Source organism: Hydrogenophaga pseudoflava (assembly GCF_004353865.1).
Taxonomy (GTDB): domain Bacteria; phylum Pseudomonadota; class Gammaproteobacteria; order Burkholderiales; family Burkholderiaceae_C; genus Hydrogenophaga; species Hydrogenophaga pseudoflava.
In genome coordinates, this window is sequence record NZ_CP037867.1 from 1,720,003 (window position 1) to 1,775,544 (window position 55,542).

Genomic DNA, 55,542 nt, shown 5'->3' on the forward strand with positions numbered 1-55,542 from the left:
GATGTACCAGATCAGCAGCTGGAGGTAGATGGGCACGTTGCGGAAGAACTCCACATAGCCGTAGCAGATCTTGCGCGCCAGGAAGTTGCTGGAGAAGCGGCCCACGCCGATCAGGGTGCCGAGGATCGTGGCCAGCACGATGCCGATCACGGCCACCTTCAGGGTGTTGAGCAGGCCGATGGAGAAGGCCGTCCAGTACGTGCTCATCACGTCGTACGGGATCATGGTTTCGCTGACGTCGAAACCGAAGGGCTGGCCCATGAAGTCGTAGCCGCTCTGGATGCCGCGCTCGCGCATGTTGCGCAGCGTGTTGCGGACCAGCAGCCAGATCAGGGTGGCCACCGAGGCGATGGCGACCACCTGGTAGATGACGCTGCGGCCTTCGCGGCTGTTCCAGGATATCGAGCGCCGTTTTCTGGAGGGAATGGGGCGTGCCTCGATCATGGTCGTTTGGGACATGGTGGAAGCTCCGGGCGGGAGAGGCTAAAAAAATGGCACAAGTGCCCTACGAAACAAGTTCATAGAGCCCTTGTGCCTGCAACGGCCAAGTGCCGTGTGCGACGGGTCAGCGCAGCGGAGCGGCGTACATGAAGCCGCCGTTGCTCCAGAGGTTGTTCTTGCCGCGCGGCAGGTTGATCGGCGTCTTGGGGCCGACGTTGCGCTCGAAGCTCTCACCGTAGTTGCCCACGGCCTTGATGGCGCGCGCCAGCCATTCCTTGTCCAGGCCCAGGTGCTTGCCCAAGTCTTCCGTGGTGCCCAGCATGCGGCCGACCTGCGGGTCGGTGCTGGTCTTCATCTGGTCGACGTTGGCCTGGGTGATGCCGTACTCCTCGGCTTCGATCAGGCCGTTGAGCACCCACTTGGTGATGGCGAAGAACTCGTCGTCACCGCGGCGGATCATGGGGCCCAGAGGTTCCTTGGAAATCAGGTCGGGCAGGATCACGTGGGCGGCCGGGTCCTTGGCTTCCTTGGCGCGGATCGAGGCCAGACCCGAGGCGTCGGTGGTGTAGGCCTGGCAGCGGCCGGAGAAGTAGGCGCCGGTGGAGGCTTCCAGCTTCTCGAACACCACGGCCTTGATGCCCAGGTTGTTGGCGCGCGAGAAGTCGGTCAGGTTCTTCTCGGTCGTGGTGCCCGACTGCACGCAGACCGTGGCGCCCTTGAGCTGCTTGGCGCTGCTGATCTTGCCCTTGTTGACCAGGAAGCCCTGGCCGTCGTAGTAATTCACGCCCACGAAGTGCAGGCCCAGCGAGGCGTCGCGCGAGAGGGTGTTGGTGGTGTTGCGCGAGAGGATGTCGACTTCACCGGACTGCAGGGCGGTGAAGCGCTGCTGCGCCGTCAGTGGCACCCACTTGACCTTGGTGGCATCACCCAGCAGCGAGGCCGCCACGGCCTTGCAGTAGTCCACATCCAGACCGGTCCAGTTGCCGTTGCTGTCGGCAGCGGAGAAGCCTGCCAGGCCCACGTTCACACCACAGATCAGCTGACCGCGCGCCTTGATGGCGTCTATCGTTTTGCCCGCATGGGCGGGCAGGCTCATCAGGGCCGCCGCGGCGCCCAGTCCCAGGGCAGTCAGTTTGAGGGAATTCAGTTTCATCGGTCACTCCGTTTGTAGGGAAGTTGTGAACAGCCAGGGGCGAGGCGCACCAGGTCGGGGCGCCCCGCACCGCTGAACGACTGTATTACCGCCCAGCGGGCCGGGACATCGGGGTTTACGTGGGAAAACTATGCGAAGAATGTATGAACGCATGGCCCGCTCCGTGCCTGGCTGCATCGCATCAGCAGGTTCCATGCCAAAGACCTGTCCACGCGCCGTCTCCCCAGCGACATGCGTGCTTTCCTTTTTGCAGCGTCGGCCCGTATGCTGCGACCGAAAAAGCACACCAGGAGACAAGCCATGACGAACCCTGCCGCCACCAGCGCCGCACCCGCCGGCCTGCGCCCTCACCACCGCTTCTGGCCGCGCCGGCTGCCACACGCGATCACGCCACCGGCCACCTCGCTCTGGTTCAACCTGGAGGTCAGCGCCAGGCGCTACCCGAACAAGCCGGCCCTGGTGTTTTTTGACCGCAGCACCTCGTACCGCGAACTGCTCGAACAGGCCGAGCGTCTGGCGGCCCACCTGCACGCGCAGGGTGTGAAGGCCGGCGACCGGGTCATCCTGTTCATGCAGAACTGTCCGCAGTGGGTGGTGGCGCACTACGCCATCCTTCGCGCCAACGCGGTGGTGGTGCCGGTCAACCCGATGAACCGGGCCGAGGAGCTCAAGCACTACATCACCGATCCGGATGTGAAGGTGGCCATCGCGGCCGCCGATCTGGCGGGCGACCTGCTCAAGGCCAGCGCCGAACTGCCCGAGGCGCAACGGCTGTCGCATCTGGTGGTGGCCCACTACCACGACGCCATCGGACCGGACGCCGACATCCCACCGGCCTGGGCGGACTGGCTGGCCACCCGGCACCCCCTGCCGGCGCTGGCGGGCGGCACCGTGGCCGACTGGGCGGACGCACTGGCCTGCAACGCCGTGCCGCCGGTGCACGACCGCAGGCCCGAGGATCTGAGCGTGCTGCCCTACACCAGCGGCACCACGGGCTTGCCCAAGGGCTGCATGCACACCCACGCGTCGATCATGCACAACGCCGTGGCCGGGCAGTTGTGGACCGGTGGCACGCACGAGAACGTGGCGCTGCTGGTGGTGCCGATGTTCCACATCACCGGCATGGTGGTGGGCATGCACTGCGGGGTCTACACCGGCACCACCCTGGTGCTGATGCCGCGCTGGGACCGCGAGCTGGCCGGCCGCCTGATCTCGCAGTGGAAGGTCACGCACTGGACCAACATCCCCACCATGGTGATCGACCTGCTGGCCAGCCCGCGCTTCGACCAGTACGACCTCTCCAGCCTGGTCTTCATCGGCGGCGGTGGCGCGGCCATGCCGCAGGCGGTGGCGCAGCGCCTGTTCGAGCAGTTCGGCCTGCGCTACGCCGAGGGCTACGGCTTGACCGAGACCGCGGCGCCCTCGCACAACAACCCCGCCGACAACCCCAAGCAGCAGTGCCTGGGCATTCCCTTCCTGAGCGTGGACGCCCGCGTGGTCGACCCCGACACATTGCAGGAGATGCCGACCGGCGAAGCCGGCGAAATCATCATCCGCGGCCCGCAGGTGTTCAGCGGCTACTGGAAGCGGCCCGACGCGACCGAGGCCGCCTTCATCGACTTCAACGGCAAGAAGTACTTCCGCTCGGGCGACCTCGGGCGTGTGGATGAAGATGGCTACTTCTTCATCACCGACCGCCTCAAGCGCATGATCAACGCCAGTGGCTTCAAGGTCTGGCCGGCCGAAGTGGAGGCGCTGATGTTCAAACACCCGGCCATTGCCGAGGCCTGCGTGATCAGCACAAAGGACGACTACCGCGGCGAAAGCGTGAAGGCCGTGGTGGTGCTGCGCGAGGCCGCCAAGGGCCAGACCACCGAGCAGGACATCATCGACTGGTGCCGCGAGAACATGGCGGTTTACAAGGCGCCGCGCGTGGTGCAGTTCGTCGACGCGCTGCCCAAGAGCGGCTCGGGCAAGGTGATGTGGCGCCTGCTGCAGGAAAAGGAGTGAGCGCCGCTCACTCCTTCGGCACGATGTGCCTGTACGCGTGCCAGGTGGCGTGACCGATCACCGGCCCGGCAACGAACAGGCCCAGGAACACCGGCAGCATCGCCAGCAGGATGATGCCGGTGATCAGCGCGCCCCACAGCAGCATCACGCCCGGGTTCTGCAGGCAGGCGCGGATGCTGGTCAGGCCCGCGGAGATCGCGTCGACCTGGCGGTCCATGATCATCGGGATCGAGATCACGCTGGTGGTGAAGATCAGGCCGGCGAACACCGCGCCGACCACCGTGTAGGTGACCAGGAAAGCGATGTTCTCGGGGTCGATCAGCATCGCCAGGATGTTGGCCTTCTCCGGCATGGTGTTGAAGCTCACCGCAAACACCACCAGCGAGGCGCGGCCCCAGAGCATCTCCAGAATCAGCAACACGCCGGCGAAGATCGCCATCGTGCCCTTGGTGGGCCGCCAGGCCTGCAGCGAGGCGCGCAGCGACGGGCGGTGGTCCTGCGTCTGCAGGGCCTTGCTGGCGTCGTACAGGCCCAGGCACAGGAACGGGCCCATCAGCAGGAAGCCGGCACTGAGCGCGAGCACGTAGGCCGGTGCGTTCTGGAACACGGCCAGCAGCGCATGGCCCATCAGGAAGAAGCACAGGCCGTAGAACAGGCCGATGCGCGGGCAGCGACGGAAGTCGTCCCAGCCCAGCTTCAGCCAGCGCAGCGGGTCACCGGCGGACAGCGTCGCCAGTGGCAGCGAGAACACCGAGGGAGCGCGGGCTTCCGCCTCTGCATCCGGTCGTTCGTCGGTGGTTTCCGCGGTTTCGGCTTCCGGAGCGGAAGCGGGAACAGCGTGCGCTTGCAAGGCCTCGGCCATGGGATCTCCTGTTGATAAAAATCAATATAACCATGTGCGCATACAGGGTTTACATGGTTTTCCCGGAGACCCCGGTGTCCGCCGGGTCAGGGCGCCGAGGCCGGATGTGCGCTGGTGCGGTGTGTTCGGCGGACGGGCAGGTCGCTCTGCACCGAGCGCATGTGCAGGGCCAGTGCGGCGTCCAGGGTCTGGGTGTGTTTGGCGAACCAGACCGCCAGCTCACCCGCCATCTCCCGCACCGCCGCCATGTTGCCGGCGCGCGCCAGCGCCAGCCCCTCGCGCATGACGTTCAGCACCACCTTGTGCTGCATGATGTGGTTGTCTGCGGCGGCGAAGCGTGTGCGCTTCATCCAGTCGTCCTCGCTGCCGAAGTGCCGGACGGTGTGGTCGATGACCGCCGACCAGGCTTGCGGCAGTGTCTCGTCGGGCGCGGTTTGCGCCAGCGCCAGCAGGTCCACAAATGTGTGGTGCACCTCGTCCATGGGCGGGAAGTCCAGCAGCAGTGATTCGGACCATTCAACAGTGTTCATTGCGGTACCTCCGTCTGTTGAAGGCAGCTTGACAGCGTGCGCGCGGCCGATCCTTGATCCAGCGCAGAAATCGCGCGCAGACCAGGCAGGATCCGGCTGCTTTTTTGACCGGGTTTGCCCTAGCTCAGACCGCTACACTGCCTGCATGACACGCGCCTTCGACCCTCCCTATTCCCCCCTTGCCCAGTCCGACGCCCATCTGGCCCGACAGGGTTTCAGCCTGCTCGGCGCCAACGATGTGGCGGCCTGGCTGGGTGCCTCCATGGCGGATCTGGAGCGGCTGCACGGCGCCTGGAACGATCTGCCCGCGGATGGCTATCTGAAGGACGGTGGGCGCTACCGCCGCCGGCGCCACAGCTGCTTCGTGGTGGGCGGTGCGCAGGTCACGGAATCACCGCACCGGGCGCATTGGCAGCCGCTCGAATACAACGCCTTGCACGGCGGCATGCAGCGCTGGTTCGAGCCCATGGCGGCGGAGATGCGCGCCGATCCGCTGTGGCGGCGCATCCTGGTGCGGGTGGGTGAGGCGGTGTCGGCGCTGCACGGCGCGCGCCCCTGGTATGTGGAGGCGCACCCGTTCCGCATCGACACCACCGACGGCATCGGCCGGCCGACGCCCGAAGGCGCGCACCGCGACGGCGTCGACCTGGTGGCTGTTTTCATGCTTGAACGCCATGGCATCAAGGGCGGCGAGAGCCGGGTCTTCGAAGCCGAGGGACCGGCCGGTCAGCGCTTCACGCTGACCGATCCGTGGTCGCTGCTGTTGCTGGACGACGCGCGCGTGATCCACGAGACCACGCCCATCCAGCCGCTGGTGCCGGGCGAGCTGGGCTGGCGGGACACGCTCGTCCTGACCTACCGGCGCGCTGGTTTCCAGGGGGACTGAGGTTTCGCGCCGCTGGCGCGCGCTTCTGCATGGTCCCGGATGTCTGCGGGCAGCCGCGACAGCAGCCAGCGCAGTGCCATCGGCACGATGACCAGGTCGTCGACCACACCCAGCACCGGGATCATCTCGGGGACCAGATCGATGGGCGAGAGCAGGTAGAGCACGATGGCCGCCGTGCCCGCCTTGAGCCAGACCGGCGCGTCCGGATGGCCCAGTGCGTACCAGAGCCGTTTCGCGTCGCCGCGCACGGCCAGCCAGAGCACCGACAGACGTTTCCACATACGTTCACCTCCAAGTCGCTTGCGGTCCGGGGCACCCGGACCCAAACAAGTGTGGGGCGATGGACCACGTTGCAAGAGCAAGGTTCCCCGTGCGATCACCGTCGTATTGCGTTGGGAAAGTACATCGCCGTCAGGCTGCGGCTGTGCACGGGAGAAAAGCCTTCGGCCGCCGCGCCGCTGGCTGCGCCGTAACGCCGCCAGTCCCGCACCCAGTGCAGGGCGTCGCAGATCTCGACCAGACCAATCGTCTCGCGGTCGCCGATCAGGATGCCGTGCACCCGCAATCCCAGCCGCTCCTTGGCCTGGCGCAGCGCGGCCAGCGTGGCGGAGGTGAGGCCGAACTCGCCGTCGCTGACGATCAGCACGTCGGCGTCCTGCCAGCCCTGCTGCTGAACCTGTTCGATGGCGCGCTCGATCGGTGTCTGCACATCGGTGCCGCCGTCGAAGGCCTGGCCCATCAGGTCCAGCAGCGCGTCCAGTCCGGCGGCGTCGCGCGTGAGCGGCCGCTCCAGCAGCTCGCCCGGCCCGCCGAAGGCCAGCAGCCGGCAGGCGCGGTCTCCCGCGTGCGCGCTGCGCAGCGCCTGCAGCACGCAGGCCTTGGCCACGTTTTCGGGCGCGCCCTGCATCGAGCCCGAGGTGTCCAGGCAGACGATCAGCGGGCCGTGGCCCAGCGGTGCCTCATGCTGCCGCGCGGCGGCGCCCTCGGGCTGTGGGCGCGGGTTCGGCCGCGGTTCGCGCGCCCGGTCGTCGTAGGTCAGCAGCTGCGCTTCGGCGAAGCGGGCGCGCCACAGGCGGCGCAGCACCGGGTGGGTCAGGTTCAGGCTTTCGCTGCCGGTCATGCGGGCCAGCGCCCGCGAGCGGTGCACGCCGTCCACCGCGGTGGGTTCGGGCCGCCGCTCGTCGTCGTCCGTGGGCCGCGGCGCCGCCTGGTCGACGGCCTGCGCCTGCGGCGTGGCGGTGCGCGCCAGCGGCTGGTGGGCGGCCAGCTGGCGCCGGCCCACACCGTCGATGAACTGGGCCAGCGCCGGCAGGCGTTCGAGCAGGTCGCCGATGCGGCGTGCGTCGGCCCATTCGCGGCGATTGAGTTGGCCTTTGAGGTCGTCCCAGTTCAGGTGCGAGGGGTCGCCCAGCGACTTGAGCAGCGACATGGCTTCTTCCCAGCCCTGGCGCTGCAGGGTCCAGTTCTCGCGGAACTCGTCGGCCATGCGCGCGATGGCCTCGGCGCGGGTCTCGTTGGCGGGCCGTTCGATCAGGCTGTCCAGGTGCCAGAGCAGGCTTTGCTGCATCTGGCGGGTGAGCGAGGTGTTGCCCTGGGTGAGTGCGAGCAGGTCGAGTTCGGTCAGCAGGCGGCGCAGCGGCGCGACCGCCTCGGGGTCGCCCAGGTCCAGCGCAGCGTCGGGCAGGCGGCCGGCCAGCAGCGCGTCGTGCCAGGGTGCGGCCTGGGCCAGCCGGGCCTCGGCCGTGCCGCCGCTGCAGACCACCGACCAGCGCCACAGTTCGCGCGCGATGCCGTCGAGGTGGTGGTAGGGGCGGTCGGCGGGGGCCTTCATGCCATGGGGTTCAGGCTTGCCAGCTGACCGGCGTGGGCACGAAATCGGACGTGTCCTCGGCCAGACGGGGCAGGGCCGCAAAGCCCTCGTGCAACTCGGTCAACCGCGCCGCCAGCGCGTCCACCTGTGCGCAGCGTTGCGTGTGCACGGCCTCAATGCGCGCCATCCACGACGGCGGCAGCCAGCCGTGGGCGCGCGCCTGCGCGAGCACGACCCCGGCGGTCGCGTGCACCTCGTCCTGCACGGCGCCCAGCCGTTGCTGCACCTCGGCCACCTGCGCCACCCGGGCGCGGATGTGCAGCGCGCCGTAGCGCCGGTGCGCCCGTTCGCTGGTGATGCGCACGAGTTCGCTTTCGCTGCTCGGGCCGGCGATGGCGCGCGCCAGCGCCAGCTTGCCGGCGCTGTCGTCCTGCGCGTCGGCCGGGGCGCGGCGTTCCACATCCAGCTGCTGCTCAAATGCCGCCACCGCACGTTCCAGCCCGTCGATGGCCAGCGGCGTGGCCCGCGCCACGGTCTGCAGGAACCAGTCGGTCCAGCCGGGCACCTGGTCCGGGTCGGCGGCCAGGGTGAAGGGCAGCAGCCAGGTGTCCCATGTCGAGACCTCGCTCGCGTCGCGGCTGGCGGCCTGCACTTGCAGCAGGGTCGCGGTCTGGCGCCAGCGGCGGTCGGAGACGGCCTGCTGCGTGTGCTTCGCGCGTTCGCGGGCTGCAGACAGCAGGGCGATCACCTCGTCGCCCAGCCGCACGCGACCCGCCTGTGCGCGCAGCGCCTGCAGCGACTCGGAAGACAGCTGCGCATCCGGGTGCGCCTCGCCCTCGGGCAGGGCGGTCTGCAGCAGCGCGGCAAAGTGCGCGTCGTCCACCGGCATCACCGGCACGCGCAGCAGAAAGCGGTCGTAGAAGGCGTGCAGGCTCTCGTCCTGCGGCACCTCGTTGCTCGCGCCCACCAGGCAGACCAGCGGCACGTCCACGCGGTGCTGGCCGTTGTCGAAGCAGCGCTCGTGCAGCAGGCCGAGCAGGGTGTTGAGGATGGCCGAGTTGGCCTTGAACACTTCGTCGAGAAACGCGACCTCGGCCGACGGCAGGTAGCCGGCGGTCAGGCGCTCGTAGCGGTCGTCTTCCAGGGCCTTGAGCGACAACGGACCGAACAGCTCCTCGGGCACCGAGAAGCGGGTCAGCAGGCGTTCGAAATAGTGCGCGCCGGGCAGCAGGCGCTGCAGCCGGCGCGCGAGTTCGCTCTTAGCCGTGCCCGGCGGGCCGAGCAGCAGCACGTGTTCACCCGCCAGCGCCGCCAGCAGCAGCGCCCGCGCGGCCACGTCGCGCTGGAGCAGGCCGCGCTCCAGTTCGTCAATGGCGGCTGTCCAGCGCATGGCCTTACATGCGTTCAAAAATGGCCGCGATGCCCTGTCCGCCGCCGATGCACATCGTGACGAGGGCGTAGCGGCCGTTGACGCGCTGCAGCTCGTACAGCGCCTTCACGGTGATCAGCGCGCCAGTGGCACCGATCGGGTGGCCCAGCGAAATGCCCGAGCCGTTGGGGTTGACCTTGGCCGGGTCCAGGCCCAGTTCCTTGGTCACGGCGCAGGCCTGGGCGGCAAAGGCTTCGTTGGCCTCGATCACGTCCAGATCGTTGACCGACAGGCCGGTTTTCTTCAGCACGGCCTGCGTGGCCGAGATCGGGCCCACGCCCATGATCTTCGGGTCCAGGCCGGTGTGGGCGTAGCCGACCAGGCGGGCCAGCGGCTTGGCGCCACGGGCCTGCGCGGCCTTGGCGTCCATCAGCACCACGGCCGCGGCGGCGTCGTTGATGCCCGAGGCGTTGCCGGCGGTGACGGTGCCGTTTTCCTTCAGGAACACCGGCTTGAGCTTGGTCATGTCTTCGAGCTTGCAGCCCGCGCGGAAGTGTTCATCGGTGGCGTAGGCCACCTCGCCCTTCTTGCTCTTGAGCATGACGGGCACGATCTGGTCCTTGAAGCGGCCTTCGGCGGTGGCGCGCTCGGCGCGGTTGTGGCTTTCCACCGCCAGCGCGTCCTGCATCTCGCGGGTGATGCCGTACTTGGCGGCCACGTTCTCGGCCGTCACGCCCATGTGGATGTTGTGGAAGGGGTCGTGCAGGGCGCCGATCATCATGTCCACCATCTTGGTGTCACCCATGCGGGCGCCCCAGCGCATGTTGAGCGACGCGAACGGCGCGCGGCTCATGCACTCGGCGCCGCCACCGATGGCGACGTCGGTGTCGCCCAGCAGGATGGATTGCGAGGCGCTCACGATGGCCTGCAGGCCGGAGCCGCAGAGGCGGTTGACGTTGAAGGCGGGCGTGCCTTCGGCACAGCCGCCGTTGATGGCGGCCACGCGCGAGAGGTACATGTCCTTGGGTTCGGTGTTCACCACGTGGCCGAAGACGACGTGGCCGACATCCTTGCCTTCGGTGCCCGCGCGGGCCAGGGCCTCGCGCACGACCAGGGCGCCCAGTTCGGTGGGCGGGCTGTCCTTGAGGCTGCCGCCAAAGGTACCGATGGCGGTACGGACAGCGCTGACGACGACGACTTCACGGCTCATGGAATGCTCCTCTGTGGATGGGGTATGGGGTCAACGGCACATGGTAAGGCCAGCACCCTTACGCCGGCCTTGTGCCACGTCAAGCAGAAGACAGGCTCAGACCGTGTGCCGCGCCAGCAGCTTCAAGCGCCCCGGCGCGGCGGGGTCGGCGCGGGTCAGGAACAGCTCGCCCATGGCGGGGTGTTCACCGGTCAGCGCCGTGATGTTCACCTGGTGCGTGACCAGCACCCAGTTGACCGGCGCGCGCAGGGCGGCGACGGTCTCCAGCACCTCGCGGGTCTGCTGCCCCGAGTCGCCCTGACCCTGGAAGAAGGAGTTGATGGCGGGCCACACGGTGTAGCGACCGAAAGCCAGCCGCGCGGTGTCGGTGCAGCGGCACCAGGCGCTGCTGCGCACCGCGGCGATGGCGATGTCCTCGCGCCGGAAGGCCTCGCCCACACGGCCTGCCTGTGCGCGACCGGCGGCGCTGAGGTTGCGCTGCGTCTCGCAGCGGCCGAACGTGAAACCCGGCGGGTCGCCCACGCCGGGTTCGGTCTGGGCGTGGCGCATCAGCACCACGCAGCCGCCCTGGCGCAACAGGGGCCAGAAGCCGCCTGGCCCGGACTGGGCCTGGACCAGACCGCAGGCCGCACCGGCCGCCAGCAGCAGCGTCTGGCGACGGTTCGGGTGGAGGGTTGTGGTGGGCGGTGGCATGGGGTTGGCGCGGGTTCGCGGACCGGCGATCAGCCCCGCACGTCGGCCACGGGCTCGCCGCCAAAGTCCGGACGCTGCAGCCAGGCCAGCACCTGGGCCGCCGCGTCCTCGGGGCTTGTGAGCTGCTGCTGGCGCTGGAGTTCCACGAAGCGCTGGAGGTCGGGGAAGCCGGCGGGGTCGCCCGCGCGCAGCTGGGTCTGCATGTCGGTGTCGATCACGCCCGGGGCCAGTGAAACGATGCGGGCGCCATGCTCGCGGCGCGCCTCGTCCAGCGCCACACAGCGCGAGAAGTGGTCCATGCCGGCCTTGGCCGCGCAGTAGGGCGCCTGGGCCGCCATCGCCCGGCGCCCCAGGCCGGATGAGATGTTGAGCACCTTGCGCGGGCCGCGCCAGCCGGCGTCGACCCAGGCGCCGCTGGCGTTCAGGAACGCGGCGGTCAGCAGCATGGGTGCTTCCAGACCGACCCTCAGGGCCCGGGCGATGCCGTCCGGCGGGCAATGCTCCAGCGGCGTGATCTCCGGGATCACGCCGGCGTTGTTGATCAGGGTGGCGCTGGCCAGGCTGGGCGCGTCCAGCTGCGACAGCCACTGCTGCAGGCGCGCCGCGACGGGCGCCGGGTCGGCCAGGTCCACGGGCCATTGGAGGACCGTGGCGCCCTGTGCCTGGGCCAGGGTATCGAGTTCGGGGTTGGTGTGGCGCGAGAGGCAGAGCAGGAGGCGGTCCGGCGCGACCAGCTGTCGCGCCATCGCCAGCCCCAGTCCGCGAGAGGCACCTGTGAGGATGACAAGGTCTTGCATGCCACCAGTGTGACAGGCCCGGGGCAACCTCAGAACGGGCAGGGTGCCTCGAAGCGCATGGGCTGGTCGGTCGCCGGGTGCGGGATCTCAATCGCCTGGGCGTGCAGCAGCAGGCGCGGGGCCATGGCCTGCTGCGCCACGCTGGCGTACAGCGGGTCGCCCACGATGGGAAAGCCGATGGCCATCAGGTGCACGCGCAGCTGGTGCGAGCGGCCGGTGACCGGTTCCAGCTCCAGCCGGGTCGAGCCCGGGACCGGCGCCGGTTCGGGCGCGAGGCGCCAGCGCGTCAGGCTCGGCTTGCCGATGTCGTGGTCGACCTTGCTGCGCGGCCGCGCCAGCCAGTCGACGATCAGCGGCAGGTCGATGCTGTTCCAGCCGTTGTCCGGCTGCGGGTTGTGCAGCTCGCCCGCGACGGCGGCGATGTAGCGCTTGTGCACCCGGCGCTTCTCGAAGGCCAGGCTCAGGCGGCGCTGGGCGTCGATGCCGCGCGCCATCACGATCAGGCCCGAGGTCGCCATGTCCAGCCGGTGCACGATCAGGGCGTCGGGGTACTGCGTCTGGGCGCGGGCGCTCAGGCAGTCCTGGTTCTCCGGCCCGCGGCCGGGCACGGCCAGCAGTCCGGCCGGCTTGTCGAACACCAGCAGGTGCTCGTCGGCGTGGATCAGCGGCAGGGCGTGGGGGCTCACACGATCCGGCGCAGGGCCGCCCCAAGCCGAATCAGCCCCCTCGGGGGGCAGCGACCCGCGTAGCGGTGGAGCGTGGGGGCTCATGGTGCCTCGAGCGCGCGGCGCGCTTCGTCGGCCGGCAGGCTGCGCGCAGCACCGAAGCCGGCGACCTGGCGCGCGCCCAGCAGCTGCAGCCGGACGAAGCGGAAGTCGCCCAGCGTGGTCATCATCCCGGCCTCCGGGAAGCGTTGCAGATAGACCGAGCGCGACACCTCGGCTTCGGGGCTGCCGGGTTCGGCAAACCGCGCCAGCGCATCCAGCGTCACGCGCGGCAGGGCGTGCACCGGCTCGCCCTCGGGCTCGGCCGCACACACCAGCAGCGAGACGCGGGGCGTGCGCTGCATGTTGCCGCTGTGGGCCGCCAGACCGCTGACGTGCAGCACCAGTTCGCTGGCGGTACTGTCGATGGCGAAGGGCACCATGGAAACGAACACGCCACCGTGTTCGTCGAGCGTGCCCAGCGCGGCGGTGCGGCGCGCCAGCAGCAACTCGCGCAGGGCCCGGGTCAGGCTGTGTTCTCCCAAGGGTGCCCCCTCAGCGGACAACGATCTCGGCCCGGCGGTTGCGCGGCTCCGGCACGTCGTCGTCCGTGGGCACCACCGGTTCACGCTCGCCGCGCCCCACCGGTTCAATCAGTTCGGGTCGTACGCCCTTGCCGACCAGCAGGTCGCGGATGGCGTTGGCGCGCTCCAGCGAGAGAACGTCGTTGGCGTCGGCCGCGCCCTGGCGGTCGGTGTGGCCGACGATCACGATTTCGCCACCGCTGCGCGCGCGGGCGGCGACCACCACCTGGTCGAGTTCGGCCGCCGATTCGGGGGTGAGGTCGGACGTGCCCGGCTGGAAGTTGAGCGTGAAGCGCTGCGGTGTCGGAGGCACCAGCTTCAGCAGCGCGGGGTAGCGCTCGCGCACCTCGGCCTCGCTGGACTGGGCCGGCTGGAGCTCACCCTTGTGGCCCAGTTCGGCGGCGGCGTAGGGGGAGGCCAGGTCGGCCGAGCCCTGGGTGGTGGACACCACCACGGCGGTGGGGCGGTCGGGCTGGGGCAGGAGGATCACCCGGCCGGCCGGTGCGCAGGCGGCGCACAGGGCGACTGCGGAGGCGGCGGTGATGCACCTGATGAGGGGAAGCGTCATCGGCGCAGTCTACTATCGTCACTCCAGTGGTGACGCAGGTAGTAATAGAGCGGCTCGGGCCTGGGGTTGGCCTCGACGATGAAGTCGGTGCCGCGCACGCCGACCACCGCAGTCGGGGTCTTGACCTTGAAGCGTTCGGGGTTGACCCGGGCCAGCAGACCGGTGACCACACGCACCGAACCCTGGAGCAGCTCCACCAGCAGGTTGCCCTCCTGGGTGGTGGAATCAAACCGGTACTGGCTCAGGTCGGCGGTGCTGTCAGGTCCAATCACCATCACTGTGCCGTCCTTGAGCACCATGCTGGCGGCGCCGTCCTTGCCGGTGCGGATGCGCTGTCCTGCTCGAACGGCCTCACCCGGCTGAACGGCGCGGCCATCGCCGCCACCCAGCCGCACCTCGCCCTGCACCTGCTTGAAGGTGCCGGCACGGGTGTCGGGCGCGATGTCTGGGGACTGTGCCGCTGCCACGGAAGCCGCCAGCGCAAGCACAACGGCGGGCGAGGTGCGGAACAGGCGGCGGGCGGACAGGGCGGGCATCTTTACTCCAAATGGTTTAACTCGGCATCCTAGTCGCTGCATTTCGCGTGGCACAAGGCATGCACCTACAATCCGCGTCCCGACCGGACTTCCAGTGACATGCGTCACGTTTCTGTCGGCCCCAACCCCCTTTGCCGTGATGACTCCGACCCTGCTGCTGGCGCCGATGGAAGGCCTGCTCGACGCCACGCTGCGCGATGTGCTCACGCGCACCGGCGGCGTCGACCGCTGCGTGAGCGAGTTCATCCGGGTCACCGACACCCTGCTGCCCGAGCGGGCCTTCGTGCGCGTGGTGCCCGAGCTGCTCAACGGCGGGCGGACCCGGGCGGGGGTGCCGGTGCGGCCGCAACTGCTCGGCTCGGACCCTGTCTGCCTGGCCGAGAACGCTGCGCGGCTGGCGGCGCTCAGCCCGTTCGGCGTCGACCTCAACTTTGGCTGCCCGGCCAAGACCGTCAACCGCAGCCGGGGCGGTGCGGTGCTGCTGGACGAGCCCGAGCTGATCGGCCGCATCGTGGGCGCGGTGCGGCGCGCGGTGCCGGCGCACCTGCCGGTGTCGGCCAAGATGCGGCTGGGCTACGGCGACGACCGCGTGGCGGAGGACTGCGCGCTGGCCATCGCCGGGGCCGGTGCCGACGAACTCGTGATCCATGCGCGCACCAAGGCCCACGGCTACCGGCCGCCGGCCTACTGGGAGCGTATCGCCGAGGTGCGGACCGTGCTGCCGGCCAACCTGCCGGTGATCGCCAACGGCGAGATCTGGACCGTGGCCGAGGCGCAGCGCTGCCGCGAGGTGACGGGTTGCGACAGGCTCATGATCGGCCGCGGCATGGTGACCGACCCCGGCCTGGCGCTGGCGATCCGGGGGCAGGGCGGTGTGGCGTGGTCGCAGATCCTGCCGCTGCTGTCGGTGTTCTGGGCCCAGGTGTGTGGCCGGGTGGAGCGGCGGCACCGCGCCGGCCGGCTCAAGCAGTGGCTGAACTACCTGCGCAAGCGCTATCCAGAAGGTCAGCGCGCGTTCGACGAGCTGCGCGAGTCCAACGACCCGGCCCATGTGGAGGCCTGGCTGCAGGCGCAAACGCTGCCACAGGAGCCCATGCCCGTGCCAGCAGCGGAAATTCCGGTGGCGTGCTAAGGTCCGGCCCCGGTCAAGACTAGAAACCACCATGAAGACCCTGGAACAGCGGCTGGAGAGCCTGGGAGCCGAGCGACTGCGCGGCATGCGGCGTGGCCTGGAGAAGGAGAGCCTGAGGTCGCAACCCGACGGCAAGCTTGCGCTGACGCCGCACCCCGCGGCGCTCGGCAGCGCGCTCACGCACCCGCACATCACCACCGACTATTCCGAATCGCAGCTGGAGCTGATCACCGGTGTGCACGCCAGCGTGGAAAGCTGTTTGGCCGAACTCACCGAGATCCACCAGTTCACCCTGCGCAGCCTGCAGGCACAGGGCGGTGCGGCGGGTGAAGAGATGCTCTGGGCGTCCAGCATGCCGTGTGGCCTGCCGACCGACGAAACCATCCCGCTCGGGCGCTACGGCTCCTCCAATGTCGGGCGGGCCAAGAGCGTCTACCGCATGGGCCTGGGGCACCGCTACGGCCGCCGCATGCAGACTATCAGCGGCATCCACTACAACTGGTCGCTGCCCGGGGTGGACAACCAGGGTTACTTCGCGCTCATCCGCAACTTTCGCCGCCACGCCTTCCTGCTGCTGACGCTCTTCGGAGCATCGCCGGCCCTGTGTTCGACCTTCGTCGAAGGGCGCCAGCACGAGCTGCAGCCCCTCGGCAGCAGCGGCACCCTGCACATGCCGCACGGCACCAGTCTGCGCATGGGGCGCCTGGGCTACCAGAGCGATGCACAGTCCTCGCTGGCCGTGAGCTACAACAGCCTCGAAGGCTATGCGGCCTCACTGCACGACGCGCTCACACGGCCGTGGCCGGCCTACGAAACCGTGGGCATCCGCAACCCCGGGGGCGACTACAACCAGTTGGCCACCACCCTGCTGCAGATCGAGAACGAGTTCTACGGCACCATCCGGCCCAAGCGCGTGATCCACCAGGGCGAGCGCCCGCTGCACGCCCTGCGCGAGCGCGGGGTCGAGTACATCGAGGTGCGCCTGATGGACCTCAACCCTTTCGAGGCCATCGGCATCGATGCGGCCACGCTGCGCTTCCTGGACGTGTTCCTGCTGCACTGTCTGCTGTCGGACAGCCCGCCCGACACGCCGGAGGAAATCCGCGAACTGGCCCACAACCAGCACCTGACCGCTGCGCGCGGCCGCGAACCCGGCCTGCACCTGCTGCGCGGCGGGAGCGAAGTGGCGCTGCAGGACTGGGGGCTGGAGATCCTCGACCAGCTTGCGCCGATTGCCGACCACCTGGACGCGCTGCATGGTGGCGCCTCGCATCGCGAGGCGGTCGCCGCAGCGCGTGCCGCGCTGCTGTCCCCGGACACGCTGCCGTCGGCGCGTGTGCTGGCCGCCACCCGGCAGCAGCACGGTTCCTCGTTCATCGACTTTGTCCGCACCCGCTCGCGTGCCATCCGCCAACAGCTGCTGGACCTGCCCTGGAATGCGCAGCAACAGTCGCGCTACGTGGACATGGCGGTGCGCTCACTGGCGGCTCAGCAGGCCATCGAAGCGGCCGATTCCATGCCGTTCGAGGTCTACCGGCAGGAGTACGTGTCCCCGGCCCGCCTGATGCCGCGCTCGGTGGTGGCCCAGGCTGCCTGAGTCTGTTGCGAAACACCCTGCTGGTGCAGGGTGTATGTCCGCGGCGGTGAATTCCTGCGGTCTCCGGTCCTATCCTGTGCCCTCCTTTTCATCCAGGAGACCGCCATGGCACCCACCCCGCGCCTGACCGCCGCCGATTTCGACCAGGAACTGCTCATCCTTTTCGACGCCTACGTGCACGGCGACATCGACCGCCGGGGGTTTCTGGACAAGGCGGCGAAGTTCGCGGTCGGGGGTCTCACGGCCGCCGGTCTGCTCGCGGCGCTCAGCCCGGACTTCGCAATCGCCCAGGTGGTGCCCCAGGGCGATCCGCGCATCACCACCGAGCGCATCGACGTGGACTCGCCCAATGGTTCGGGCAAGGTCCGGGCCTACCTGGCCAAACCGGCCAAGGCCTCGGGCAAGCTGCCGACGGTGCTGGTGGTGCATGAGAACCGTGGCCTGAACCCGCACATCGAGGACATCGCCCGCCGGCTGGCGGTGGACGGCTACCTGGCGCTGGCTCCCGATGCGCTCACGCCGCTGGGTGGCTACCCCGGCGACGAGGACAAGGCCCGCGCGCTGTTCGCCCAGCTCGACCAGTCCAAGACCCGGCAGGACTTCCTGGCCGCGGCGGCCGTGCTCAAGGCGCGCGCCGACGGCACTGGCAAGCTGGGGGTGGTGGGCTTCTGCTACGGCGGTGGCATGGCGCATTTCCTGGCCACGCAGCTGCCCGACCTGGCGGCTGCCGTGCCCTTCTACGGCAACCACCCGCCGGTGGAGGACGCCGCCAAGGTCAAGGCGCCGCTGCTGATCCACTTCGCCGCGGTGGACGAGCGCATCAACGCCGCCTGGCCGGCCTACGAGGCTGCGCTCAAGGCCGCCGGTGTGCGCTACACCGCCCACCAGTACCCGGGCACCCAGCACGGCTTCAACAACGACACCACGCCGCGTTTCGACGCCGCCGCCGCGAAACTGGCCTGGGACCGCACCCTGGCGTTTTTCGCCCAGCACCTGAAAGTCTGAGCGGGCTCAGTCGCCTGGACCCTCCAGCCGGACATCGCTGAGCGGGTAGGCCACACAGGGCAGCACCGCGCCCGTGGTCTTTTCTTCGGGCAGCAGCCCGGGCCAGTCCACGCCATAGCGCACCTGTCCCGCGGTGAGCCGGCCGATGCAGGTCCGGCAGGTGCCGTTGCGGCAGGAGGCCGGCCAGGGCACGCCGGCGGCCAGCAGGGTCTGCAGCAGGGTGCGCTGCTCGGGGGCCTGAAGCGCGAGGCCCTGATCGGGCAGGTCCAGGACCCAGCTGCGGGGGATATCTTCTATCGGCATGGCCCGAATCTAACTGCTGGGCGGGTTGTATGGTCCTGCCTGTTCAACAGGCAGACTGAGGATTGCTCTTGTACATCAACGACTTAGCTCGCCCGTACAGGACTTCTCCAAGCTTATCCACAAGCTTGTCCCGGAAATCTTGGGACAAGTTGAGAAGTGTCAAAGCCATCGGGATGCGGTCTGGCTAGAGTCCAAGGTTTTTCCTGAACCTGTTTTTAGACCATGTACAGCCTCACCGGCGCAGACCGGGCCTACCGCTTGCTCTCCGGCGCCGCCATTCTTCTGGTAGCGGTGTTTTCGCTCACCGGCCTGCTGCAGGTGCTGGCCTACGCCTCGGCCGGCCTGGTGCTCACCACCGCGATCATCAACGCCTGCCCGCTGGTGGAGCTGCAGGTCCGCAGCGCTTCTTGATCAGGCCTCGCCGCCAAAGCGCTTGATCAGGTTGGCGATGTACTTTTCGACCAGCTTCTCGAACTCGCCCTCGACCACCGGCACCACCACCATCTTCATCAGCCCGGGCAGCGGCACCTCGATATCGCCCTGAATGGCGAGTGCGACCGCCGTGTGCTTTTTCTGGTCGCTGATGTCCCAGCTGCCTGAGACCAGGGCGTTGCCCACGCCCTTGACCGGGGTCCACTTCACCGTGCCCTGGCCCTTGGCCGCGTCCCACTTGCTGACGTACTTGCAGGCGTAGACCGTCTGGATGTTGACCTGGGCCGTGCCCACCTTTTCCATCTCCCAGCGGTAGCTGTTGCCACCCAGATCGACCAGCTGGTCGACTTTGGGAAAATGGCTGACCGACGTCGGCACGTCCGACAGCAGCTCGAACACCTCGGCGGCTTTGGCCTTGACGTTGAATTCGTAGCCCAGATCGATCTTCACGGTGATGGCCATGGGGTCTCCTCTTGTGGTTGGCTGAAAAATCATTGTGGCACGCAGCGGCCACGCACACAGAACGGCATTTCATGAGCATCCAGTGGTTCCCCGGTCACATGCACCTGACGCGGCAGGCGATCGCCGAGCGCGTCAAGGAAATCGACGTCGTGATCGAAATGCTCGACGCACGCCTGCCCGGCAGCAGCGCCAACCCGCTGATGCAGCAGCTCACCAGCGGCCGGCCGACGCTGAAGGTGCTCAACAAGCAGGACATGGCCGACCCGGCGCGCACCGCGCTCTGGCTGGCGCACTACAACGCCCAGCCCGACACACGCGCCATCGCGCTGGATGCCAGCGTCACGGCACCCGCGCGGGCGCTCATCGACGCCTGCTTCGAGCTGGCGCCCAGGCGCGGCGGCATGGTCAAGCCCATGCGGGTGCTTATCTGCGGCATTCCCAACGTCGGCAAGTCCACGCTGATCAACACGCTCAAGGGCAAGCGCGCCGCCAAGACCGGCGACGAGGCCGGCGTCACGCGCACCGAGGCGCGCATCGCGCTGGCCGACGACTTCTATCTGTACGACACGCCGGGCATGCTCTGGCCGCGCATCTTCGTGCCCGAGAGCGGCTACAACCTGGCCGCCAGCGGCGCGGTGGGCAAGAACGCCTACGACGAAGAAGAGGTGGCCTACGAGCTGATCGCCAAGCTCAAGACCGACTACCCGCAGCTTATGGAGGCACGCTACCAGCTGGGCCTGTCGCCCGAGGCATGGGCGCAGACCCACGACGACGAGCTGGTCGAAGCCATCGGGCGCAAGCGCGGCGCGCTGGCCGGCGGCGGCCGGGTGAACATGCAGAAGGCCGCAGAGCTGGTGATCGCCGATTTCCGCGCCCTGCACATCGGTCGCATCACGCTGGAGACGCCCGAGCAGTTCGCGCGCTGGCTCAAGGCCGGGAAGCAGGCCGACGCCGAACGCGCGGCGCGCAAGAAGAAGCTGCGCGACGAGGGGCACATCAGCCCGGAGCGCAAGCCCAAGGCGGACAAGCGCCCGTCGGCGCGCAAGCCACGTTGACCCACCCGAGACTCCGAATGTCCACCATCGCTCCGCCCACGAACCCCGAGGCCGATCCGCGCGTCCAGGCCGTCTTCGACGACATCCGCGCCACGCGCCAGACCGACTTCATCAACAACATGTGGCGCTACCTGGCCTTCGACCCGGCGCTGCTGGAGCAGACCTGGGCCGAGGTCAAGCGGGTGATGGCCACGCCGTCCACGCTGGACCCGCTGACCAAGGAGCTGGTCTACATCACCGCGTCCATCATCAACGGCTGCAGCTACTGCGTGCACTCGCACACCGCGGCCGCCACCGCCAAGGGCATGACGCGCGAACAGCACGCCGAGCTGCTGTCTATCATCGCGCTGGCGGCCAAGACCAACCAACTGGCCACGGGCCTGCAGGTGCCGGTGGACCCGGCATTCCAGAAGGCTTGAGCCGGGTCAAGGACGGCGCCGCGGCACGGGTGCAGCATGGGCCTTTTGGGAGCCCCGCCATGAGCACCGAAGCACGCCGCATCCTGATCGTCAACGGCCACCCCGACGCCGGGGCGCGCCACCTGCTGCACCAGTTGATCGATGCCTACGCCGGGGGCGCGCAGGCGGCGGGCCATCAGGTTCGGCGGGTGGACGTCGGGGCGCTGGACTTTCCGCTGCTGCGCAGCGCGGCGGAATGGGAGCATGGCGCGCTGCCCGAAGGGCTGAAGGCCGCCCAGGACGACATCGCCTGGTGCCAGCACCTGCTGCTGTGCTTTCCCCTCTGGCTGGGTGACATGCCGGCCATGCTCAAGGGCTTCCTGGAGCAGGTGGCGCGGCCCGGTTTTGCCTTCCACCGCGACGAGAAGAACCCGTTCGGCCAGAAAGCGCTGGGCGGGCGCTCGGCCCGCATCGTGGTGACCATGGGCATGCCGGCGCTGCTGTACCGCTGGTACTTCCGCGCCCACAGCGTCAAGTCGCTGGAGCGCAACATCCTCGGGTTTGTGGGCATCGCCCCGGTGCACGAAACCCTGGTCGGGCTGGTGGACCGGCTGGGCGAGCCGGGTGTGGCGCAGTGGTGCGCCAGGCTGCGCAAGCTGGGCGCGCAGGCGGCCTGAGCGGCTGCCACGCGGGCCTCAGCCCTCGACCTTCACACCCTTCCAGAACGCCACGCGCCCGCGGATGTTCTCGGCTTCGGGCTTGGGGTCCGGGTAGTACCAGGCGGCGTCGGCATTGAGCTCGCCGTTGACCAGCAGGGAGAGGTACTTGGCCTCGCCCTTCCAGGGGCAGGTGGTCCGGTGGTTGCTGAACGTGACGAAAGCGCGGTTGAGCGCGCCCTCGGGGAAGTAGTGGTTGCCTTCGACCAGCACCGTGTCGTCGCTCTCGGCGACCACGGCGCCGTTCCAGGTGGCTTTCATGCGGACCGTCCCCGGCTCACTTGAATTTGTCTTTGTCCTTGCCGCGCGGGATCACCGCGGTGACCGGCGGGACCGGACGGTCGGAACTGACCGGGCCCTTGGGCACCGACGTGTCCTTTTTCGGCTTCTTGCTCATCTTTTCGTTGCGCTGTTCCTTGCCCATGGTGTGCTCCGTTGGAAATGGCCACGCACTGCGGCCGATCGCGCGATGTTACCGGCCCGCGGGCGGGTTCTGCAGCGCCTCCAGCTCGTAGGGTGGTGCCACCGTGACGGCCACGTCGAGCGTGTGGCGGGCGCCGCCCTGGATGACGCCGCGCATGGGCGAGACGTCGGCGAAGTCGCGGCCGGTGGCCAGCGTCACATAGTCCTCGCCGGGGCTGCCCCAGCCGCAGCGGTTGTTGGTGGGGTCGAAGTCGAACCAGGCGCCCAGCGCCGGTTCGTCGCCGGCCTGCGCGCCGGTTCCCGGTGGCAGGGGCACGTAGACCGAGACCCAGGCGTGCGAGGCGTCGGCGCCGATCAGGCGCGGTTGGCCCGGTGGAGGCTGGGTGAGCAGGTAGCCGCTGACATAGCGCGCAGGCAGGCCCAGGCTGCGCAGGCAGCCGGTCATGATGTGGGCGAAGTCCTGGCACACGCCCTTGCCCTGCGCCAGCGCAACCAGGGCCGGGGTGTTGACTTCGGTGCTGGCGGTTTCGTAGGTCAGCCCGCTGTGGATGCGCTCCATGAGCGCACGCACGGCGGACAGCATGGGCAGGCCGTTTTCGAAGGCCGGCCGGGCAAAGGCAGTGAAAGCATCGTCGCGCGGCACATGGGGGGACGCAAACAGGAACTCGCTGGCGGGGTCGTAGGGCGCGCGGGCGCGGTAGCGGAAATGATCGCGCACGGCCTCCCAGGTCTGCGTCTGCCAGGCCGGGTCGTCGGGCAGCGGCGCGGGCGCGCGGGTGTCCACCCGGCTGTCGGCCGTGACGGTGAGCACCTCGTGCGGCGCCTGCAGCGAGAAGAAGGTGCGCAGGTTGCCGAAGGCGTCGGTGGTCTGGCTGCGGGCCGCCGGTTCGGGCGAGATCGTCAGCGTGTGCGACCGCACGGTCTGGGTGGGCGTGTCCACCGGCGAGAGGTGGACCATGTGCTGCGCCAGGTCCACGCTGCCCTGGTAGCGGTAGGTGGTGGTATGCAGGACGCGCAGGTCCATGGCTCAGACGCCGACGCTTCGCGTCTTGCGGTCGGCGTGGCTGAAGTGCAGCCGCGTGATTTCGTCGGACAGCTCGGCCGCCGCGGTCTCGCAGCCGTCCAGCAGCTCGGCGAGGGTGCTGTAGCGCATGGTCTGCCCCTCGCGCTGCCAGCTGCTCAGCTCGGTCAGCACCCACACGTCGGGGTCGGGCAGGCCCTGGGCCAGCACCGCGTCCTGTGGCGTGGCGCTCTGCGAGAGCTTGGCCAGCCGCGAGCGCAGGGTCTGCACCACCCAGGCGATGGAGCGCGGGTTGTCCCGGTCCATCACCAGGAGATCGATCAGCGCCACCATGTCGCGCCGCTGCTGGTACTGGGCGTGGAAGGTGATGGTGCTGTCGAACAGCGCGACCACCGACTCGAAGCCCGTCGGGTCGTCCATGCAGCGGTGCTCCAGCCCGAGCGAGAGCGCGCGCGAGAGCGTGATCAGCCGCTCGATGTGGCGGCCCACGGACAGCAGGCGCCAGCCGTTGTCTCGCACCATGCGGTCGGTTTGCGCGCCGGTGATGGCGGCCAGCCGCTCGCTCAGCGCCGCGAGCGCGGCCAGCGCCTCGGCGGTGCCGTACTCGGCGTCGGCCGCCATGGCGGCGCAGTCCTGCGCGAAGCTGGCCTCGGCGTGTTCGATCAGGTTCCAGTGTTCGGGCGAGAGCCGGTCGCGCACCTGGGCGGCCGCGCCCTTGAGCGCGCGCAGGTTGTGGCCCACGCTGCAGCTCTGGCCCGCCAGGGGCGAGCCCGGCGCGGGCGACAGGCTGGCCATGAGCGAGCGCGCGAACACGCGCGCGGCCTGCTCGGCGCCGGGCACGTCGTCCAGCACCAGGGCGTTTTCGCGGGCGGTGGCCGAGAGCCAGGCGAGCAGCGCGCGCGAGCTGGGCTCTTCGCCACCGAGGTGGTCGAGCACGATGCGCGCAAGCCGCACCGCGTTTTCGGCGCGCTCGGTGTAGCGGCCCAGCCAGAACAGGTTTTCGGCGGCGCGGCTGGTGACCGGGCGTTTCTGATGCGCCAGGGCCAGTGTGCTGGGCTGTGACTGCAGCAGGCTGGTGGTGTCGACCTCGCCGTCGGTCATCACCCAGCAGTCGGCGCTGGATCCGCCGCGCTGCATGGACGCCATCAGCTGACCGCGGGGCGCCAGCCGCACCAGGCCGCCGGGCAGCACGCGCCAGCTCTGCGGCCCGTCGGCGAGAGCAAAGACGCGCAGCATGGCCGAGCGCGGCAACAGGCGCTCGCCGGTCCAGGTGGGCGTTTGCGAGAGCGGCAACCAGGACTGCACGGTGTAGTCGTCGGGGTGGCGCACCATGCGGCCCGACCATTCGTCCAGCTCGCGGGCGTTCAGGCTCTGGCCGATGGCCGTCTCCAGACCCGAGCCAGGGTAGGTGGGTTTGATCACGCCGCCCTTGAGCAGGGGCAGCACCTCGCGCAGCGCAGCGTCTTCGCCGCACCACCAGGTGGCCAGCGAGGGCAGTTCCAGTTCCTCGCCCAGCAGGTGGCGGCTGATGGCGGGCAGGAAGCCCAGCAGCGCGCTCGATTCCAGCGGCGCCGAGCCCGGTGCGTTGGCCAGCAGCAGGTTGCCCGCGCGCAGCACCTGCAGCAGGCCGGGCACGCCCAGGCCGGAGTCCGGGCGCAGCTCCAGCGGGTCCAGCCACTGGTCGTCCACGCGTTTGATCAGCGCGTGCACCGGCTCCAGGCCCTTGAGTGTCTTGAGGTAGAGGCGCTGGTCGCGCACCGTCAGGTCGTTGCCCTCGACCAGGGTCAGGCCCAGGTAGCGCGCCAGGTAGGCGTGCTCGAAGTAGGTTTCGTTGTAGGGGCCGGGTGTGAGCAGGGCGATGCGCGCGTCCTCACCCTCGGGCGACAGCGCCTTGATGCCGTCCATCAGCGCCCGGTAGCTGGCAGCCAGGCGCTGCACCTTCATGCCGGCAAAGGCCTTGGGGAACTGCCGCGCGATGGCGATGCGGTTTTCCAGCAGGTAGCCCAGGCCCGAGGGCGCCTGGGTGCGCTGGCCGACCACCCACCAGCGCCCGTCGGGACCGTGCGCGAGGTCGAAGGCGGCGATGTGCAGCCAGGTGTTGCCCGGCGGCGTCACACCCTTCATGGCGCGCAGGTAGCCTGGATGGCCCTGGGCCAGCGCCGTGGGCAGCAGGGCGCGGCGCAGCAGCTCCTGCGGGCCATAGAGGTCGGCCATCATGCCGTTGAGCAGGCGCGCGCGCTGCAGCACGCCGGCCTCGATCTGTGCCCATTCCCGCGGGTCCACGATCATGGGGAACAGGTCGAGCGCCCAGGGGCGCTGCAGACCGCTGGCGGCGTCGGCGTAGACGTTGTAGGTGACGCCGTTGTCTCGGATCTGGCGCTGCAGGTTCTCGGCGCGGCGGTTCAGGTCGGCCAGACCGTCGGTGCCTACGTGGTCGAAGAAGCGGCCCCAGCGCGGGGCCAGGGCCCGCGGGTCGCCGCTGTCGCGCAGCTCGTCGCGGTGCCCGGCGTCGGCGGGCACCGACCACGACAGGGCCCAGTCCCCGGGGGATTCGGGGCTGAGTTCGTCGAACAGGTTGTCTCTGGATTCTTCCGGGGTCACGGCTCTGGAGTATGCCCGTGGCTCCTTCTTTGGGGGACCCCGGGGCGGTTCGGGCCGTTGCATCCTTCAAAGACCCGTGGCTGCGATCACTGGCGCAAATCCAGCGTGAACGGGAACTCCCGGCTGGGTGTCGCCGCGTTCACCACCAGCTTGCCCGCGGTGTGGCCCATCTGGAAGAAGCGCGAGAGGCGCCGGCTTTCGGCCTCGTAGGCGTTGATCGGGAAGCTGTCGTAGTTGCGGCCGCCCGGGTGGGCGACGTGGTACTGGCAGCCGCCGAGCGACTTGTGCATCCAGGTGTCGACGATGTCGAAGGTCAGCGGCGCGTGCACGCCGATCGACGGGTGCAGCGCCGACGGCGGGTTCCAGGCCTTGTAGCGCACACCGGCCACGTGTTCGCCCGCGGTGCCGGTGGGCTGCAGGGGCAGGGCGCGGCCGTTGCAGGTGATCACGTAGCGGCTGTCGTTGTAGCCGCTCACGCGCACCTCGATGCGCTCCAGCGACGAGTCCACATAACGCACCGTGCCGCCGGGTGCGCCTTCTTCACCCATCACGTGCCAGGGCTCCAGCGCGTTGCGCAGCGTGAGTTCGATGCCGCGCGCGGCCACCTGGCCCACCAGCGGGAAACGGAACTCGAAGTGCGGCTCGAACCAGGCCATGTCGAAGCGGTAGCCCACCCCGGCCAGATCGGCCAGCACGTCCTCGAAGTCCATGCGGATGAAGGTGGGCAGCAGGAAGCGGTCGTGCAGCTCGGTGCCCCAGCGGGTGAGCTGGCCGCGCCAGGGCTGCTGCCAGAAGCGCGCGATGAGGGCGCGCAGCAGCAGCTGCTGGGCGATGCTCATGCGGGCGTGCGGCGGCATCTCGAAGGCGCGCAGCTCCAGCAGGCCCAGGCGGCCGGTGGACGAGTCGGGCGAGTAGAGCTTGTCGATGCAGAACTCGCTGCGGTGGGTGTTGCCGGTGACGTCGATCAGGATGTTGCGCAGCGTGCGGTCCACCAGCCAGGGCGGCATGTCCTGGCCGTGGCGCTGTCGGCTCTGTTCGATCTGGTTGAGCGCGATCTCCAGCTCGTAGAGCTGGTCGTTGCGCGCCTCGTCCACGCGCGGGGCCTGGCTGGTCGGGCCGATGAACAGGCCGCTGAACAGGTAGGACAGCGAGGGGTGGTTGTGCCAGTAGGCCACCAGGCTGCCCAGCAGCTCGGGCTTGCGCAGGAAGGGTGAGTCCGACGGCGTGGCGCCGCCGAGAACGAAGTGGTTACCCCCGCCGGTGCCGGTGTGGCGGCCGTCGGTCATGAACTTCTCGGCGCACAGGCGGGTCTGGTGCGCGGCCTCGTAGAGGAACTCGGTGCGCTCGACCAGCTCTTCGAAGCTGCTGCTGGGGTGGATGTTGACCTCGATCACACCGGGGTCGGGCGTGACCTGCAGCATCTTCAGGCGCGGGTCGCGAGGCGGTGGATAGCCTTCGAGCACGATCTTCATGCCCAGGCGCTCGGCCGTGTCCTCCACCGCCGAGAGCAGGTCCAGGTAGTCCTCCAGCCGCTGCATCGGTGGCATGAAAACGTAGAGGTGCTGGACCTTGCCGCCGCTGGCCTTCTCGGCCTTGGGGCCGTTGGCGCGCTGCGGGTCGCGCGCCTCCACCACCAGCGCGGTGCGGGTCAGCCAGGCGGCCGACTCGCCGCGCTGCGGCAAGCGGGACGAGAGCTGCTGCGCCGGCGAAGAGGCCGGGTGCGGCTGGCCTCGGCGCAGGCCGAGTGCTTCGGTTTCGTTGCCCGACCCCTGTTCGTCGAACCAGTCGGTGCCCTGCAGCGAGACGGTGCCGCCTTCGGCGAAACCGCCACCCACGGTGTACGGGTGCACCTGGTGGCGCAGCGCCGCGCCAGAGGGCAGCGGGTCGCGCGCGCTGTGCGGGTCCTGCTCGATGTGGTAGGGGTAGTCGCCCATGGACACCCAGGGCAGCGAATCCAGCGGCAGCCGGTAGCCCATGGGCGAGTCGCCGGGAATCAGGTACATGCGCTCATCGCGGAAGAACCAGGGGCCGGTGGACCAAACCGTGCCGCTGACGCGGTGGTAGGCGCTCTTGCCGTTGTTAGACAGTGGTCCGTGGCCCGAGGCCTGCAGCGGCAGCACGTAGCCCACGGTGGCGTCCAGACCCTGGCCGAACACACGGCGCAGGCGCTGGCGCTCCAGCTCGTCGTCGAGCTTGCTGTCGAACGGGTCGACGTTGACCGGCAGGCGGCGCTCGCGCCACAGGTAGTACCAGGTGTCCTCGTAGCCCGGGGTGATGTACTGGGTCGACAGACCCAGCCGGCGCGCCAGCGCCTGTGTGAAGCGCTGCGCGTCGTCGGCGCTGTAGTGGGCCTCGTCGCGCTCGTCGGCCAGCAGGGCTGGGTTGCCCCAGCAGGGTTCGCCGTCGGCGCGCCAGAACACCGACAGCGCCCAGCGCGGCAGCTGTTCGCCCGGGTACCACTTGCCCTGGCCCATGTGCACGAAACCGCCGTCGCCGTAGCGCTCGCGCAGGCGGCCCAGCAGCTCGGTGGCGTAGCCGCGCTTGGTCGGGCCCAGCGCGTCGGTGTTCCATTCGGCGGCGTCGCGGTCGCTCACGGCCACGTAGGTGGGCTCACCGCCCTGGGTCAGCCGCACGTCGCCCCTCACCAGATCGGCGTCGACCTGCTCACCCAGCTTCAGCACCTCGGCCCACTGGTCTTCGGTGTAGGGCTTGGTCACGCGCGGCGATTCGTAGATGCGGGTGACGGCCATGTGGTGGCTGAACTCGACCTCGCATTTGTCCACGCCGCCCTCGACCGGCGCGGCGCTGGAGGGCTGCGGCGTGCAGGCCAGCGGGATGTGGCCTTCGCCGGCCAGCAGGCCCGAGGTCGGGTCCAGGCCGATCCAGCCGGCGCCGGGCAGGAACACCTCGCACCAGGCGTGCAGGTCGGTGAAGTCCTGCTCGGGGCCGCTGGGGCCGTCGATGGCCTTCACGTCGGGGGTCAGCTGGATCAGGTAGCCCGAGACGAAGCGCGCCGCCAGACCCAGGTGGCGCAGCAGCTGCACCAGCAGCCAGCCCGAGTCGCGGCAGGAGCCGCTCTTGAGCGTGAGCGTCTCTTCGGGCGTCTGCACGCCCGGCTCCATGCGGATGGTGTAGCCGATGTCCTTCCAGAGCTTCTGGTTGATACCGACCAGGAAGTCGATGGTGCGCTGCTCGCTGCGGTCGACCTGCTCCAGGTAGCTCTTGACCAGCGGCGTCAGCGGCGCCGCGGCGAGGTAGGGCGCCAGCTCCTGCTGCTGGGCCTCGTCGTAGGTGAACGGGAACTTCTCGGCGCGCGGTTCGAGGAAGAAGTCGAACGGGTTGTGCACCGCCATCTCGACCACCAGGTCGATGGTGACCTTGAACTCGGTGGTCGGCTCGGGAAAGACCAGGCGCGCCTGGTAGTTGGCGAACGGGTCCTGCTGCCAGTTGATGAAATGGCCCGCCGGTTCGATCTTCTGCGAGTACGACAGCACCTTGGTGCGGCTGTGCGGCGCCGGGCGCAGGCGGACCACCTGCGGGCCGAGTTTGACCAGGCGGTCGTACCGATAATGGGTGATGTGGCTCAGGGCGACATGGATGGCCATGCTGGGGTCACTTTCAACAGGGAGTCACAAACAATGAAAACGCTGTCAGGGCGGGCTGCCGCGCGCGTTCGACAAAAACTAGCAAGTCCCGCGCCACGGCGCACGGCCCTCTGGCAGGCGGGCTGATGCACCCGCTGTGGGCGGTGCTGCCCGGTGCCGTGCTGGGCGTGGCCCTGCAACTGCTGCAGGCCCGGCTGTGGCCGGTGGCGGGGTACGCGGGGCTGCTGGCGGCGGCGCTCTTGCTGGCCGGCGTTGCTGCACGGGTCGGGGCCAGGCGACGTGCCGGGCTTGCGCTGGGCGCCGCCCTGCTGGCGGGTGCGCTCGCGGCGGCCGGAGCAACGGGCCTGCGCGCTGCGCGCCACCAGGCGCAGGCGCTGGCCACCGGTCTGGAGGGCGTGAACCTGGTGGTCACCGGGCAGGTGGCCACCATGCCCCAGCGGGGCGCCGACAACGACCGCTTCGAGTTCACCGTCGAATCGGCGACGCGGGACGGCCAGGCGGTGGACCTGCCGCCACGGTTGCTGATCAGCGACTTCCGGGGTCGGGGGGCGGGACGCACCTGGCGCGCGGGCGACGCCTGGCGGCTGACGGTGCGTCTCAAGCGTCCGCACGGTGCCTCCAACCCCCAAGGCTTCGACCGCGAGCGCTGGCTCTGGGAGCAGGGCATCGGCGCCACCGGCTACCTGCGCGATGGCCCGCGCGACACGGCGCCGGTGTTCCTCGGCGCCAGCGGCGGCCACCCGGTCGAAGCGGCGCGCCAGTGGGTGGCGGACCGCATCGCTGCGCGTGTGCAGGACCCGCGCAGCGCCGGTGTGCTGGCGGCGCTGGTGGTGGGCGACCAGGCGGCGATCGAGCGCAGCGACTGGACCCTGTTTCGCGACACGGGTGTGGCTCATCTGATGAGCATCTCCGGTCTTCATGTCACCGTGTTTGCGTGGCTGGCCACGGCGTGCATCGGCTGGGGCTGGCGGCGCTGGGCCCATGCGTGGCCGGGTGTGCTGCTGGCGGTGCCGGCGCCGCGGGCGGCGGCCTGGGGTGGTGTGGCGGCCGCGGCGGCCTACGCGCTGTTTTCGGGCTGGGGCGTGCCGGCGCAACGAACGGTTCTGATGCTGGCGCTGGTGGTGGGGCTGCGGCAGGGCGTGCGCCAGTGGCCCTGGCCCCTGGTCTGGCTGCTGGCGATGGTGGCGGTGCTGGCGTTGGACCCCTGGGCGCTGGTGCAGCCGGGGTTCTGGCTCAGCTTTGTGGCGGTGGGCATCCTGTTCGCTTCGGGATCTCGGCAGAAGGCGGGGCCGGTGCGCCGCCTGCTGCGCGAGCAGGCGGTCGTCACGGTGGCGCTGGCGCCGCTGGGGGTGCTGCTGTTCGGGCAGCTGTCGCTGGCGGGGCTGGTGGCCAACCTGCTGGCCATTCCCTGGGTGACGGGTGTGGTCACGCCGCTGGCCATGCTGGGCGTGATCGTGCCGCCGCTGTGGGATCTGGCGGCGTGGGCCGTTCAGGGGCTGGTGGCGTGCCTGGAGTGGCTCGGCAACTGGCGCTGGGCCACGCTGTTCCAGCCCATCCCGCCCCTGCCGCTGGCGCTGAGTGGCGTGGCCGGCGGGCTGCTGCTGGTGCTGCGCCTGCCCTGGTCCCTGCGCTCGGCTGGTCTGGTGCTGCTGGCGCCGATGCTGGCCTGGTCGCCCGCCCGGCCCAAGATGGGTGAGTTCGAGGTGCTGGCGGTCGACGTGGGGCAGGGCAGCGCGGTGCTGGTGCGCACCGCCGGCCACAGCCTGCTCTACGACACCGGCCCGCGCTACGGCCCGGGCAGCGACGCCGGCGACCGGGTGGTGGTGCCGCTGCTGCGCGCGCTGGGCGAGACGCCCGACACGGTGGTGGTGAGCCACCGCGACAGCGACCACTCGGGCGGTTCGGCCGCGGTGCGCGCCGCCTGGCCGCAGGCGCGCTGGCTGTCCTCGTCCGGTGAAGGCGAGCGCTGCCTGGCCGGGCAGCGCTGGCGGTGGGACGGGGTGGACTTTGAACTGCTGCACCCGTCGCCCGAACATTTCGACGCCGCCGGCCAGGGACGGCTGCCGAGCAATGCCATGTCCTGCGTGCTGCGCGTGGGCAACGGCCGGCGCTGGGCCTGGCTCAGCGGCGATCTGGACGCCGAGCGCGAAACCCGGCTGGCGCTGGCGCAGCCGCAGTTGCGGGCCGACCTGCTGCTGGCGCCGCACCACGGCAGTGCATCGTCCAGCAGCCCGGTGCTGCTCAACACCCTGCGGCCTTCGGTGGCGCTGGTCCAGTCGGGCTACCGCAACCAGTTCGGGCACCCGGCACCGGTGGTCCGGGACCGCTACAACGCGCGGGGCATGCGGTGGGTGACATCGCCCCAATGTGGTGCGGCTCTGTGGCGCAGCGATGAGCCCTTGAGCGTGCATTGCCACCGGGATGCCGTGCGCCGCTACTGGCACCATCCGGGTGCGCCCGTGGCGGACGAGGGCGATGAGGCGGACCCCGGCGGGTGACCACTGGCCCGCTCCTTGCTATGCTGGGTGCAGGAGAAAAAGCCCATGAGCCGACCGATGTTTGACGAAATGAACGCCTCGCCCAGCGAGGTGCGGGCCCACTACCTGAACTACGCACGGTGGCTGGCACAACAACCCGAGGAGGTCATGGCATCGCGCCGCGAGGAGGCGGAAATGATCTTCCGCCGCGTCGGCATCACCTTCGCGGTGTACGGCGCCAAGGACGAAGACGGCGCCGGCACCGAGCGCCTGATCCCCTTCGACCTGATCCCGCGCATCATTCCCGCGCACGAGTGGAAGAGCATGCAGGCCGGCCTGGTGCAGCGCGTGACCGCGCTCAACCGCTTCATCCACGACGTCTACCACGAGCAGGAGATCATCAAGGCCGGCCACATCCCGGCCGAGCAGGTCTTCCAGAACGCGCAGTTCCGCCCCGAGATGATGGGCGTGCAGGTCCCCAACCAGATCTACTCGCACATCGCGGGCATCGACATCGTGCGCGCGCCCAATGCGAAAGGCGAGGGCGAGTACTACGTGCTCGAAGACAACCTGCGCGTGCCCAGCGGCGTGAGCTACATGCTCGAGGACCGCAAGATGATGATGCGGCTGTTCCCCGACCTGTTCGGCCAGAACCGCGTGGCGCCGGTGGCGCATTACCCCGACCTGCTGCTGGAAACCCTGCGAGCGGTCAGCCCTGCGACCACCGCCGAACCCACGGTGGTGGTGCTCACGCCCGGCATGTACAACAGCGCCTACTTCGAGCATGCGTTCCTGGCGCAGCAGATGGGCGTGGAGCTGGTCGAAGGCCAGGACCTGTTCGTCAAGGACAACTTCGTCTACATGCGCACCACCAAGGGCCCCAGGCGCGTGGACGTGATCTACCGCCGCGTGGACGACGACTTCCTCGACCCGCTGGTGTTCCGCCCGACCTCCACGCTCGGTTGCGCCGGCCTGCTGGGCGTGTACCGCAGCGGCAACGTGACCATCTGCAACGCGGTGGGCACCGGCATCGCCGACGACAAGTCGATCTACCCCTACGTGCCCAAGATGATCGAGTTCTACCTGGGCGAAAAACCGATCCTCAACAACGTGCCCACCTTCATGGGCCGCAACCCGGATGACCTGAAGTACATGCTGGACAACATGGCCGAGCTGGTGGTCAAGGAGGTGCACGGCGCGGGCGGCTACGGCATGCTGGTCGGCCCCGCTGCGACCAAAGCCGAGGTGGACGAGTTCCGCGCCGTGGTCAAGGCCAAGCCCGACGGCTACATCGCGCAGCCCACGCTCAGTCTCTCGACCTGCCCGACCTATGTGGAGAAGGGCATCGCGCCGCGCCACATCGACCTGCGCCCCTTCGTGCTCTCGGGCAAGGAGGTGCAGATGGTGCCGGGTGGCCTGACGCGCGTCGCGCTCAAGGAAGGCTCACTGGTCGTCAATTCCTCTCAGGGCGGAGGAACGAAAGACACCTGGATTCTGGAAAACTGAGAAAGACACGACATGCTTTCGCGTACCGCCGACCACCTTTTCTGGATGTCCCGCTACACCGAGCGGGCCGAAAACACCGCGCGCATGCTCGATGTGAACTACCAGACCTCGCTGCTGCCGCAGTCCGCCGCGGTGGCGCAGGTGGGCTGGCAGGGCCTGCTGTCGATCAGCGAGCTCATGCCCAGCTACACCGCCAAGTACGGCCATGACATCACGCCGCGCAACGTCATGGACTTCATGGTGCGCGACGAGTCCAACCCGTCGTCCATCGTGTCCTGCCTGCGCGCGGCGCGCGAGAACGCGCGGGCGGTGCGCGGCGCGCTGACCACCGAGCTGTGGGAGACGCAGAACGCCACCTGGCTCAAGCTGGCGGGATACCTCAAGTCCAGGGACTTCGAGCGCGACCCGGGCGCCTTCTTCGAATGGGTCAAGCACCGCTCGCACCTGTCGCGTGGCGTGGCGGTGGGCACCATGTTGCAGGACGAGGCCTTCCACTTCTACCGCATGGGTTCCTTCCTGGAACGCGCCGACAACACGGCGCGGCTGCTGGATGTGAAGTTCCACGCGGTGCATAGCGACTTCTTCGGTGCCGCCAGCGAGCAGGACCAAGAGTACGACTTCTATCACTGGAGCGCGATCCTGCGCTCCGTCTCCGGCTTCGAGGTGTACCGCAAGGTCTACCGAGACGTGATCACGCCCGAGCGCGTGGCCGAGCTGCTGATCCTGCGCCCGGACATGCCGCGCAGCCTGGCAGCCAGCATGAACGAGGTGGTGGCCAACCTGAGCGTGGTGGCCAACGAGATATCGGCCGAAACCCAGCGCCGCGCCGGCAAGCTCAAGGCCGACCTGCAGTACGCGCGCATCGACGAGATCCTCTCGACCGGCCTGCACGCTTTCCTGACCCAGTTCCTGGACCGGGTAAACGAACTCGGCGGCCGCATCAGCCAGGACTTCCTGGTGCCGAGTCACTGATCCGGACGGGTACCATGCGGGTCCCCGGCGCGAACCGGAGCCCGCATGAAACTCGTCATCCACCACCACACCCGCTTCCGCTACAGCCAGCCGCTGCTCTACACGGTGCAGTCGCTGCACCTGTGGCCGGTCAGCAGTGCCTGCCAGAGCGTCGAGCACTGGGAATTGCGCGTGCCCGGCACCCTGTGCAGCCAGCCCGACATCGAGGGCAACCGCGTGCACAGCTTCTCGCTTTCCGCGCGGCCCGAGAAGAACCTGCGCGAGAACAGCGTCACCGCCCGGGGCACCGTGGTGACCCACGGGGTGGCCGAGTTCACCGATGCGCCGACCCTGCCGCCGCCAGGCTTCTACCTGCGCTCGACCCCGCTGGCCGAGCCGTACCCACGCATGGCCATGTGGGCCTTGCAGGCGGAGCCCGGTCTCATGGCCGCGCGTGCGCGGGGTGAACGGCCGGGCGCAGCCGACCTGCTGGCCCTGGCCGGCGCCGTGGCCGACAAGGTGCAGTACCGCAAGGGCAGCACGGGGGTGGAAACCACCGCGCTCGAGTCCTTCGACTGGGGGCTGGGCGTGTGCCAGGACCAGGCGCATGTGATGGTGGCGGTGTGCCGCAGCATCGGCCTGCCGGCGCGCTACGTCAGCGGGTATTTCTACGCCGCCAACGAACCCGATCTGGCCAGCCACGCCTGGGTGGACGTGTGCGTGGACCCGGCGAACCGCCGCTGGCTCAGCCTGGACGTGACCCACCGCTGCCCGACCGACGAACGCCACATTCGCCTCGCGGCTGCCACCGACTACAGCGCCTGCACGCCGGTCAAGGGGCTGCGGCGAGGTGGGGGCGAGGAGGACATGTCGGTGGACGTGCGGATCTCACTTGCGTGAGCGCGCTGGTCAGGGCCGCTTGACCAGGGCCTCGACGGTCTGGCCCAGTTCGATCACTGCCAGTGCGTAGTAGCTGCTCCAGTTGTAGCGCGTGACCACGTAGAAGTTGTCCGTGCCGGCGAGGTAGGTGGGGGCCGACCCGCCGTTGGCCGGGTCGCCGTTCTGCAGTTCGATCAGCGCCAGCTTGCCGATGTGTTTCTTCGCTTCGGCTTCCAGCACGGCGCCCTTGGCGGCAAAGCTCTCTGCGCTGAAGCTGGGCAGGATGTCGGGGGCGAGCAGGGCGTCCTTGTCCAGCGTGTTCAGGTCGAAGCTCACCGGGTAGTGCGTGGGCTGGCCAGGCTGCCAGCCGTAGGCCTTGAAGTAGTTGGCCACCGATCCGATGGCGTCGACCGGGCTGTTGAACAGGTCGATCTTGCTGTCGCCATCGAAGTCGATCGCGAAGCGCGCCCAGCTGCTGGGCATGAACTGCGGCCAGCCCATGGCGCCGGCGTAGCTGCCGCGCAGGGCCTGCGGGTCCATGCCGGTGCGGTGGGTCAGGCTCAGGAACTGTTCCAGCTCGCTGCGGAAGAACTCGGCCCGGGCTTCGGCGCGCGGGTGGCTGGCCGGGAAGTCGAAGGCCAGCGTGGCCAGCGCGTCGATCACGCGGAAGTTGCCGGTGTGCTGGCCGTACAGGGTTTCGACCCCGATCACGCCGACGATCAGGCTGGCGGGCACGCCGTACTCGCGCTCGGCGCGTTCCAGGGCTGCGCGGTGGGTGTCCCAGAAGCGCTGCCCGGCGCGCAGCCGCACCGGTTCGATGAAGCGCGCGCGGTAGGCGGCCCAGTTCTTGTAGGCGGCGCGGGGCGCCGGCAGCGACAGCCGGATCGCGGTGGGCTGGCGGCGGGCGGCGCCGATCTGCTCACGCACCCATTGGGGGTCGAGACCGCGGCGCTGGGCCAGGTCGTCGGCAAACGCCATGGCCGCCGGCGACTCGGCGTACACCGTGATCTCCGCTGCAGGTGCTGTGGGCGCGGGCGCAACAGGCGGTGGTGCAGCAGGCCGGGGCTCGGCCGCCAGAGGCTCGCCAGCCGGCTCAGCCGCGGGCAGCGGGGTGGCCGGTACCAGGGTGGGTGCGACAGGTGTGGTTTCCACCGGCGTCTGTGCCTGCGCGGCCGTCCAGGCCAGAGACAGGGACAGCAGCGCGGGAACCAGGGCGGGTCGGGATCGTGTGCTCATGGGGTTGCCTGCCGTTCGGGCCAGGACATCTGTTGAAACTGTTTCTGCAGCGCGGCCAGCGTGTCCGGACTGTGGGGCGCGTAGCGCAGCGCTTCGAGGCGCAGCAGCCAGGCACTCAGCTGCTGCGTGAAAAGCTCGTCACCGAGCTGCGCTGATGCGACGCGCGCCAGCTCGCGCGGTGTGGCGTGCTCGCCGGCTTCAATGCCAAGTGCGGCCAGGCGGCGCCGCACGCGCGCCAGCGTGCGCAGCCAGGGGTCGTGCTGCTGGCGTTCCCACAGGGCCCAGGCGGCGCCCGCGAGGCTGACCAGCACGACCACGCCGATCAGCACATAGGCCAGATCGGTCCAGCTCGGCGACTCGAAGCCCAGATTCTTCAGCAGGTCCAGCTGGCTGCCCTGCGTGTAGTTCAGCACCCACTGGTTCCAGCCGTTGTTCACCGCTTCCCAGACGTCGCGCAGTTGCTGCGCAAGGGTGGGATTCAGCGTGCCCAGGGCGGCACCAATGGCACCCTGGGGCGCCACCAATCGCTCGAACGAACCGATGCGGGACGGCGACACCGCGCTCGTGGGGTCCACGCGCACCCAGCCCTGGCCCTGCAGCCAGACCTCGGCCCAGGCGTGGGCATCGCGCTGGCGCACGGTCCAGTAGCCGTCGACGGCGTTGAGCTCGCCGCCCTGGTAGCCGGTGACGATGCGGGCCGGGATGTCGAGCGCGCGCATCAGGATCACGAAGCTGGACGCGATGTGCTCGCAAAAGCCTTCCTTGCGGTCGAACCAGAACTCGTCGGCGGTGTGCTGGCCATAGACCCCGGGATCGAGTGTGTAGGTGTAGCCGCCGGTGCGCAGGCGGTTGAGTGCCGCCTCGATCAGCGCCGGAGCGGACTGCGGCCCCGACCCGTGCTCGCGCCGCAGCTCCTGGGCGAAGGCCAGGGTGCGCGGGTTGAAGCCGGCGGGCAGCGCGATCTGGTCCTGCAGCGCCAGCGACGGCTCCAGCGGACCGTGGCGGAAGCGGGTGTGGCTCTCGGCGCGGTAGCGCACCAGCTCCGTCACCGGCCGCCGCACGAACCACTGCAGCTCCGGCGTCATGAATGCCTTGAGGCCCTGCAGCTCGGGCGCCTGGGTGGCCGCTTCGAGCACGAACACCCAGGGGCGGTGGTTCGGCTCCATGGTGACTTCGTAACGGATCGGCTCACCCGCAAAGGTCAGGTTGGCCTGCAGCTCCATGTGGGGCGGAAAGGTCGAGCGCAGCGGCTTCCATTCGACGCCGTCGAAATCGGTGAGCACCGGTCCGCGGAAATACAGCTCGCGCTGCGGCGGCACCGGACCGTCAAAGCGCACACGCAGCGCAATGCGGTCGTCCAGCACCAGCTCGGCGATCTGGCCGACCCGCATTTTTCCGGACAGACCCGAGCGGCCGTCCATGCCGTCGCCCGGCACGCCCCACAGCGGCGAGAGGCGGGGGAACAGCATGAAGGCCACCACCATGATCGGCGCGCCCAGCAGGGCCAGCCGCGTCGCAATGCCCGCGGTCTGCCGCAGCGGCGGATGCCCCACCGGCATGTGGGCATTCACGACGGCGGTCAGCAGCCCCAGCAGCGCCACCAGGATGCCGGCGGCCGTCAGCAGCGACTGCGAATAGAAGAAGTGCGTCAGCAGCGTGAAGAAACCGAGGAAGAACACCACGAAGGCATCGCGGCGCGCCCGCAGCTCCAGCGTCTTGAGCGCCAGCAGCACGACGATCAGCGTGACCCCTGCGTCGCGGCCGAGCAGGGTCTTGTGGGTCCACCAGGTGGCGGCGAGTGTGACCAGCAGCAGGCCGATGCGCCAGCGCCATCCGGGCAGCGGCCGGCCCCGCAGGGTGAGCGAGGCGCGCCAGACCAGCACGCACGCCGTCAGCGCCGAGCACCACCCGGGAATGTGCGGCACCTGCATCATCACGACCCAGGCGATGACGGCCAGCAGGAACAGGGTGTCGCGGGTGTCCCTGGGCAAGGTGGCTGTCCAGTTTTCGCGGGAAGACGCGGAGCGGCGCAGGGGGAGTTTCATACCAGGGCCAGCGCCTCCAGGCAGCGGGCGCGGTGGGTCGGGCCCTGGTCGGGGGCCAGTTCGCGGCCGGGGATGCGCAGGCCATAGTCCAGCCCCAGGCGCTCGGCCATCAGCACCCAGGCGGTGAGGCGCGACAGGCGGGATTCGAGGTCGGGGGCGCCGCAGCGGGTGTGGTCCAGCCAGAGCTGCTGGCGCTGCGTGGACAGGGCATCCCGGCTGACCAGGTCGTCGCGACCGGCGGCAAAGGTCTGAGCCGCCTTCTTCCAGACGATGGATTTCTGCGGGTCGCCCCGCCGGTAGGCGCGCACGCCGTCGAACTCGCCGGTGGTCTGCACGCTCGCGCTGCCGGCGAAGCCCGGCTGCGGCTCACCGGGCGGCAGCGGCGGCGGGTGGGGCTCGGGTGCGGGGTAGACCAGCACCTGGGCCGCGGGGCGCCACACGGTCCAGACGCGGAAGGTGCCCATGGGAAACAGCGTGACCGCAGTCAGCGGCGCCAGCGCGTGCAGGCCGCGCCGGGCAAACACCGCTGCGACCTGCAGGCGCGTACTGCCCTGGGCCGGCACATCGGTCCAGGCCAGGTGTGTGTCGCCCGCGGACGCTTCACCGATCACGCCAATGCCGATGCCGTGGCGCGCCTTGCCCTGTTCGTTGGCCAGCCGGATGTCCAGCGCCGCCGCATGACCGGCATGCACCGGTGCGGGTGGGCTCAGGTGCAGAGTGAGGCCGCGCAGGTTGGCGTGGCAGCTGTGCATGCCGGTCAGTGCACTGCCGGCCAGCAGGAAGGTCAGCAGATAGCCCAGGTTCAGCTGGTAGTTGATGCTGCCCACCAGCAGCAGGAGCAGGGTCAGCGCCAGCATCCAGCCGGCGCGGGTGGGCAGGATGTAGACGTTGCGCTGGGTCAGCAGCAGGGTGTCGCTGCGCGGCAGACGCGCATGGAACCATTGTCGCAGCCGTTGGCGCAGGGCGTGCAGCGGGGCCAGCGGGCTCACGGGATGGGCGTGGCGTCGATCATGGCCCGCACCTGCTCCATCGCACCGCGGCCGGCGTCGCTGACCGGCACCAGGCGGTGCGCAGCGGTCTGCGGCAGGATGGCGGCGATGTCGTCCGGCGCCACGTAATTGCGCCCTTGCAGAAAGGCCTGCGCCTTGGCGGCCCGCACCACCGCCAGTGCGGCCCGGGGCGAGAGCCCCTGTGCGAACCAGCGGCCCGAGCGTGTGGCCGCCACCAGGTCCTGCAGGTACTCCAGCACCGGCTCGGCCGCGTGCACCGCCAGCACCTCGGCCTGCAGCCGTGCGAGATCGGCCGGCGAGAGCACGGCCGGCAGTTGTTCGATGAGCTCGCGCCGGTCGGCGCCGCGCAGCAGCTCGCGCTCGGCGGCGCGGTCCGGATAGCCCAGCGAGATGCGCATGTGGAAACGGTCCAGCTGCGATTCGGGCAGGGCGTAGGTGCCGAGCTGGTCGAACGGGTTCTGGGTGGCGATCACGAAGAAGGGCACCGGCAGGGCCCGGGTCTGACCCTCGACAGTGACCTGCTTTTCCTCCATCGCTTCGAGCAGCGCGCTCTGGGTCTTGGGGCTGGCGCGGTTGATCTCGTCGGCCAGCAGCACCTGCGCGAACACCGGACCGGGGTGGAACACGAAACCCTCGCGGCCGCGTTCGTAGATGGAGATGCCGACCAGGTCGCTGGGCATCAGGTCGGCGGTGAACTGCACGCGCGCAAACTGCAGTCCGAAAGACCGCGACAGCGCATGGGCGAGGGTGGTTTTGCCGACCCCGGGAACGTCCTCGATCAGCAGGTGTCCACCGGCCAGAAGACAGCCGACACAGTCTGAAACCTGGGCCGATTTGCCCACAATGACCGTGTTAAGCTGGTCCAGAAGCTGTCTGATTTTTGTGTCGGCATGCATGCCGCGAACCTTACCGTAAAAAAGTGATGAGCCAGTCCACCGGTTATTTCACCCACAGGGACTGCTGGCGGCACGAAATGGGGCCGGGGCACCCCGAATGCCCTGCCCGCCTGGACGCCATCCAGGACCGATTGCTCGCCTCCGGTCTGGACATTGCCCTGGACAAACGCGAGGCCACGGCGGCCGCCCTGGCCGACCTTGAACTGGCCCATGGGCGCATGCACCTGGCCGCGCTGCGGGGACTGTCGGACCAGCTGCGCGACGACATCGCCGCCGGCGGCCCGGACCATGCGCAGATCGACCCCGACACCTCGATCAACGTGCACAGCTGGGATGCGATCCTGATGGCCGCGGGCGCCGCCATCGACGCCACCGACGCGGTCATGGCCGGCGAGCTGGCCAACGCCTTCTGTGCCGTGCGTCCGCCGGGTCACCACGCCACGCGCAACCAGGCCATGGGTTTCTGCTTCGTCAACAACGTGGCGGTGGCGGCCAAGTACGCCCTGGAACGCCACGGCCTGCAGCGCGTGGCGATCATCGACTTCGACGTGCACCACGGCAACGGCACCGAGGACATCGTCGCGGGCGACGAGCGCATCCTCATGTGCAGCTTCTACCAGCACCCCTTCTACCCACCCTGGAACCACTCGACCGCACCCAACCTGGTGAACCTTCCGGTGCCGGCGTACACCAAGGGCATGGATGTGAGGGAGCTGATCGACATGATGTGGCTGCCCCGGCTCGATGCCCACCGGCCGCAGATGATCTTCATCAGCGCCGGCTTCGACGCTCACCGCGAAGACGACATGGGCCAGATGGGGCTGGTGGAGAACGACTACGCCTGGATCACCGAACGCATCAAGGAAGTCGCGAAGCGCCACGCCCAGGGCCGCATCGTGAGCTGCCTCGAAGGCGGCTACGACCTCAGCGCCCTGGCGCGGAGTGTCGAGGCGCATCTGCGTGTGCTGGCAGGGCTTTGACTGGAACGAGAGACGCCCTGTGAGGCCGAACGGGTTTTGAACTGAGATGCTGAAGAAAGTACTGAAAAGGATGCCAGGTCTGAGAGGCCTGGCCCAGGAGCTGACGGATCTGCGCCTGCAGGTGCAGGCGGGTCAGGAACGCGAGCAAAGGGCACATGAAGAGCGCTTGCGGTTGCAAGGGGAGCTGCAGCAGGCCCGTGACATGATCGGTCGACTGCAGTTGTGCGGGGCCAGCTCTGATCTGGACGACATCCTGGTGCCGGAAGCTGGTTCGCGAGCGCCGGCCTTCTGCGGGCACAGCGTCGTCTGGCCCTGGTTGCAGGAGCACATCAACCGGCCAGGGCTGGAGGTGCTGGAAATAGGCTCTCGGCTGGTGGTGGCGCGCGCGCTCTGGAAGGAGTACCTGCCCGATGTGCAGTACACCGGGTTCGACTACCTGCCGGGCCCCAATGTGGACGTGGTGGGCGACGCCCACCGCCTTTCTCAATACCTCCCCGGTCGACAGTTCGACTTTGTCTTCTCCTGCGCGGTGTTCGAGCATCTTGTGTGTCCATGGCTCGTGGTGGAAGAGATTTCGAAGGTGCTGCGCCCGGGGGGCAAGGCGTTCATCGAAACCCATTTTTCCTTCTCGGAACACGAAGCGCCGTGGCACTTCTTCCAGTTCAACAGCCGCGCGCTGGAGCAGCTGTTTCACCCGAGGCTGGGTTTCCGGGTGATCGACAGCGGTCTCTCAAGCCCCATCGTCGGCCGCTTCGCCAAGGGAAGCCAGGGCTACCTGCTGGATCAGCCGGTGAACAACCTGTACGGCCACTCGGAGATCGTGGTGGAGAAGGTCGGTCCCGCGGACCCGGCCTTCTCCTGGCGCGATGTGGCGCAGGATCTTGCCGCCACCAGTTCTTATCCGCCGCCCCTGGCATCTGTCCCTGATACGCAATGAATGACCTTGTCCTGAAGCACACCCGCGACGACCGCGGCGTGCACACCCTCACACTGAACAACCCCAGGGCCTTCAACGTCCTGTCCGAGGCCATGATGGCCGCGTTCCAGCGGGCGCTGGACGACGTGGCCGCCGACCCCTCGGCGCGCGCTGTGGTGATCGCCGCCGAGGGCCGCGCCTTCTGCGCGGGACACGATCTCAAGGAGATGAAGGCACGTCCCGAGCTGGCCTACTACCAGTCCCTGTTTGCGACCTGCTCGAAGCTGATGCTGTCGATCCGCAAGCTGGAAGTGCCGGTGATCGCACGCGTCCATGGCCTGGCCACCGCCGCCGGCTGCCAGCTGGTCGCCCAGTGCGACCTGGCGGTGGCCGTGAAGGAGGCGAGCTTCGGCGTCAACGGCATCGACGTCGGCCTGTTCTGCGCGACGCCCAGCGTGGCGCTGTCGCGCAACATGCTGCCCAAGCAGGCCATGGAGATGCTGCTGACCGGCGACTTCATCTCGGCCGAAGAGGCGAAGGCCCGCGGGCTGGTCAACCGTGTGGTGGCGGCCGACGCCCTGGACGCCGAAGTGGCCGCGTTGGTCGACCGCATCCTGGGCAAACCGCGCGAGGCGCTCGCGATGGGCAAGGCGCTGTTCTACCGACAGCTGGAAACCGGCATGGAATCGGCGTACCAGCTGGCCGGCCAGACCATGGCCTGCAACATGGTGCACGAAGTGGCGCAAGAGGGTGTGCAGGCCTTCATCGAGAAGAGGGCGCCCCGATGGTGAGCAACAACAGCGCTGCACCACCGCCCATTCAGGACTTCGACGCCTGGCTTTCCGGATTCCAGCAGACCACCGTGTGGATCGAACTCGGCGTGCTGGCGCTGTGCGTCGGCATGGCCTGGGGGCTGGGTACCCTGCTGCGGCGCGCGCTCAACATGCAGCAGGAAGGGTCATCGATCCTGTTCGGCCGGCAGGTGGTCGACGGCGTGCTGTTTCCCGTGCTTCTGCTGACCCTGGCCTATGTGGCGCGCAGTGCGTTGGCCCAGCAGGTGCCACTGGCGGTGTTCAAGGTCGCCATTCCGGTGCTGGTGTCCCTGGTGGTGATCCGGTTCGGAGTGAAAGTGCTGCAGGCGGCGTTCTCATCGGCGCCCTGGGTGCGGGTGATGGAGCGCACCATCTCCTGGTTGGCCTGGGGCTTCATGGTGCTGTGGGTCAGCGGCCTGCTGCCCATCGTGCTGGAGGAGATGGAGCAGATCACCTGGAAGATGGGCTCCAGCACGGTGAGTCTTCGCACCCTGATCGAAGGGGCGCTGACTGCGGGCGCTATGCTCATCGTGACGCTCTGGATTTCTGCGGCGCTCGAAGCGCGCCTGCTCAAGTCGGCGATCGGCGGCGACCTGTCGCTGCGCAAGGCGCTGAGCAATGCGACCCGCGCCATCCTGATGTTCTTGGGCCTGATCGTTGCGTTGTCCGCGGTGGGCATCGACCTGACGGCGCTGTCGGTGCTCGGCGGTGCGGTGGGTGTGGGCATCGGCTTCGGCCTGCAGAAGCTGGCCGCCAACTACGTCAGCGGCTTCGTGATTCTGGCCGAGCGCAGCATGCGCATCGGCGACAACGTGCGGATCGACAACTTCGAAGGGCGCATCACCGACATCACCACCCGCTACACCCTGATCCGCTCGGCGGCGGGGCGCGAGTCCATCGTGCCCAACGAGATGCTCATCACCAACCGGGTGGAGAACCTGTCGCTGGCCGATCCGAAGGTGTGGCAGTCCACAGTGGTGTCGGTGGGCTACGACAGCGATGTGGACGCGGTGCGGCGCCTGCTGGTGGAGGCCGCGCTGGCGCAGCCGCGCGTGCTGCGCGAGCCGGCGCCGAGTGCTGCGCTGTCGGCCTTTGGGGCGGACGGGCTGGAGTTCACGCTGGGGTACTGGATCGCCGATCCGGAGAATGGTCAGCTGAACCTGCGCTCCGACATCAACCTGGCGGTGCTGGCCGCGCTGCGCATGCACGGCATCGAGATTCCGTATCCGCAGCGCGTGGTGCACATGCGCCCCACCAGCTGAGCGGTGCAGGCCCTCAGCGGGCCATGAAACCGGGCAACCAGAGCGAGATGATGGGGAAAGCGATCAGGATGCCCAGGCGCACGATGTCGGCCATCACAAAGGGCCAGACACCGCGGTAGAGCGTGGTGAGCTTGACTGCGGGCAGCAGCGAGTTGAGCACGAAGAGGTTCAGACCCACCGGGGGCGAGATCATGCCGATTTCCACGATGGTGACGATCAGGATGCCGAACCACACGGGATCGAAGCCCAGGCCGGTGATGACCGGGAAGAACACGGGAATGGTCAGCAACACTATGGCCAGTTCCTCCATCACCATGCCCAGAGCGAGGTAGATACCCATCATCACGATGACCACCATGATGGGGTTGGGGCTGAACTGCAGCACGAAGTCGCGCAGGTCACCCGGCATGCTGGTGAAGTTGATGAAGCTGGTGAACACCATGGCTCCGATGAGGATGGTGAACAGCATGGCCGTGGTGCGCGCGCTCTCCTGCAGGATGTCCATGACCACGCGCGGCGTGAGCGTGCGGCGGGCCAGTGCAAACAGGAAGGCGCCCGCCGCGCCCACCCCAGCACCCTCGGTGGCGGTGAACACGCCACCGTAGATGCCACCAATGACCAGTGCGAACAGCAGGGCGACGCTCCAGATGCCGCGGATGGCGGCCAGACGCTGCGGCCATGTGAAGCGTTCGGCCGGCGGGCCCGCTGCGGGGTCGCGCCAGGTGACGAACACCACCGCCATGCACAGGCAGACGATGGCCACGATGCCGGGCAGGATGCCGGCAATGAACAGCTTGCCGATGTCGGTCTCGGTGATGATCCCGTAGATGACCAGGATGGTTGACGGCGGGATGAGGATGCCCAGCGTACCGCCCGAGGCGATCGATCCGGTGGCCAGCGTGTCCTTGTAGCCGTGGGCCTTCATCTCGGGATAGGCCACGCGCGACATGGTGGCGGCGGTGGCGATGGAGGAGCCGCAGATGGAGCCGAAGCCGCCCGAGGCGATGATGCTGGCCATGGCCAGCCCGCCGCGGCGGTGCCCCACGAAGGCGTTGGCGGCGGTGAACAGTTCCTTGGCCATGCCCGCGCGCGCCACCAGATTCCCCATCAGCACGAACAGCGGAATCACCGATAGCACGTAGTGAAAGCCGGTCTCGAAGATCACCTGGCTGGTGCTGGCAAAGGCCGGCTGCCAGCCGCGCATCAGGCCCAGTCCCCCCAGGCCGGCAATGGTCATGGCCACAGCCAGGGGCACACGCAGGAAGGCCAGCGCGAACACCACCAGGAAACCCAGCAGTGCGGCGGTCATGGCGTGGTCTCCCCGTGGGCCACCGGAATGGGTGGCGAGAACACGAAGAGGGCATGCACCAGCGCGGTCAGCAGCAGCAGCGCCGCCATCAGCCAGGCGACAGGGGATATGGCCAGCTGCAGGTGAACCGTGGTGTCGCCGTATTCGGCAAAGCGCTGGGCGCGCGTGGTCATGAGCCAGGCCAGCAGGCCGAAGGTGCCGGCACAGACCAGGTGCACCAGCCGCGCCTGAATGCCCTTGAGCCAGGCCGGGACGACGGCGTCCAGCGAGTCGAACACCACATGTTCGCTGCGCCATGAAACCAGCGGCAGCGCGCCGAAGATGACGATGACCATGAGGATCTCCGTCAGCTCCAGCCCGCCGGGCACGGAATGGTTGAAGAACTTGCGGCCCGTCACGTCGATGAGGGTGAGCCACATGATGGCGAACAGCGCCATGGATGCGATCAGGCCGCTGGACCAGCGCAGGAACTTCTCGGGGGTCTGGAGCATGATGGGTGTCAGACAAGACAAACCGGCGGGGCAGCCAATGCGGCCACCCCGCCGGTTATCAGACGGTGCCTGGCTGGCACCAGGCTTACTTGACCTTCGCGATTTCGGCGCGGAACTCGGCCAGCACCGCCTTGGCGTTCTTCAGGCCCTTGGCTTCGGCCGCTGCAGCCCACTTGTCTTCCAGCGGGGCCTGCTTGGCCTTGATCTCGTTCACGAACGCATCGGAGGCCTTGATGCGCTGAACACCCTGTGCTTTCTGCGCGCCGTTGACCGAGGCGTCGTCCACCTTGTCCCAACCGGCGCCGAACAGGCGGGCCGCGTATTCGCCCGAAAGCTTGTCGACCACTGCCTTGTCCTGCGCGGAGAGGGCGTCGTACTTGGCCGGGTTCATCATGAACACGAAGCTCGTGTTGTACAGGCCGCCCGGCAGGGTGGTGGCGTGCTTGATCATGCTCAGCTTGAAAGAGGCGATCGACTCGTCGGGGAACAGTGTGCCGTCCATGACGCCTGTGGACAGGAGTTCAAACGCTTCGGTGGCAGGCTTGAGGGTGGTGTTCCAGCCCATCAGCTTGGTCAGCTCGTTGATGTTGCCGCCACCGATGCGCCACTTGAGCGTGGCACCGTCGGCAAGGCTGTTGACCGGTTTCTTGCTGTTGAAGATGGTGCCGGGCCCGTGGGTGAACACTCCCAGCACCTTCACGCCCTTGTGCTCGCCCAGCGGGGCGAAGTACTTGCTGTAGATTCGCTGGTAGGCGACCGAGGTGGCCATGGAGTTGTCGCCCAGGAAGGGGAACTCGGCCATCTGGGTGTTCACGAAGCGGCCCGGGGTGTATCCGTCCACGGTGAAGGAGATGTCGGCCAGGCCGTCGCGCACGGCATCAAAAGTGCCGGGAGGGGCCGACACGGACTTGGGCAGGATGTTGCACTTCATGCGTCCAGCGCTTTCCTTCTCCAGCGCATCGCACCATTCCTTTTGCGCCACGCTCAGCGTGTGCGTGGGCGGTACCCAGGTCGAGGCGGTGAACACGGTCTGGGCCTGGGCGCCGGCGCCCGCGAACAAGGTAGCGGTGAGCGCCGCGGTGGCGGCAAGGCGGAACTTCATGTGTTGTCTCCTGGGAGTGGGTTGGATCGTTACGAAAGATAAACAAAAGACCCTGATTCACTATAGGCGAATCCCCTTGCCGGCCCCCTAGTGAATTACCCGAATTGGCCGACCGACTGGTCGGTTAATAGGGATTTCCCTTGCTTTGTCGTTGTGGCGGCAGACGCGCCTGGGGGCATTCGCGATCATCACGATTCTTCTTCTATAATTCAAAAAAAGCACGATCGTTCTATTTTGTGGCCGTGCAGCAAAAGTCTGGCCAGAAATGTCGCGTTGCTCGTCAGACGCCTACAATCCGAATTGACGTGCACGTCAATTCGAGCACCCGTTTCAACCCGCCTTTTCCATTCATCAGGAGCAACCGAACATGAAGGTCATCGTCCCCGTCAAACGCGTGGTGGACTACAACGTCAAGGTGCGCGTCAAGAGCGACGGCACCGGCGTGGACATCGCCAACGTCAAGATGAGCATGAACCCGTTTGACGAGATCGCGGTGGAAGAGGCCGTGCGCCTGAAGGAAAAGGGCGCAGCCACCGAAGTGATCGCTGTCTCCTGCGGCGTGGCCCAGTGCCAGGAAACCCTGCGCACCGCCATGGCCATTGGCGCCGACCGCGCCATCCTGGTCGAGACCGATGTGGAGCTGCAGCCCCTGGCCGTGGCCAAGCTGCTCAAGGCCCTGGTGGACAAGGAACAGCCGGGTCTGGTGATCCTGGGCAAGCAGGCGATCGACGACGACGCCAACCAGACCGGCCAGATGCTGGCTGCGCTGGCGGACCTGCCGCAAGCCACCTTCGCTTCCAAAGTGGAAGTGGCCGGTGACAAGGCCAAGGTCACCCGCGAAATCGATGGTGGTCTGGAGACCCTGGAAGTGAGCCTGCCGGCGGTGGTCACCACCGACCTGCGCCTGAACGAGCCGCGCTACGTGACGCTGCCCAACATCATGAAGGCCAAGAAGAAGCCGCTGGAGACCGTCAAGCCCGCGGATCTGGGCGTGGACGTGACCCCGCGCCTGAAGACGCTCAAGGTCGCCGAGCCGGCCAAGCGCGGCGCTGGCGTCAAGGTGCCGGATGTGGCCACGCTGGTCGACAAGTTGAAAAACGAAGCCAAGGTCATCTGAAGACCGCTGAACCCAACGATCCAGAGGAATACCGAACATGACCGCACTCGTCATTGCCGAACACGACAACGCTTCCATCAAGGGCGCCACCCTCAACACCGTCACCGCCGCCGCTGCCTGCGGTGGTGATGTGCACGTCCTCGTCGCCGGCCACAACGCCGGTGCCGCCGCCGCGGCTGCCGCGCAGATCGCAGGCGTCAGCAAGGTCATCCACGCCGACGGCGAAGGCTTCGCTCACGGCCTGGCCGAGAACATCGCCGCCCAGGTGCTGGCCATCGCCAGCAACTACAGCCACATCCTGTTCCCCGCCACCGCTGGCGGCAAGAACGTGGCCCCGCGCGTGGCCGCCAAGCTGGACGTGGCCCAGATCAGCGACATCACCAAGGTGGTGAGTGCCGACACCTTCGAGCGCCCGATCTACGCCGGCAATGCGATTGCCACTGTGCAGAGCGCGGACGCCACCAAGGTCATCACCGTGCGCACCACCGGCTTCGACGCCGCGGGCCAGGGCGGCTCGGCGGCGGTGGAAACCGTCGCCGCTGCCTCGGGCAACGGCAAGAGCGCCTACCTGGGCAGCGAAATTGCCAAGAACGACCGCCCGGAACTGACGGCCGCCAAGATCATCGTCTCCGGTGGCCGGGCGCTGGGCAGCAGCGAGAAGTTCAGCGAAGTGATGACCCCGCTGGCCGACAAGCTGGGCGCTGCCATCGGTGCCTCGCGTGCCGCCGTCGATGCAGGCTATGCACCGAACGACCTGCAGGTGGGACAGACCGGCAAGATCGTCGCGCCGCAGCTGTACATCGCGGCCGGCATCTCGGGTGCGATCCAGCATCTGGCCGGCATGAAGGATTCGAAGGTGATCGTGGCGATCAACAAGGACCCCGAGGCCCCGATCTTCAGCGTGGCCGACTACGGTCTGGAAGCCGACCTGTTCACGGCTGTGCCGGAACTGGTGTCGAAGCTGTAAGCCGACGGCACCCACAAGGGCATCGCGTGCGATGCCCTTTTTTTGCACCCGCATTCGATCCACGGAGACTTTCATGAGCTACACCGCCCCCCTCAAGGACATGCTGTTCAACATCGAGCACCTGGCGCGCATCGACCAGGTTGCCGCCTTGCCCGGCTTCGAAGACGCTGGTCTGGAGACCGCACAGGCCGTGCTGGAGGAGTGCGCCAAACTCAACGAAGGCGTGATCGCACCGCTGAACTTCGAGGGTGACAAGAACCCGTCCTTCTTCAAGGACGGCCAGGTCACCACCACGCCCGGTTTCAAGGAGGCCTTCAGGCAGTACGCCGAAGGCGGCTGGCAGGGCCTGCAGCACCCGGTGGACTTCGGCGGTCAGGGCCTGCCCAAGACCATCGGCGCGGCCTGTGGCGAAATCCTCAACAGCGCCAACATGAGCTTCGCGCTGTGCCCGCTGCTGACCGACGGCGCCATCGAGGCCCTGCTGACCGCCGGCTCCGACCAGCTCAAGGCCACCTACCTGGAGAAGCTGGTCAGCGGCCAGTGGACGGGCACCATGAACCTGACCGAGCCGCAGGCCGGTTCCGACCTGGCCGCCGTGCGCAGCCGCGCCGAGCCGCAGCCCGATGGCACCTACAAGGTCTTCGGCACCAAGATCTTCATCACCTACGGTGAGCACGACATGGCCGAGAACATCGTCCATCTGGTGCTGGCCCGTGTGACCGGCGCGCCCGAGGGCGTGAAGGGCATCAGCCTGTTCGTCGTGCCCAAGTTCCTGGTCAACGCCGATGGAACGCTGGGCGCGCGCAACGATGTGCACTGCGTGTCCATCGAGCACAAGATGGGCATCAAGGCCTCGCCTACCGCCGTGCTCCAGTACGGTGACCACGGCGGCGCCATCGGCTACCTGGTCGGCGAAGAGAACCGCGGCCTCGAATACATGTTCATCATGATGAACGCCGCCCGCTATGCGGTGGGCGTGCAGGGCATCAGCGTCTCCGAGCGCGCCTACCAGAAGGCCGTGCAGTACGCCAAGGACCGCGTGCAGAGCCGCCCGGTGGACGGCAGCTTCACCACCGCCGCGCCCATCATCCACCACGCCGACGTCAAGCGCATGCTCATGACCATGCGCGCCGCCACCGAGGGCTGCCGCGCCATGGCCAGCGTGGCCGCCGCCGCCTACGACGCGGCCCACCACCACCCGGACGCCGAGGTGCGCAAGCAGAACGCGACCTTCTACGAATTCCTGGTGCCGCTGGTCAAGGGCTACAGCACCGAGATGAGCCTGGAGGTCACCAGCCTCGGCGTGCAGGTGCATGGCGGCATGGGCTTCATCGAAGAGACCGGCGCGGCCCAGTACTACCGCGACGCCAAGATCCTGACCATCTACGAAGGCACGACGGCCATTCAGGCCAACGACCTGGTGGGCCGCAAGACCGCGCGCGACGGCGGCACCTCGGCCAAAGCCATCGCGGCCCAGATCGAGAAGACCGAGGCCGAACTGAAGGCCCGTGGCAGTGCCAACGCGCTGGCGGTGGCCAAGCGCCTGGGTGCCGCGCGCCAGGCGTTCGTGGATGTGGTCGAGTTCATCGCCGCCAACACCAAGAGCAATCCTAACGCGGCCTTCGCGGGCAGCGTGCCCTACCTGCTGCTGGCCGGCAACCTGATGGCGGGCTGGCAGCTGGCGCGCGCGCTGCTGGTGGCCGAAGACCTGTCCGCCAAGGGACAGGACGTGCCTTTCATGCAGGCCAAGATCACCACCGCCCGCTTCTACGCCGACCACATCCTCAGCCGCGCGCCGGGCGTGCGCGATGCGATCGTGGACGGTGCCGAGGCCGTGACTGCGCTGCCCGCCGAAGCTTTCTGATTCCCGACACCGCCAAGACTGGAGACGACATGACCCAACGCCAACGCTACCTGCCCCCGGTGCTGCAAAACCTGCCGTTCCCGGTGATCGGCTCGCCGCTGTTCATCATCAGCAACCCCAAGCTGGTCATCGCCCAGTGCAAGGCGGGGGTGGTGGGCTCCATGCCTGCGCTCAATGCGCGCCCGGCCTCGCAGCTGGACGAGTGGCTGGCCGAGATCACCGAGGCGCTGGCCGCCCACGACAAGGCCAACCCCGACAACAAGGCCGCGCCGTTCGCGATCAACCAGATCGTGCACAAGAGCAACGACCGGCTGGAGCATGACCTGGAGCTCTGCGCCAAGTACAAGGTGCCGGTGATCATCACCAGCCTGGGCGCCCGCGAAGACGTGAACCAGGCCGTGCACAGCTGGGGCGGCGTGGTGCTGCACGACGTCATCAACAACGTGTTCGCGCACAAGGCGATCGAGAAGGGCGCGGACGGCCTGATCCCGGTGGCGGCCGGTGCCGGCGGCCACGCCAGCGTCAAGAGCCCCTTCGCCATGGTGCAGGAGATCCGCGAGTGGTTCGACGGCCCGGTGGCGCTGTCGGGCTCCATCGCGTCGGGCGGCGCCATCCTGGCGGCGCAGGCCATGGGCGCCGACTTCGCCTACATCGGATCGGCCTTCATCGCCACCGACGAAGCCCGTGCGGTCGAGGGCTACAAACAGATGATCACCGAGAGCAACTCGGACGACATCGTCTACAGCAACTTCTACACCGGTGTGCACGGCAACTACCTCAAGGGCAGCATCCGCAACGCCGGCATGGACCCGGACCACCTGCCGGAGAGCGACCCGAGCAAGATGAACTTCAGCACCGGCGAAGGCGCCAACGCCGCCAAGGCCTGGAAGGACATCTGGGGTTGCGGCCAGGGCATCGGCGCCATCCGCGAGGTGGTGCCGGCGGCCGATCTGGTGGCGCGCTTCCGGCGCGAATACGCCGAGGCGAAGGCCCGCATCTGCGCGGGCTGAGCGCGCCCGCCCCGCTCAGTTCTTGAACAGTTCCCGGATCGCGTCGAGGATCGTCGGCGGTCCGGCGTACTGCGCACCCGCCGCATCCTCGATGGTGGCGACGGCGCCGCCGTTGGCCCATTCGGCGTAAATCCAGTCGTCGTTCATGCGGGTCAGCCCCGCCGGTGCATCGCCCGGTGCGGCGACCGGCACACCCTTGAGTGCGGCGGCCATGTAGTCGGTCCAGATGGGCAGCGCCAGCCGGCCGCCCGACTCGTGGTCGCCCAGGCTGCGGGGTTTGTCGTAGCCCATCCAGACCACCGCCGCCAGCCCGGGCTGGTAGCCGGCGAACCAGGCGTCGAGCACGTCGTTGGTGGTGCCGGTCTTGCCGTAGATGTCGCTGCGCTTGAGCCGGACCTGGGCGCGGGCGGCGGTGCCGACGCTGGTCACGTCGTTGAGCATGCTGCCCATCACATAGGCGTTGCGCGCGGGGATCGCGCGGTTCTCTTCGGTCAGCACGGGCGCGGCGGGCGCCTCGAACAGCACCTTGCCCTGGGCATCGGCGATCTTCTCGATCACCACCGGCTCGACCGACCAGCCGCCGTTGGCCAGCGTGGCGTAGGCGCGGGCCATCTGCAGCGGTGTCACCTGCCCGGTGCCCAGCGCCAGCGTGAGGTTGTCGGGCTGCTTGGCGACGTCGAGGCCGAAGCGCCCCAGCCAGTCGCGCGCGCGCTGTGTGCCGGTGTGCTGCAGCACACGCACGCTCACCAGGTTGCTGGACTTGGTCAGCGCGGTGCGCACGGTCAGCGGTTCGCCGGTGGCGTTGCCGCTGTTGCCGGGTGACCAGCCGTTGGGTGCGGTGAACGGACCGTCGTCGACCAGGGTCGAAGGCATGACGCGCTCTTCGAGCGCGGCCGAATACAGCAGCGGCTTGATGGTGGAGCCGGGCTGGCGCCAGCCCTGGGTCACGTGGTTGAACGGCTGGCGCGCGAAGTCGAAGCCGCCGACCAGGGCCCGCACGCGGCCGGTGCGCGTGTCCAGCGCGACCAGCGCGGCCTCGGCCTCTGGCCATTGCGTGATCGACCAGTCCTTGCCATTTTTGACCACGCGCAGCACCGAGCCCCGCTGGATGCGCAGCGCGTCCTTGGCCTTGGTCGACAGGCCCGGCTGGGCCCAGCGCAGGCCTTCGCCCTTGATGCGCACCTGCTCGCCGCTGGCCAGCTGCACGCGCACTTCCTTGGGCGTGGCGCCCAGCACGATGGCGGCGCGCAGCGTGTCGTCGTCGCGGTGGTCCTTCAGCGCCTCGGCGGCGGCGCGTTCGAGTTCGGGGTCGTTGGCCGCGGGCAGGTCTTCCCGTGCCTCGGGGCCGCGCCAGGGGTTGCGGCGGTCCTGTGCCAGCACCCCGCGCTGCACGGCGGCGTAGGCGGCGCGCTGGTCGGCCGCGCGCAGCGAGGTGGTGACGCGGATGCCGCGCGAGTAGGCGGATTCGCCGAAACGCTCGAACACCACCCGCCGGGCCATCTCGGCCACGTGAGCGGCGTCCACATCGCGCACGCCGGGGGAGCGCAGGATGATCTTCTCGGCGCGGGCTGCGGCGAGCTGGGCGTCGTTGATCACGCCGACCGTGTGCATGCGCTGCAACACCACGCGCTGGCGCGCCGTGGCACGGGCCATGTTGGCCACCGGGTTGGCGTAGTACGGGTTCTGCGGCAGGCCGGCGAGCATCGCAGTTTCGGCGATCGTCAGCTGGTCCATGGCCTTGCCGAAGTAGGTCTGCGCGGCGGCGGCGAAGCCGTAGGCCCGCTGGCCCAGGAAGATCTCGTTGAGGTAGATCTCCAGGATGCGGTCCTTGGACAGCGCCTCCTCGACCTTGAAAGCCAGCAGGATCTCCTTGGCCTTGCGCTCCACCGTCAGTTCGCGCGTGAGCAGCATGGTGCGCACGAGCTGCTGGGTGATGGTGCTGGCCCCCTGCTTGCGGCCACCGGTGATCAGGGCCAGGGCCGCGCGTGCCATGCCCTTGGGGTCGACGCCGGAATGCTCGCGAAAGCGCGCGTCCTCGACCGCCAGCACCGCGTCCTGCAGCAGCTTGGGGGTCTTGGACAGCGGCACGTATTCGCGCCGCTCGGCGCCGAACTGCGCCAGCTCCACGCCGTCGGCGGTGAACACCTGCAGCGGCAGCTTGGGCTGGTAGTGGACGATCCTGTCGATGGGCGGCAGGTCGAACGTGGACGCATGGGCTGGTGGCGCGGTCAGCAGCAGCGGGGCAGGGGCGGCGAGGGCCAGTCCCAGAAGGAGGCGGCGCGAGAGACGCAAAGACATGGGCGCGAATTATCCGGTCGGCGTGTGCGGCACAGGTGAATGGCACGTAACTGAATGTGCCTTCGACCCACGGTTCATCCCGGTCCCGCACCTGATGGCCCACAATTGTTGCGATACAGCAGATGGAGCCCCCCTTGCCCGAAGAAACCGGCCTCGTGGCCACCCTGCCGCGGCGCGGATGGCGCCCGTCCCGGCGCCTGGTGTGGATCGGTGCGGCGCTGCTGCTGGCGGGCGCGGCGGTGGGCGGGCTGCTGGTGTACGAGGCCCAGACGTCCCGCCTGCAGGCCCGGTTCCTCAGCCGTTACGCCGCCGGTCTGGCGCACCAGACCGCCCCGGGCGCAAGTGCCCAGATGCGTTTTCCGACCCACGGCCCGTTCGACCAGCGGCTGGGCTACACCGCCATCCCGGATGTGGTGTCCCGGCTGGCGCCGCGCGGTTTCGTGGTCACCGAACAGGCGCGTCAGAGCCCGGAGCTGCAGGCCTATCTGGACCGCGGTCTGTATGCCCCATTTACCGAAAAGATCAGGACCGGCCTGACCGTGCTGGACTGCCACCGCGAGCCGGTCTACAGCTTCCGCTACCCGTACCGGACGTTCGAGCGCTTCGAGCAGGTACCGCCGCTGGTGACCCAGGCCCTGATGTTCATCGAGAACCGCGACCTGCTCGACCCCGACCGGCCGCAGATGAACCCGGCGGTCGACTGGGTGCGCTTCACCCGCGCGGTGCTGGGCCAGCTGGCCAGCCGCATCGACGCCGACATGGACAGCCCCGGCGGCAGCACCCTGGCCACCCAGATCGAAAAGTACCGCCACTCGCCCGATGGATTCACGCAGGATGCCCGCGAAAAGCTGCGCCAGATGGCGTCGGCCTCGGTGCGCGCCTACCGGCAGGGTGCCGACACGCTGCCGGTGCGGCGCCAGATCCTGCTGGACTACCTGAACTCCGTGCCGCTGTCGGCGGCGCCTCGCCATGGCGAGGTGCACGGGCTGGGCGACGGCCTGTGGGTGTGGTTCGGGACCGACTTCGAGCGCGCGCGGACGCTGCTGACGCCCGCCCAGGGGCTCGCGGCCGACCCGGCCGAGCGGGCCCAGGTGCTGCGGCAGGTGGTGGCACTCATGGTGGCGCACCGGCGGCCGTCCTGGTACCTGGCAGAGGGCCGCGGGGAGCTCGACCGGACCACCGACGCCTACCTGCGGCTGCTGGCCGCCGAAGGCCTCATCGACGACGGCTGGCGCGACGCCGCCTTGCGGCAGCGGCTGGTGTTCCGCGACATGACCCGCCAGCCGCCTAAGCTGCCCGCCAGCCCGGGCAAGGGCACGACCGCCGCGCGCAGCCGCCTGGCCGGCTGGCTGGGCACCTCGCTCTACAACCTCGACCGGCTCGACGCCCGCCTCGACACCACGATCAACGCCCCCCTGCAGGACGCGGTGAGCGGCTACCTCGGGCGCCTGGGCGACCCCGAGTTCGCGCGCAGCCAGGGCCTGATCGGCGAGCGCCTGCTGCAGCCCGGC

Annotated in this window: 51 protein-coding genes (2 of these 51 cut by a window edge); 22 read left to right on the top strand and 29 right to left on the bottom strand. The window is 68.7% G+C overall.

Translation table 11 applies throughout. The features are described 5' to 3' along the window. Positions 1-459 carry the start of an amino acid ABC transporter permease gene (locus HPF_RS08410; RefSeq protein WP_243721703.1) on the bottom strand. It extends 741 nt beyond the left edge of the window, so only the first 459 of its 1,200 coding nucleotides appear in the window; it begins with the start codon at positions 457-459; its stop codon lies off the left edge, out of view. A 106-nt stretch (positions 460-565) separates the two neighbouring features. Continuing rightward, complete coding sequence (locus HPF_RS08415; protein ID WP_243721762.1) at positions 566-1,537, bottom strand: amino acid ABC transporter substrate-binding protein; 972 nt, start codon at positions 1,535-1,537, stop codon at positions 566-568. Between the two features lie 357 nt (positions 1,538-1,894). Here HPF_RS08415 and HPF_RS08420 point away from each other — a divergent pair, with 357 nt between their 5' ends. Then, positions 1,895-3,604 (top strand): long-chain fatty acid--CoA ligase, encoded by a 1,710-nt coding sequence (locus HPF_RS08420; RefSeq protein WP_207959333.1) that lies wholly within the window; start codon positions 1,895-1,897, stop codon positions 3,602-3,604. A gap of 7 nt (positions 3,605-3,611) precedes the next feature. On the opposite strand, the gene HPF_RS08425 is transcribed toward HPF_RS08420, so the two are convergent. After that, entirely contained in the window at positions 3,612-4,466 is an 855-nt protein-coding gene (locus HPF_RS08425) for a DUF2189 domain-containing protein (protein ID WP_133156312.1), read from the bottom strand. 86 nt (positions 4,467-4,552) lie between these two features. Then, entirely contained in the window at positions 4,553-4,996 is a 444-nt protein-coding gene (locus HPF_RS08430) for a bacteriohemerythrin (RefSeq protein ID WP_127803586.1), read from the bottom strand. Between the two features lie 145 nt (positions 4,997-5,141). Between HPF_RS08430 and HPF_RS08435 the strand changes: the two genes are divergently transcribed. After that, a complete protein-coding gene (locus HPF_RS08435) occupies positions 5,142-5,882 on the top strand; it encodes a 2OG-Fe dioxygenase family protein (RefSeq protein ID WP_133156313.1) in 741 nt (246 codons plus the stop codon). Here HPF_RS08435 and HPF_RS08440 read toward each other — a convergent pair. The 10 genes from HPF_RS08440 to HPF_RS08485 form a co-directional block, all read right to left on the bottom strand. Then, positions 5,852-6,163 carry a YkvA family protein gene (locus HPF_RS08440; protein WP_133156314.1) on the bottom strand — a complete coding sequence of 104 codons (312 nt, stop codon included), beginning with the start codon at positions 6,161-6,163 and terminating at the stop codon, positions 5,852-5,854. The two genes, HPF_RS08435 and HPF_RS08440, sit on opposite strands and share 31 nt — an antisense overlap. Positions 6,164-6,258: 95 nt before the next feature. Then, positions 6,259-7,713, bottom strand: coding sequence for a VWA domain-containing protein (locus tag HPF_RS08445; RefSeq protein ID WP_133156315.1), 1,455 nt, complete (start codon positions 7,711-7,713; stop codon positions 6,259-6,261). Positions 7,714-7,723: 10 nt separating this feature from the next. Further along, a complete protein-coding gene (locus tag HPF_RS08450) occupies positions 7,724-9,082 on the bottom strand; it encodes an AAA family ATPase (protein WP_133156316.1) in 1,359 nt (452 codons plus the stop codon). A 4-nt stretch (positions 9,083-9,086) separates the two neighbouring features. After that, positions 9,087-10,271 (bottom strand): beta-ketothiolase BktB, encoded by a 1,185-nt coding sequence (gene bktB / locus HPF_RS08455; RefSeq protein ID WP_133156317.1) that lies wholly within the window; start codon positions 10,269-10,271, stop codon positions 9,087-9,089. Between the two features lie 96 nt (positions 10,272-10,367). Next, a complete protein-coding gene (locus HPF_RS08460) occupies positions 10,368-10,964 on the bottom strand; it encodes a histidine phosphatase family protein (RefSeq protein WP_133156318.1) in 597 nt (198 codons plus the stop codon). A gap of 29 nt (positions 10,965-10,993) precedes the next feature. Next, positions 10,994-11,761: an SDR family NAD(P)-dependent oxidoreductase gene (locus HPF_RS08465; RefSeq protein ID WP_133156319.1), complete on the bottom strand. Its 768-nt coding sequence runs from the start codon at positions 11,759-11,761 to the stop codon at positions 10,994-10,996. A 29-nt stretch (positions 11,762-11,790) separates the two neighbouring features. Continuing rightward, a complete protein-coding gene (locus tag HPF_RS08470) occupies positions 11,791-12,447 on the bottom strand; it encodes an RluA family pseudouridine synthase (RefSeq protein ID WP_243721704.1) in 657 nt (218 codons plus the stop codon). An 80-nt stretch (positions 12,448-12,527) separates the two neighbouring features. Further along, on the bottom strand, positions 12,528-13,010 hold the full coding sequence (locus HPF_RS08475; protein WP_079365910.1) for a HugZ family pyridoxamine 5'-phosphate oxidase: 483 nt from the start codon (positions 13,008-13,010) through the stop codon (positions 12,528-12,530). A 10-nt stretch (positions 13,011-13,020) separates the two neighbouring features. Further along, positions 13,021-13,617, bottom strand: coding sequence for an OmpA family protein (locus tag HPF_RS08480; RefSeq protein ID WP_133156321.1), 597 nt, complete (start codon positions 13,615-13,617; stop codon positions 13,021-13,023). Beyond that, positions 13,614-14,153, bottom strand: coding sequence for a FecR family protein (locus HPF_RS08485; RefSeq protein WP_165961668.1), 540 nt, complete (start codon positions 14,151-14,153; stop codon positions 13,614-13,616). Before HPF_RS08485 ends, HPF_RS08480 begins: the two co-directional genes overlap by 4 nt. 139 nt (positions 14,154-14,292) lie before the next feature. On the opposite strand from HPF_RS08485, the gene HPF_RS08490 reads away from it, so the two are divergent. The 3 genes from HPF_RS08490 to HPF_RS08500 all read left to right on the top strand — a co-directional run bounded on the left by HPF_RS08490 (position 14,293) and on the right by HPF_RS08500 (position 17,887). Beyond that, positions 14,293-15,285, top strand: coding sequence for a tRNA dihydrouridine synthase (locus tag HPF_RS08490; RefSeq protein ID WP_243721705.1), 993 nt, complete (start codon positions 14,293-14,295; stop codon positions 15,283-15,285). A gap of 31 nt (positions 15,286-15,316) precedes the next feature. Continuing rightward, positions 15,317-16,882: a glutamate--cysteine ligase gene (gene gshA / locus HPF_RS08495; RefSeq protein WP_133156323.1), complete on the top strand. Its 1,566-nt coding sequence runs from the start codon at positions 15,317-15,319 to the stop codon at positions 16,880-16,882. Positions 16,883-16,987: 105 nt separating this feature from the next. Continuing rightward, entirely contained in the window at positions 16,988-17,887 is a 900-nt protein-coding gene (locus tag HPF_RS08500) for a dienelactone hydrolase family protein (RefSeq protein ID WP_133156324.1), read from the top strand. A 6-nt stretch (positions 17,888-17,893) separates the two neighbouring features. Here HPF_RS08500 and HPF_RS08505 read toward each other — a convergent pair whose 3' ends face one another. Continuing rightward, positions 17,894-18,190 (bottom strand): 2Fe-2S iron-sulfur cluster-binding protein, encoded by a 297-nt coding sequence (locus tag HPF_RS08505; RefSeq protein WP_133156325.1) that lies wholly within the window; start codon positions 18,188-18,190, stop codon positions 17,894-17,896. Positions 18,191-18,412: 222 nt separating this feature from the next. Here HPF_RS08505 and HPF_RS08510 point away from each other — a divergent pair, with 222 nt between their 5' ends. Beyond that, positions 18,413-18,601, top strand: a complete 189-nt coding sequence (locus HPF_RS08510) for a YgaP-like transmembrane domain (protein ID WP_079365916.1) — start codon at positions 18,413-18,415, stop codon at positions 18,599-18,601. On the opposite strand, the gene HPF_RS08515 is transcribed toward HPF_RS08510, so the two are convergent. Then, positions 18,602-19,084: an SRPBCC family protein gene (locus tag HPF_RS08515; protein WP_133156326.1), complete on the bottom strand. Its 483-nt coding sequence runs from the start codon at positions 19,082-19,084 to the stop codon at positions 18,602-18,604. Between the two features lie 71 nt (positions 19,085-19,155). On the opposite strand from HPF_RS08515, the gene ylqF reads away from it, so the two are divergent. The 3 genes from ylqF to HPF_RS08530 are packed head-to-tail and all read left to right on the top strand — an operon-like array spanning position 19,156 to position 21,214. After that, a complete protein-coding gene (ylqF, locus tag HPF_RS08520; RefSeq protein ID WP_079365917.1) occupies positions 19,156-20,139 on the top strand; it encodes a ribosome biogenesis GTPase YlqF in 984 nt (327 codons plus the stop codon). A 17-nt stretch (positions 20,140-20,156) separates the two neighbouring features. Next, positions 20,157-20,558, top strand: a complete 402-nt coding sequence (locus tag HPF_RS08525) for a carboxymuconolactone decarboxylase family protein (RefSeq protein WP_133156327.1) — start codon at positions 20,157-20,159, stop codon at positions 20,556-20,558. A gap of 59 nt (positions 20,559-20,617) precedes the next feature. Beyond that, complete coding sequence (locus HPF_RS08530; protein WP_133156328.1) at positions 20,618-21,214, top strand: NAD(P)H-dependent oxidoreductase; 597 nt, start codon at positions 20,618-20,620, stop codon at positions 21,212-21,214. An 18-nt stretch (positions 21,215-21,232) separates the two neighbouring features. Here the strand turns inward: HPF_RS08530 and HPF_RS08535 are convergent, their stop codons facing one another. The 5 genes from HPF_RS08535 to HPF_RS08550 are packed head-to-tail and all read right to left on the bottom strand — an operon-like array spanning position 21,233 to position 28,903. Continuing rightward, complete coding sequence (locus HPF_RS08535) at positions 21,233-21,514, bottom strand: DUF427 domain-containing protein (protein ID WP_079365920.1); 282 nt, start codon at positions 21,512-21,514, stop codon at positions 21,233-21,235. Positions 21,515-21,530: 16 nt separating this feature from the next. Then, positions 21,531-21,677, bottom strand: a complete 147-nt coding sequence (locus HPF_RS23640) for a hypothetical protein (protein ID WP_164868321.1) — start codon at positions 21,675-21,677, stop codon at positions 21,531-21,533. A gap of 48 nt (positions 21,678-21,725) precedes the next feature. Then, entirely contained in the window at positions 21,726-22,700 is a 975-nt protein-coding gene (locus HPF_RS08540; protein ID WP_133156329.1) for a transglutaminase family protein, read from the bottom strand. Positions 22,701-22,703: 3 nt separating this feature from the next. Further along, positions 22,704-25,361: a circularly permuted type 2 ATP-grasp protein gene (locus tag HPF_RS08545; protein ID WP_133156330.1), complete on the bottom strand. Its 2,658-nt coding sequence runs from the start codon at positions 25,359-25,361 to the stop codon at positions 22,704-22,706. 23 nt (positions 25,362-25,384) lie between these two features. Then, entirely contained in the window at positions 25,385-28,903 is a 3,519-nt protein-coding gene (locus tag HPF_RS08550; RefSeq protein WP_133156331.1) for a transglutaminase family protein, read from the bottom strand. A gap of 125 nt (positions 28,904-29,028) precedes the next feature. Here HPF_RS08550 and HPF_RS08555 point away from each other — a divergent pair, with 125 nt between their 5' ends. From HPF_RS08555 to HPF_RS08570, 4 genes are read left to right on the top strand one after another with little or no spacing between them, the layout of a single operon-like run. Beyond that, a complete protein-coding gene (locus tag HPF_RS08555; RefSeq protein WP_133156332.1) occupies positions 29,029-31,401 on the top strand; it encodes a DNA internalization-related competence protein ComEC/Rec2 in 2,373 nt (790 codons plus the stop codon). A gap of 45 nt (positions 31,402-31,446) precedes the next feature. Further along, a complete protein-coding gene (locus HPF_RS08560; RefSeq protein ID WP_133156333.1) occupies positions 31,447-32,886 on the top strand; it encodes a circularly permuted type 2 ATP-grasp protein in 1,440 nt (479 codons plus the stop codon). A gap of 12 nt (positions 32,887-32,898) precedes the next feature. Further along, positions 32,899-33,858 carry an alpha-E domain-containing protein gene (locus HPF_RS08565; RefSeq protein ID WP_079365925.1) on the top strand — a complete coding sequence of 320 codons (960 nt, stop codon included), beginning with the start codon at positions 32,899-32,901 and terminating at the stop codon, positions 33,856-33,858. Between the two features lie 45 nt (positions 33,859-33,903). Beyond that, entirely contained in the window at positions 33,904-34,737 is an 834-nt protein-coding gene (locus HPF_RS08570; RefSeq protein WP_133156334.1) for a transglutaminase family protein, read from the top strand. Positions 34,738-34,746: 9 nt separating this feature from the next. Here HPF_RS08570 and mltB read toward each other — a convergent pair whose 3' ends face one another. The 4 genes from mltB to HPF_RS08590 are packed head-to-tail and all read right to left on the bottom strand — an operon-like array spanning position 34,747 to position 39,903. After that, positions 34,747-35,952: a lytic murein transglycosylase B gene (gene mltB / locus HPF_RS08575; RefSeq protein ID WP_133156335.1), complete on the bottom strand. Its 1,206-nt coding sequence runs from the start codon at positions 35,950-35,952 to the stop codon at positions 34,747-34,749. Beyond that, a complete protein-coding gene (locus HPF_RS08580; protein WP_133156336.1) occupies positions 35,949-37,997 on the bottom strand; it encodes a transglutaminase TgpA family protein in 2,049 nt (682 codons plus the stop codon). The genes mltB and HPF_RS08580 overlap by 4 nt, the downstream gene beginning before the upstream one ends. Next, positions 37,994-38,986: a DUF58 domain-containing protein gene (locus HPF_RS08585; protein ID WP_243721707.1), complete on the bottom strand. Its 993-nt coding sequence runs from the start codon at positions 38,984-38,986 to the stop codon at positions 37,994-37,996. Before HPF_RS08585 ends, HPF_RS08580 begins: the two co-directional genes overlap by 4 nt. Then, positions 38,983-39,903: an AAA family ATPase gene (locus HPF_RS08590; RefSeq protein WP_133156337.1), complete on the bottom strand. Its 921-nt coding sequence runs from the start codon at positions 39,901-39,903 to the stop codon at positions 38,983-38,985. Before HPF_RS08590 ends, HPF_RS08585 begins: the two co-directional genes overlap by 4 nt. 26 nt (positions 39,904-39,929) lie before the next feature. Here HPF_RS08590 and HPF_RS08595 point away from each other — a divergent pair, with 26 nt between their 5' ends. From HPF_RS08595 to HPF_RS08610, 4 genes are all read left to right on the top strand, one after another. Continuing rightward, positions 39,930-40,883, top strand: coding sequence for a histone deacetylase family protein (locus HPF_RS08595; protein WP_066150602.1), 954 nt, complete (start codon positions 39,930-39,932; stop codon positions 40,881-40,883). Between the two features lie 70 nt (positions 40,884-40,953). Further along, positions 40,954-41,820, top strand: coding sequence for a class I SAM-dependent methyltransferase (locus tag HPF_RS08600; protein WP_165961669.1), 867 nt, complete (start codon positions 40,954-40,956; stop codon positions 41,818-41,820). Next, positions 41,817-42,590, top strand: a complete 774-nt coding sequence (locus HPF_RS08605; RefSeq protein ID WP_133156339.1) for an enoyl-CoA hydratase — start codon at positions 41,817-41,819, stop codon at positions 42,588-42,590. The genes HPF_RS08600 and HPF_RS08605 overlap by 4 nt, the downstream gene beginning before the upstream one ends. Further along, positions 42,584-43,873 carry a mechanosensitive ion channel family protein gene (locus tag HPF_RS08610; RefSeq protein ID WP_133156340.1) on the top strand — a complete coding sequence of 430 codons (1,290 nt, stop codon included), beginning with the start codon at positions 42,584-42,586 and terminating at the stop codon, positions 43,871-43,873. The genes HPF_RS08605 and HPF_RS08610 overlap by 7 nt, the downstream gene beginning before the upstream one ends. Before the next feature lie 13 nt (positions 43,874-43,886). Here the strand turns inward: HPF_RS08610 and HPF_RS08615 are convergent, their stop codons facing one another. The 3 genes from HPF_RS08615 to HPF_RS08625 all read right to left on the bottom strand — a co-directional run bounded on the left by HPF_RS08615 (position 43,887) and on the right by HPF_RS08625 (position 46,775). Further along, entirely contained in the window at positions 43,887-45,182 is a 1,296-nt protein-coding gene (locus HPF_RS08615) for a TRAP transporter large permease (RefSeq protein ID WP_066150616.1), read from the bottom strand. Then, on the bottom strand, positions 45,179-45,673 hold the full coding sequence (locus tag HPF_RS08620) for a TRAP transporter small permease (protein WP_066150619.1): 495 nt from the start codon (positions 45,671-45,673) through the stop codon (positions 45,179-45,181). Before HPF_RS08620 ends, HPF_RS08615 begins: the two co-directional genes overlap by 4 nt. An 85-nt stretch (positions 45,674-45,758) precedes the next feature. Continuing rightward, positions 45,759-46,775, bottom strand: a complete 1,017-nt coding sequence (locus HPF_RS08625) for a TRAP transporter substrate-binding protein (RefSeq protein ID WP_066150622.1) — start codon at positions 46,773-46,775, stop codon at positions 45,759-45,761. 367 nt (positions 46,776-47,142) lie between these two features. On the opposite strand from HPF_RS08625, the gene HPF_RS08630 reads away from it, so the two are divergent. From HPF_RS08630 to HPF_RS08645, 4 genes are all read left to right on the top strand, one after another. After that, on the top strand, positions 47,143-47,892 hold the full coding sequence (locus HPF_RS08630) for an electron transfer flavoprotein subunit beta/FixA family protein (RefSeq protein WP_079365935.1): 750 nt from the start codon (positions 47,143-47,145) through the stop codon (positions 47,890-47,892). 37 nt (positions 47,893-47,929) lie between these two features. Continuing rightward, positions 47,930-48,859: an electron transfer flavoprotein subunit alpha/FixB family protein gene (locus HPF_RS08635; RefSeq protein ID WP_133156341.1), complete on the top strand. Its 930-nt coding sequence runs from the start codon at positions 47,930-47,932 to the stop codon at positions 48,857-48,859. Between the two features lie 73 nt (positions 48,860-48,932). Next, positions 48,933-50,723 (top strand): acyl-CoA dehydrogenase, encoded by a 1,791-nt coding sequence (locus HPF_RS08640; RefSeq protein ID WP_133156342.1) that lies wholly within the window; start codon positions 48,933-48,935, stop codon positions 50,721-50,723. A gap of 29 nt (positions 50,724-50,752) precedes the next feature. Beyond that, entirely contained in the window at positions 50,753-51,733 is a 981-nt protein-coding gene (locus tag HPF_RS08645) for an NAD(P)H-dependent flavin oxidoreductase (protein WP_066150630.1), read from the top strand. Positions 51,734-51,748: 15 nt separating this feature from the next. Here the strand turns inward: HPF_RS08645 and HPF_RS08650 are convergent, their stop codons facing one another. Further along, entirely contained in the window at positions 51,749-54,031 is a 2,283-nt protein-coding gene (locus tag HPF_RS08650; RefSeq protein WP_133156343.1) for a penicillin-binding protein 1A, read from the bottom strand. A gap of 134 nt (positions 54,032-54,165) precedes the next feature. On the opposite strand from HPF_RS08650, the gene HPF_RS24050 reads away from it, so the two are divergent. Then, positions 54,166-55,542 carry the beginning of a transglycosylase domain-containing protein gene (locus HPF_RS24050; RefSeq protein WP_207959335.1) on the top strand. The gene runs 1,662 nt beyond the window's last position, so only the first 1,377 of its 3,039 coding nucleotides appear in the window; its start codon is at positions 54,166-54,168; the stop codon falls past the right edge of the window.

What these genes read in the sequence shown, in the direction of transcription:
- HPF_RS08415 (WP_243721762.1), bottom strand. Translation starts at nt 1,537, where the DNA reads ATGAGCCTGCCCGCCCATGCGGGCAAAACGATAGACGCCATCAAGGCG.
- HPF_RS08420 (WP_207959333.1), top strand. Translation starts at nt 1,895, where the DNA reads ATGACGAACCCTGCCGCCACCAGCGCCGCACCCGCCGGCCTGCGCCCT.
- HPF_RS08425 (WP_133156312.1), bottom strand. Translation starts at nt 4,466, where the DNA reads ATGGCCGAGGCCTTGCAAGCGCACGCTGTTCCCGCTTCCGCTCCGGAA.
- HPF_RS08430 (WP_127803586.1), bottom strand. Translation starts at nt 4,996, where the DNA reads ATGAACACTGTTGAATGGTCCGAATCACTGCTGCTGGACTTCCCGCCC.
- HPF_RS08435 (WP_133156313.1), top strand. Translation starts at nt 5,142, where the DNA reads ATGACACGCGCCTTCGACCCTCCCTATTCCCCCCTTGCCCAGTCCGAC.
- HPF_RS08440 (WP_133156314.1), bottom strand. Translation starts at nt 6,163, where the DNA reads ATGTGGAAACGTCTGTCGGTGCTCTGGCTGGCCGTGCGCGGCGACGCG.
- HPF_RS08445 (WP_133156315.1), bottom strand. Translation starts at nt 7,713, where the DNA reads ATGAAGGCCCCCGCCGACCGCCCCTACCACCACCTCGACGGCATCGCG.
- HPF_RS08450 (WP_133156316.1), bottom strand. Translation starts at nt 9,082, where the DNA reads ATGCGCTGGACAGCCGCCATTGACGAACTGGAGCGCGGCCTGCTCCAG.
- bktB (WP_133156317.1), bottom strand. Translation starts at nt 10,271, where the DNA reads ATGAGCCGTGAAGTCGTCGTCGTCAGCGCTGTCCGTACCGCCATCGGT.
- HPF_RS08460 (WP_133156318.1), bottom strand. Translation starts at nt 10,964, where the DNA reads ATGCCACCGCCCACCACAACCCTCCACCCGAACCGTCGCCAGACGCTG.
- HPF_RS08465 (WP_133156319.1), bottom strand. Translation starts at nt 11,761, where the DNA reads ATGCAAGACCTTGTCATCCTCACAGGTGCCTCTCGCGGACTGGGGCTG.
- HPF_RS08480 (WP_133156321.1), bottom strand. Translation starts at nt 13,617, where the DNA reads ATGACGCTTCCCCTCATCAGGTGCATCACCGCCGCCTCCGCAGTCGCC.
- HPF_RS08485 (WP_165961668.1), bottom strand. Translation starts at nt 14,153, where the DNA reads ATGCCCGCCCTGTCCGCCCGCCGCCTGTTCCGCACCTCGCCCGCCGTT.
- HPF_RS08490 (WP_243721705.1), top strand. Translation starts at nt 14,293, where the DNA reads ATGACTCCGACCCTGCTGCTGGCGCCGATGGAAGGCCTGCTCGACGCC.
- gshA (WP_133156323.1), top strand. Translation starts at nt 15,317, where the DNA reads ATGAAGACCCTGGAACAGCGGCTGGAGAGCCTGGGAGCCGAGCGACTG.
- HPF_RS08500 (WP_133156324.1), top strand. Translation starts at nt 16,988, where the DNA reads ATGGCACCCACCCCGCGCCTGACCGCCGCCGATTTCGACCAGGAACTG.
- HPF_RS08505 (WP_133156325.1), bottom strand. Translation starts at nt 18,190, where the DNA reads ATGCCGATAGAAGATATCCCCCGCAGCTGGGTCCTGGACCTGCCCGAT.
- HPF_RS08510 (WP_079365916.1), top strand. Translation starts at nt 18,413, where the DNA reads ATGTACAGCCTCACCGGCGCAGACCGGGCCTACCGCTTGCTCTCCGGC.
- HPF_RS08515 (WP_133156326.1), bottom strand. Translation starts at nt 19,084, where the DNA reads ATGGCCATCACCGTGAAGATCGATCTGGGCTACGAATTCAACGTCAAG.
- ylqF (WP_079365917.1), top strand. Translation starts at nt 19,156, where the DNA reads ATGAGCATCCAGTGGTTCCCCGGTCACATGCACCTGACGCGGCAGGCG.
- HPF_RS08525 (WP_133156327.1), top strand. Translation starts at nt 20,157, where the DNA reads ATGTCCACCATCGCTCCGCCCACGAACCCCGAGGCCGATCCGCGCGTC.
- HPF_RS08530 (WP_133156328.1), top strand. Translation starts at nt 20,618, where the DNA reads ATGAGCACCGAAGCACGCCGCATCCTGATCGTCAACGGCCACCCCGAC.
- HPF_RS08535 (WP_079365920.1), bottom strand. Translation starts at nt 21,514, where the DNA reads ATGAAAGCCACCTGGAACGGCGCCGTGGTCGCCGAGAGCGACGACACG.
- HPF_RS23640 (WP_164868321.1), bottom strand. Translation starts at nt 21,677, where the DNA reads ATGGGCAAGGAACAGCGCAACGAAAAGATGAGCAAGAAGCCGAAAAAG.
- HPF_RS08540 (WP_133156329.1), bottom strand. Translation starts at nt 22,700, where the DNA reads ATGGACCTGCGCGTCCTGCATACCACCACCTACCGCTACCAGGGCAGC.
- HPF_RS08545 (WP_133156330.1), bottom strand. Translation starts at nt 25,361, where the DNA reads ATGCAACGGCCCGAACCGCCCCGGGGTCCCCCAAAGAAGGAGCCACGG.
- HPF_RS08550 (WP_133156331.1), bottom strand. Translation starts at nt 28,903, where the DNA reads ATGGCCATCCATGTCGCCCTGAGCCACATCACCCATTATCGGTACGAC.
- HPF_RS08555 (WP_133156332.1), top strand. Translation starts at nt 29,029, where the DNA reads ATGCACCCGCTGTGGGCGGTGCTGCCCGGTGCCGTGCTGGGCGTGGCC.
- HPF_RS08560 (WP_133156333.1), top strand. Translation starts at nt 31,447, where the DNA reads ATGAGCCGACCGATGTTTGACGAAATGAACGCCTCGCCCAGCGAGGTG.
- HPF_RS08565 (WP_079365925.1), top strand. Translation starts at nt 32,899, where the DNA reads ATGCTTTCGCGTACCGCCGACCACCTTTTCTGGATGTCCCGCTACACC.
- HPF_RS08570 (WP_133156334.1), top strand. Translation starts at nt 33,904, where the DNA reads ATGAAACTCGTCATCCACCACCACACCCGCTTCCGCTACAGCCAGCCG.
- mltB (WP_133156335.1), bottom strand. Translation starts at nt 35,952, where the DNA reads ATGAGCACACGATCCCGACCCGCCCTGGTTCCCGCGCTGCTGTCCCTG.
- HPF_RS08580 (WP_133156336.1), bottom strand. Translation starts at nt 37,997, where the DNA reads ATGAAACTCCCCCTGCGCCGCTCCGCGTCTTCCCGCGAAAACTGGACA.
- HPF_RS08590 (WP_133156337.1), bottom strand. Translation starts at nt 39,903, where the DNA reads ATGCATGCCGACACAAAAATCAGACAGCTTCTGGACCAGCTTAACACG.
- HPF_RS08595 (WP_066150602.1), top strand. Translation starts at nt 39,930, where the DNA reads ATGAGCCAGTCCACCGGTTATTTCACCCACAGGGACTGCTGGCGGCAC.
- HPF_RS08600 (WP_165961669.1), top strand. Translation starts at nt 40,954, where the DNA reads ATGCCAGGTCTGAGAGGCCTGGCCCAGGAGCTGACGGATCTGCGCCTG.
- HPF_RS08605 (WP_133156339.1), top strand. Translation starts at nt 41,817, where the DNA reads ATGAATGACCTTGTCCTGAAGCACACCCGCGACGACCGCGGCGTGCAC.
- HPF_RS08610 (WP_133156340.1), top strand. Translation starts at nt 42,584, where the DNA reads ATGGTGAGCAACAACAGCGCTGCACCACCGCCCATTCAGGACTTCGAC.
- HPF_RS08615 (WP_066150616.1), bottom strand. Translation starts at nt 45,182, where the DNA reads ATGACCGCCGCACTGCTGGGTTTCCTGGTGGTGTTCGCGCTGGCCTTC.
- HPF_RS08620 (WP_066150619.1), bottom strand. Translation starts at nt 45,673, where the DNA reads ATGCTCCAGACCCCCGAGAAGTTCCTGCGCTGGTCCAGCGGCCTGATC.
- HPF_RS08625 (WP_066150622.1), bottom strand. Translation starts at nt 46,775, where the DNA reads ATGAAGTTCCGCCTTGCCGCCACCGCGGCGCTCACCGCTACCTTGTTC.
- HPF_RS08630 (WP_079365935.1), top strand. Translation starts at nt 47,143, where the DNA reads ATGAAGGTCATCGTCCCCGTCAAACGCGTGGTGGACTACAACGTCAAG.
- HPF_RS08635 (WP_133156341.1), top strand. Translation starts at nt 47,930, where the DNA reads ATGACCGCACTCGTCATTGCCGAACACGACAACGCTTCCATCAAGGGC.
- HPF_RS08640 (WP_133156342.1), top strand. Translation starts at nt 48,933, where the DNA reads ATGAGCTACACCGCCCCCCTCAAGGACATGCTGTTCAACATCGAGCAC.
- HPF_RS08645 (WP_066150630.1), top strand. Translation starts at nt 50,753, where the DNA reads ATGACCCAACGCCAACGCTACCTGCCCCCGGTGCTGCAAAACCTGCCG.
- HPF_RS08650 (WP_133156343.1), bottom strand. Translation starts at nt 54,031, where the DNA reads ATGTCTTTGCGTCTCTCGCGCCGCCTCCTTCTGGGACTGGCCCTCGCC.